Here is a 43,044-nt window from a genome sequence, read left to right on the forward strand (position 1 = left end):
CCTTCTATTTAAAACGTTGCAAACGTATTCATAGCGCTTCTGATTCTTCGGAAAAAGCCTGTTCAGAATACTTAAGCTATTGAAAATAAAGGTTAATATGTATTGGTGACTATCAAGTCACCTAATTTGTAAAACTTTATGAAAGTAATTAACACTTGAGGATGTAAAGCTCTGGTTAATAGAATGTAAACCAAGCAATCGGGCCAATCTGCGTCTTCTTTCTAAGCTTAGCGAGCAATATTTGCTAGGTTAACAGGTGCATCGCCGTAAATTGCTGAACATATAAGAGTACTCGACCAGATGTTTTTGGGTTGGCGACTCCCGGTTTGTTGTAAATAACAAATAATTGCAAAAGGCGTTGGTGATAATTATGCACAAGCTCAGTTCCCCCTCAATTATGTGGTTTATGCTACTTCTTTTATATGGTGTTGGCACGTCGCCAGCACACGCGGAAATAGAAGATGAAGTATTCTACTTTGTTATTCCCGATCGTTTTGACAACAAAAAAAGGGCCAATGATACCGGCGGTATCCCTGGCGGCAAACAGGAGCATGGATTTGATCCAACTGACAGTCGCTATTACCACGGAGGAGATTTAGCGGGATTGACCAAACAACTACTCTATATTAAGCGCTTAGGGGTGACTTCCATTTGGATTAGTCCACCCTTTAAAAATAAACCCGTATCAGGTAATTCTGCCGCTTACCATGGTTACTGGGCGGTAGACTATACGCAGATTGACCCTCATTGGGGCTCGAATAAAGAGCTTCAAAAGTTCATTAAGCGAGCCCATCGGTACCGTATGAAGGTTTATTTTGATGTAGTAATTAATCATACCGCCGACGTTATAAAATACGAGGAATGTCACACCGCTGAAGGTGATTTACTAGAGGGGTTGAGCCAATGCCCTTACCGTTCGATCGAAGCATCACTGGAAAATCCATATAGCCCGTTCATCCCAAATGGTGAAGAATCTATCAAATCACCAGCGTGGTTAAACGATACAGCTTATTACAATAATCAAGGTGATAGCACGTTCAGCGGGGAATCCTCGGTCTACGGCGACTTCTTAGGTCTGGATGATCTGGATACTGCAAATCCGGTGGTCGTTGAGGGCATGATAGCGCTTGCCAAACGGTGGATATCTGAGTTTGATATAGACGGAATGCGGGTGGATACCGTTAAACATGTGGATATGTCGTTATGGCAGGAATGGGTACCGGCTGTACAGCAACACGCTGCCAGTTTAGGTAAATCTGAATTTTTCATATTTGGTGAAGTGTTCGATGGTTTCCCTGCTAATGCCGCTAAGTTCACTAAAGAAGGGAAGTTTCCATCGGTGCTTGATTTTGCCATGTATTACGCAATTAAGGACATGGTGGCCGATAGCCAAGGCACTGATCGCATGGCATGGGTGTTGTCCCAAGATGATCACTACACTGATGCAGACAGTGATGCCAATCAGTTGATGACTTTTGTAAGTAACCACGATGTAGGCAGAATTGGCCACTTTATCGAGTCTATCCCTGGCCGTAGCGAAGAAGAAAAATTGGCACGGGCTAAACTTGCACAATCCATGTTGTATTTCACCCGTGGGGTGCCGGTTATGTATTACGGTGACGAACAGGGCTTTACCGGCGATGGAGGTGATGCAGAAGCCCGAGAAGATATGTTTGCCTCTCAGGTAGCTGAGTATAACGATAACAATCTGATCGGCACTGATGCTACTACCGCTGATCGTAATTTTGACGCTCGACACCCTATTTTCCGCCACATAAGGCACCTTAGTCTTATTCGTCGAGCTTTCCCTGGGCTTCGTAACGGATTCCCTATCGTTCACCATAGCCAGGCTACACCAGGCATTTTCGCGATGTCACGAATTGATCCGCAATCGCATAAAGAAATGCTTGTATTATTTAATACCAGTACGACGACCCAAGAGGTTGAATTAGATGTAATGGCCGACACGTACTATGAAGCCTTTCCACGCATACGATTTGGTCGTAGTGACGATGTTTACCCAGACGATAGTAAGTTACGTATCAGTCTTGCCCCACTATCGACGAAAGTTTTCGCTTCACGCAACGCTTTACCGCTTCCATCGACCGTACCCGAAATCAGTTTTAGCTCCTTGGTTGAAGGAGATAAGGTGTCAGGGTTAGTTGAGGTTGCAACATTACTTTCTGGCAGCGACATCGATGCCTCGCCATTGCATCGAGTGCATTTCGAAGTAAGTGTGAATGGTGGTGAATTCACCTCGCTGGGCACAGACTACAACGCTGACTATCGCGTGTTCTTCAATACTGCTAATTACGCTGATGGTACTTCTTTTGTGTTTAGGGCGACTGTCGATAATTATGGTCAACAGCGTAATAGTACTCAGGTACAAGTAGAGAAAGGACGCCAGCCAGGGCTACAGATTTATTTTAAAAAACCAGAAGGGTGGAATGCGCCCAATATCTACTGGTGGAACGCTGATCCGCAACCCGGTGTAGATTGGCCAGGCACGGCAATGATGCATATAGCCGGTAACTGGTACTCGTTCCAGTTCGAAGAAGGCGTTTCCCGTGCCAACCTAATATTTAATGATGGCAGCACTCAAACCAGCGACTTGTATCGCGAAGATAACGGTTGTTATGCCGATGGGCAATGGACAGATAGTTGCATCCTTCCTGGGCTGACCGTACGTTTCGAGAAACCTCAACATTGGGGTGACAATGTTAATATTTATTGGTTCAACACACCCGGCCAAGATGATGCTATTTGGCCCGGCGTGCCCATGACGCTGTTGGATAATGGATTTTATGAATTCCAGTTTGATGCGGATGTTCGAATGGCTAATCTGGTTTTCAATGATGGCGCTGGCAACCAATCTTCTGATTTATATCGACAAGGAGACGGCTGTTATCAAGAAGAGCAATGGCGAGATATGTGTGACGTTGACACCAATGAAAAGCTTGGCATGACGGTATATTTTCGTCGTCCGCTTGACTGGAACGTACCCAATATCCATTACTGGTACCCAGATGGAGGCACCAGTTGGCCTGGTGAAGAAATGGATGCTATGGGGGATGATTGGTATAAGCTTCAGTTACCTGAAGGTGTGACCGCCGCCAATATGGTTATTAACGATAAGACAGACGGAACTAACGGCCACCAAACAGCCGATCTTTATCGTGAAGGCGATGGTTGCTATGACTTAACTACGGACACATGGTCTGCCACCTGTGGCATTCCAGGTTATAACGTTTACTTTAAAAAGCCACAATCCTGGTCTTCTGCCAATGCCTATTTTTGGAATACCGAGCCGGTTAATGCTGGTAACGTATCCTGGCCTGGCGAAGCGATGACGATGCTCGACGACACGTGGTATACCTATCAGTTACCTAACGGCGTACGAGGCTCCAACATTATTTTTAATAATGGCGGCGCCCCACAGACAGCTGACCTTTACCGTTACGGGGACGGATGTTATACGCTTGATAGCGGGTGGACAGATGGATGCGACTTACCACCAGAACCAATCACGGTTTACTTCTATAAACCCGCAGGTTGGGGCGATGACGTTAATATCTATTTCTGGAATACGGACGGTAGCCCTTCTTGGCCAGGAGTTCCTATGCAATCTATGGGGGACAACTGGTTTAGCTTCACGTTTAATGCTGATGCGGGCCAACCTAACCTGATTTTTAATGACGGACAGGGGAACCAAACGCAAGATTTGTTAAATGTTGTAGGGGGATGTTACGGAGAGTTTGGTGACTTTTGGCGCAAGTCGTGTTTATTGCCCAACACCCGCGATATTGAAATACAAAATCGTGCCGCCCACTGGTTAAGCCGCGATGTAATAGCGTGGCAGCTAGCTGATAGCCGAGCAACTCAGTTCCGTTTGTATCACGCCAGTAATGCCACTATTAAAGTTGAAGACGGTCAAGTGACAGGAGCAGATGGCTATGTGAATCTTCAATTTATGCGAAACTTACCGGCCAATCTGCAAGACCAAAGCCCACATCTTGCCGCGTGGAACGGGTTCGCGCTTGATGGGAGTAATGCCGAAGCATTAATTAAAACCCAACTTGTAGTGGTTGCAATGGATGATGCGAATAATTTAATGCAGGCAACACGCGTACAGATAGCCAGAGTGCTGGACGATCTATACGATTATAAAGGTGCGCTAGGTGTTAATTATTCCAGCGGCGTTCCCACCATTAGCTTGTGGGCACCCACTGCCCAAAGTGTCGAACTGGTACGCTATGATGCGCTGGGAAATGAAGTAGGTCGAAGCGCACCTACGTCTTCAGAACAAGGTGCTTATCACTTTGCGGGCCGCGCAGACTGGGATAAGCAATATTACCGCTTTGCGCTGACCGTTTATCACCCGCTAAGCGACCATATTGAATCCTATGAAGTGACCGATCCTTATTCAGTCAGCTTGTCTCAAAACAGCCGATTTAGTCAAATTCTGGATATTAGTAATGATCCTGCTTTAATGCCGGATGGCTGGCAAAGCCTCACCAAATCTTTACCAGAGTTTCAAGACATCTCGTTATATGAAGGACATATCCGAGATTTTAGCCAGAACGATAGCAGCGTGCCAGAAGCTTTACGCGGTAAGTATATGGCTTTCACACTAAACGGCGTGGACGGCGCGCCACTATCGAATGGCATGGCGCATTTACGCGCATTGCAACAGGCAGGGTTGACGCATTTCCACCTATTACCTGTATTTGATATTTCATCTATAAATGAAGATCCCGCTGAGCAAATAGATGTCTCAGATTCGTTCGCAGACTTATGTGCGATTAGTCAGGTACACGCGGTACAGTCCCGCTGCAGTACGCATGGTGATATGCCGATTGATGCAGTATTAACTGAACTGACTGAAAGTGATAACGCCACCGCTGAAGTGCAAGCGATTGTGACAGAAATGGTAAACCGGGATAGCTTTAATTGGGGTTATGATCCGTTTCATTTCAATGCACCGGAGGGTAGCTACGCGAGTTCTCCAAACGGGGCGACACGCATTCTGGAATTCCGTGAAATGGTTAAAGCATTGGATGAAATAGGCCTGAATATGGTGATGGATGTGGTATATAACCATACGTCAGCATCGGGTTTGTGGGACAACGCGGTGCTGGATAAGGTAGTTCCGGGATACTATCATCGTCTTAACCCCATTTCCGGGGCTGTTGAAAACAGTACCTGCTGCGACAATACTGCTACCGAGCATAAAATGATGGAGCGCTTGATGGTGGACAGCCTGGTGTTATGGGCGCGGGAGTTTAAGATAGATTCCTTCCGTTTTGATTTGATGGGGCATATCCCTAAATCAGCTATGGTGGCGGCGCAAACGGCACTATCACAATTGACCCTGGCAGACGATGGCGTCGATGGCAGCAACATATATTTATATGGGGAAGGATGGAATTTTGGTGAAGTTGCTAATGATCAGCGCTTTGAACAAGCCACCCAGTTTAATATGGCAGGAACGGGCATTGCGACCTTTAATGACCGTATCCGTTCCGCCATTCGTGGCGGTAATTTTACCGATTCGGGTCGTAGCCAAGGCTGGACAAGCGGTAACGAGCTCTTCCCTAATGGCTACGTAACGGGCGGCAGTTTAGCGGATCAGGCCGATCGGATCAGGATTGGGCTAGCGGGTAATCTGCAAACATTTCCATTCGTCGATCACAGTGGTTCGTTAAATACAGGGATGGGCTATGCTGGAGTAGGTTATACGCTTGATCCACAAGAATCAGTTAATTATGTCGATAAGCACGACAATGAAACCTTATGGGATAACACGCAGGCAAAATTGCCCAGCAGCATGAGCGCCGAGGATCGCGTAAGAGTGCATATGTTAAGTAATGCGCTAATCAATTACGGGCAAGGAGTTCCTTTTTATCAAATGGGAACGGATTTGTTGCGCAGTAAATCGCTTGATAGAAATTCTTATAATTCGGGTGATTGGTTTAATGCTATAGATTTCACCGCTACGGACAATAACTGGGCAAAAGGGTTACCACCAGCTCAGGATAACGAGACGCGTTGGGAGACGATGGCCGATATTTTGGATAACGGGAATATTGAGGTGACTTCAGCTCATATTGGGCTGGCACACAATACCTTCAAAGACCAGCTAAGGGTGCGTTACTCCTCACCTTTATTTCGTTTAAATGATGCGCCACAGGTTATCCAGCGGGTAAGCTTTGGCAACACCGGACCTAACCAAATTCCCGGCCTAATTGCAATGGCTATAAGCGACGGTATATGTGCAGGTGCAGATCTGGACCCAAATTATGATGGGGCACTCATTTTGTTTAATGCGGATGATAATGAGCTTACCTTCGAAGGGGAAGGCATGACCGATATGTCTTTACACCCAGTGCTGACGAATGGTGTAGATGAGGTAGTCAAACAGGCTTCTACATTTGGCTCACGCTTTATCGTTCCGGCTCATACCGCAGCCGTATTCGTTAAGACGCAAGTAGGATCTCAAGGGGAATTCCCTTGTAACGAAGCTGCTCAAAATGAAAATCGGCCAGAATCAACGATTGACTTTAAAAGCCAACAGGCCGATAAGAAGTCAATGTTTACGTTAAAGGCAGAGCAGCAGCGACAACTGCGATGAAGCTGGAATGGCAATAATGCGTGCTCACGCAGCACGCGATTACCAATTTTAGATAGGACAATTTTCGGCGGTTTAGCGGGGATGATCCGAACGAACTTTAAAAAGTTTACCAGCAGCGTTTGCCACACTGAAGGAAGAGTGAAAACGCATCGACACCATGTTACAGGGCATTGAAACGACCATAACCAATGAACACTGGGCTTCGATTAGATTCCTTATTTATCCAAGTTGACCGTCCATTATGGCGAACTGAAATAATAATTGTGGCACGCTGACTGAAGTGAACCGGGTACTTTACCACGTTTACCTGTGTATTATAAATAGCATGAACATGGGTCTGATAGTGTTCATTTATAGTGTTGAAAAGCTGAAGATATCGATACTACGAATAGGCCATGCTTACCATTGAATTTATGATAAGGGGCTAGGGTCAGCTGCCACTTGCCACTTAGCGCTTCGGCTAATGGTATAACGATCAAATAGGCAAGTTACATCAAAACCGTGAAGCTTGTGTCGATTATGTTAGTAGCGCACACACCACCACCCCATCGTCAGTAAATGCGGACACTAAAACTATTAAAAAGCAGCCCTGGCTGCACCAGCGCTGCTTTTAGCTGCTATACCAACTGTACGCAACCTGAAACAAGATGCTGTTATCTCAGACTAAAACAGACATACTTCGACTACTCCGCGCGATAAACCTGGTTTCCATCAATCCACGTAGCAAGCACCTTGGTTTTCCAGATATCGGTTGCTGGTATGGTGAAAATATCGCTATCGACAAAAATAAAATCTGCTCTTTTGCCAGGGGTGAGAGTGCCAATTTCTTCTTCCATATGGGCGGCATAAGCCGCATCTAAGGTGAAGCCTTTAAATGCTTGTTTGACCGTTAGTGCCTCTTCAGGATACCAACCTTTTACTGGTTGATTGTCTCTATCTTGTCTTGTTACCGCAGCGTGAATACCATAAAACGGATTCGCTAACTCAACCGGGAAGTCTGAGCCAAGGGGGACTTTTACCCCAGACTTTAACAGTGTTTGCCATGCGTATGCACCTTTAATTCGGTCTTTTCCAACCCTGTCTTCTGCCATGTTCTTATCGCTGGTAGCATGGGTTGGTTGCATAGAAGGTAATACACTAAGCTGGGCGAATCGGGGCAAATCTTTACTGGCTATTACTTGGGCATGTTCAATACGGTTTCGTAGATCTCTTCCGCCTATATCATTGAATGTGCGCTCAAATTGGTCGAGCGCTAACCTATTAGCTTTATCGCCGATAGCGTGATAATTGAGTTGAAAGCCTGCATTGATGACTTTATTAAACAGTCTTGGCATTTCGTTCTGAGCGGTCAGCAATAATCCGTGCTGATGCTTGGCATCACTGTAAGGTTTCAATAATGCCGCACCTCGACTACCCAAGGCGCCGTCACCATAAGCTTTGACGCTACGTATAACCAACATACCGTCTGGATCGATTATTTTTCCCCTTTCCAGTATATGATCAAGTTGAGGATCGGTTGCACTCACCATGGCATAAATTCGTAAAGGTAAATCGTGTTCAACGGCTTTGGCTAAGTAAAACGTATAGGTACTGTGCCCAATACCTGCATCGTGCATACTGGTTATACCTAGGCTTACCAAATGCTTACCTGCGGCACGTAATTGCGCATTCATTACGGGCGCGGACTCACCTGGCATATGTTTTTCAACTAAATCCATCGCTTTATCAATCAATACCCCTGTCGCGTTCCCTTGTGCATCGCGAATAATTTCACCGCCTATTGGATCTTGTGTTGATTTGGTAATACCTGCAATTTCCATAGCTTTGCTGTTGGCCCAGCCCGCATGGCCATCAACACGCGTAAGCCAAATAGGCTTATTAATATTTAGTTCATCTAAGGATGCCTTAGTTGGGAAGGCTCGGTCTGACCACAACTCCTGATTCCAGCCACGCCCAGTGATCCAGTTAAGGTCGGCTTTTCCCAATGCGTATTCTGAAACATTTTTTGCAGCCTCTTTTTCACTGGTTGCATTACGTAAATCAACCTTTAATAAATTATCCCCCAGCCCCAAAAGATGACCATGGGCGTCAATCAACCCTGGCATCATGATGTGACCTTTACCATCTATTACCTCTTCGGCATCGGGCTGGTGCGGATCTAGTGCTTTTACTTTACCTTGATCAAATAAAAGGGAAGAGAAGGTTATTAACTTACCCGAGTCATCCAACGTATAGCCTTTTACGTTTGTGACTAATGTTGATGCATTTACGGTAAAACCAGTCATAATCATCATTAGACATATTAATTTTTGTCGCATAACCTCATTCCTGTTCAGTAATGTTTGGGGGTTGCAATAAGTAGTCGTTTTGCCAGATTTTTCGCATGGATTGCTGACTGACGTTACCGCCAGTGAGTAGTACTATCGCCGTTTGGCCGGGAGGGGCTGAAATTGCCCATGCTACCACTGCGGCCATACTCATGGCACTCGTAGGTTCGACGTGCATCTTTAATAAATGTTGTAGCCACTGAGTCCAGTACGCAATTTGTTGTTCGTTAACCTCGTAAAATTCGTCCAGCTGTTGAATAAATGGAAAGGTTAGTGCTCCCAGACATGGGGTCGCGGCACCATCAGCTAATGTGTCTGGCGCCGTAGAAAGCATTTCAATTTTCCCGCTTTGCAAAGACTGTGCGGCATCATTCGCCAATAACGGCTCACTCCCAATTACTTTAGCTTCAGGTAACATTGCACGGGCCGTAATTAAGGTACCAGTTAGCAATCCACCGCCACCACAGGGGGCGAAAATCGCGTCGGCATGACCGGCGTCCTCAATTGCCTCAAGAGCGCAGGTTCCCTGGCCGGCGATGATATCTTCGTGGTTATACGGAGGGATCCAAACGGTACCATTATTGTCCGCGGCGAGGGCTACCGCCTTATCGGCATCGCTACGTGAATCAAATAATTTTAGTTCTGCCCCGTAACTTTGGGTGGCAGCTGCTTTTACTTCAGAAATGTTTTTTGAGGCGAAAATAGTCGCTGGGATACCATACTCACGTGCTGTACAAGCAACTGCTTGAGCATGGTTACCTGAACTGTTGGCCACAATATGTTTGGGCATTTCGCCTTGCCCTTGAAGACGAGCAACGAAGTTTGTAGCGCCACGGATTTTAAATGCACCCACCGTTTGTAAGCACTCAGCTTTGAATAAAATTCGCTGGCCCAGCCACTTATTTAACAATGAGGATTCTAAAAGTGGTGTACGCTTAACGGTGTTTTGAATGCGTAAATGAGCGGCCTGAATGTCAGCGATACTAATACGGGTCATTAATTATTATGTCATTTCTTTAGCTATTTATGTTGCTACACTAACACTGTAACCATGTGAAAGTGAAGAAAAAAGGAGAGCCAAATGGGACTGTTAGACACCCTCATGGGTAATGCCAGTGAAACCAGTATAGAAGAAGTCAGAGAGGAATTATCGCCTATTTTGGCCGACACTGAGCAAGTAATAAAAGCGTACAAACTGGTTCGGGATCTGGTTATTTTTACTTCGGGTAGAGTAATGTTCATCGACAAACAGGGTTTAACAGGTCGGAAGGTAAATTATCACTCCATTCCATATCGAGCGATTACTCAGTTCGTGGTTGAATCTGCAGGGCATTTCGATATGGACTCGGAACTGACCGTTTGGGTATCAGGGCAAGACGCACCACTAAAAATTGAGCTGAGTAAAAACGCGGCGCCAGGGGTACAAAAAGCGTTAGCTGAAAAACTGTTTGGCTAAAATAAAAAATCCGATGATATAGACTATCATCGGATTTTAAAATATACGCATGCAGCCTCGCTACAGCAGTATTCTATGTTAGAACACTACATTTACTGTAGCGGAACAAGTTGACGAAGAAGCTTCACATACCTGATAAAGATAGCTGCCACCACCTTTAACATTTAAATTATCGGTATAAGCGCCATCGTTCGCCGTGGTAGTGATTTTCGCACCGTCGCGGAAGATATCTACATTAGACGTGCTTGCATTACTCCAAGTCAGGTCAACACGCTGTCTGCCTTGAACTTTGTAACCATTAGCGCTCAGGGTTAGGTCACTTCCACCACCAGTACCACCGCCCGAACAACCGTTAGCTGTCAGGTAAGCGGATGCATCAGCTGCTTGAACAATACCGTAACCGAAGAAATTGTCTTTACCCGAAGCGCCCGAATCCATCGCGGTGGCTTTAAACGCCGCACGAATGTCTTCGCCTGTACACGTTGGGTGATTAGACCATACTAGCGCTGCCATACCCGCAACAGCAGGGGTCGCCATGGAGGTTCCGCTCATGAAACCATAGTCGCTGGCATCAATGCTAAGATCCATATTTGTAGCTGCTACCAGGGCTGAACGATCTTCGAGCGCAGCACCTACCGCAGGTATAGTTGTATCATTCGTTTCCCCAAGTGTAGCGTAAAGCATGCCTGCTTCATTATTAATGATAACAGCACCTATACCACCAGACTGTTCACAATTATTCACTTTGTCGTAGAAGGAAATGCTGCCACGGTCCATCACGCAGATTTTACCTGCTGCGCCACTGTCGATTGTATCGCCAAGTCCCATAAAATAGGTGGCCCCAGAAGCGTTACCGCCGTTTTCCATCGCTGAAGAGTCAAAGCTTACACCATCAGCAGATAACGATGACACTGTAGCCATACCAGCCGGGTAGGTAGACAAGGTATCTACACCGCCCGCAGTAACTTCAACACAGATGGTTTCGTCTGTTGTAACGTTCTTTCCACGGCCTGTGGTACATGAAGGATACTGCGAGAAATCTGCAATATTATTGTCGGCATCGTTCGCACCTATCATCATAACCGCAGGATAACCTGCTGGATAGGAACGGACAGAATTCCCGTCGTTACCCGCTGCGGCTACAACGAAACCACCGTCATTAACAAAATTTATAAACGCATTTTCTTCAGTGCTGTTGGCACCACCACCACCAAGACTCATGTTGATGATGTTCGCACCAGCCTGCTGACAAAGCTGTGCCGCGTGTGCCAAGTCGGATGAATAGCCCCAGCCCTCAGCGTTAAATACTTTAATTATGTGCATATCGACGCCCGGTGCCATACCGACAACACCATAACCATTGTCTGCTGCACCGATTGTGCCTGCTACGTGTGTACCATGTGGGCCGCCATTATCAAACCAGTTTCCTGTACCCGGGTCGTTATCACCCGTAATCGCAGACCAGACAAAGTCTGAGTTAGAGCTATCAAGGCCAGAGTCGATAACACACACCTTCATGCCTGCATTAGCGTTAAATGAAAGCTGATTAGCTTGCGACTGGTAAACCGCGTAAGGTGTTACCTGAGTCACCATGGGATCGCCTGCATCATCGTTGAACAATGCCATTGGACGACGAACCTGATCAGCTTCGACTAATTTTACGTGAGGGTTATTCATTAACCCTTTAACCTGCTCAAGTGACTTCCCTGTAAATGTTGCAGCAATAAATCCATCCGCATCCACTTTGATATCCGCGCCAGCTTGTTTAGCAATCGCTTTCACAATGCCTTTGCCATTATTATCTACCTGAATGATGTAGCGATCATTATCAGCTACAGCAGACACACTAAGTGCCAAAAGGGTAGCGGCGAATGCGGGTTTTACTGTCGTTTTAAACATAGACTTCTTCTTCACTTGTGTTATTTAAGGTTGAATAGCCTGATTGTATTCAGACACTTATTTTTATTAAACCGAATAAATTTCGGACAACTAACCATATAAGAAGAATATAAATGTTACAAGCTGTTACGGAGTTGTTAACTGTCTCGCCGCGTTAACTGGTTGAATGCAAGGTGAATTTTATGCATATACTTACTGTAGAAACTAAGGGGGCGTAAGAAACGTTTACACCCCTGCGGATACTATTAATAAGGCTGAAGGTTTCGGTTAAAGAAATGAGTAATAGTTTTATATAAGTGGGTACCGGTAGCTTTACCCTTGATGCTATGTTTTTTACCGGGGTAATCCATAACTTCAAACGGAATGCCTAGATCCTGTAAATACTTGTAAAGACGCGTACTATGGGTGAACAGCACGTTATCATCAGCCATTCCGTGATAAATTAACAAAGGACCCTTAAGGTTCTTTGCGTATGGGAATACAGAAGAATCGGTGTAAGCCTTATCATCCAATTGTGGCTGACCCATATAGCGTTCGGTATAGTGGGTATCGTATAATCGCCAATCGGTAACGGGCGCCCCAGCTACGCCTGCTTTAAAATATTCTGGCGCTTTAAACATAGTCATTAACGTCATATAACCACCATAACTGTGACCATGCACCCCAATTCTTTCGGCATCTATGTAAGGAAGCGTGCGTAAAAATTTGATTCCGGCAACCTGATCTGCGACTTCAATTGCGCCCATTTTTTTATAAATCGGGTCTTCAAATGCTTTGCCTCTATAGTTTGATCCCCGGTTGTCGACTGAGAACACGACGTACCCCTGGTCAACCCAATACTGCATAAGCAAACCGCGGTTGCCATACCACTTGTTCTGCACCACTTGGGCATGGGGACCACCGTATAAAAATACGATCGCTGGATGTTTTTTCTTTAGGTTCTCGGGTTTGAATAGACGGTAGTATAAAGTAACATTATCCTCTGTTTGAAAAGTACCAAACTCAGGCTTTGTCCATCCTTCGACGTAGGGTGTTAGGGGGTGGTTATGATCAAGCTTGTTCTGTTCTAACCAGGTGATTTGCTTACCATCGGCGCGGTGCAAACTAACTTGCGGAGGACGATTAATTGTAGAAAAACTGTCTACATACACACCAGCATCTGAACTAAATTCAATATCATGAAAGCCCTCCTTAGAGGTGATGCGGGTAACTTCTCCGCCAGTAAGGGGTACTGAATAAAGATGACTTTCAATGGGGGTATCTTTACGTCCCGTGAAATAAATAAGCCCAGCATCTTCATTAATTGCTTCAAGTTTATCTACAACCCACTCCCCTTGGGTCAGTTGGCGTATTTGTTTGCCACTATTTTCCATCAGATAAAGATGTTTATACCCATCTTTTTCAGATGCCCAAATAAACTGCGGTGATTTTTTTAAAAATACCAAATCATCATGTAGATTAATCCAGGTGTCACTTTGTTCAGTTAGCAAGGTTTTCTGAGATTTAGATTCAACATTGTACGCCCGTAATTCTAACGTTTGCTGATCACGGCTTTGCCATTGATAGGTGAAAGTTTTGCTGTCTAGCATCCACTTCCCACGAGCGAAATAAATATCTTCGTTTTCGCCCAGATCGACCCACTGGCGTTTATTAGTGTCGATATTGTGGATAGCCAGATTTACTTTTACATTAGCTTTGCCCGCCGCAGGATATTTCTGTTCGATCATTTTAATGTCGTCAGCGTAAATTTCTGAGCGAGTAATAACGTCAACCCGCCCCTCATCCACTTTAGTAAAAGCAATGAAACTTTCATCAGGTGACCACCAGTAACCTGTCATTCGGCTCATTTCTTCCTGGGCAACAAATTCAGCCATGCCGAATTTAATATCGCCACCCCCTTCTGTGGTGATGGCTGTTTCAGCGCCTGTTTCAATATGCTTTATGTAAAGGTTTTGTTGGCGAATATAGGAAATAAAGTTACCCTTTGGGGAAAGCTTAATATCTGTTTCGAACGCTTCGGTATCGAGTAACTGTTTTGCGCCCTGCTGTCCTAATTTGTGATAGTAAACATCGCCGCCGAGAGGAAATAACAGGGCTTTACCATCTTCTGACCATTCATAACTTACAATTCCCGTGCCTTTCAATCGCATCCGCTCACGACGTGCTTTTTCTTCATCAGATAATTCCACTTTATCGCTTTGTAGTTTATCTGAATCAAACAACATGCGGGTTTTACCCGAGGCTATGTGATACTCCCACAGGTCAAGTTTCTCATAATCGGTTATTTTTCCTTTTAGAAAAGTAACCCTTTGCGAGTCGGGGGATACTTTTAATTTAGTGGGGGCATTCCCATCTAACGAGGGGGACTCAAAAATACGCTCGATGGTGAGCTGTTCTGCATTGGCAAAAGTGGTGAGCATGAGGGCTCCACAAAGTAAGGCTCTTTTCATTCTAAATATCGTCTTGTTGATGCAAAGTAAAAAGTAAAAAGTAGATAGGCTATACCAAATCGTTTTATTATGTGGGCAGCTTAGCTACGACAAAAAGTGACAAAATAAGCTATATAGCATAACGCACTGTTAATAAACGTTAGCAATAGGATGGCATAAGGTGGCGCAATTTAAAACGGCATTAGTCCTGGGCGCAACAGGATTGGTCGGAAAAGCACTGGTCAGACAGTTACAGGATGATCCCCGATATAAGCAGGTCACCTGTTTAGTCAGACGTCCTATGCCGTTATCTGTAGTGGGCCATCACCAGAAAAAAGTGAACTGGCTAGTCATCGATTTTGATTCGTTACAGGATTATGAGGGTTACTTTAAGGTTGATCACGTGTACTGTTGTTTGGGTACTACTATCCAGAAAGCAGGCAGCCAGGAGGCGTTTAGGAAGGTGGATTTCGAATACGTCCATGTGGCCGCTCAGCTCACCCGCTCCCAGCAATGCAAAAGCTTTGTGTGGATATCTTCCATAGGTGCCAATGCAAAAAGTTCCAACTTTTATTTACGTGTAAAAGGGGAATTGGAAAACGCTATTATGGGGATGACACAGCTAAAAAACGCAGCAGCTGTACGACCCTCTTTATTACTTGGTGAACGTCATGAGAATCGTCCCCTGGAAGATATAGCGCAAACGATTGCCCCTGTTTTAGGTATGTTTTTAGTCGGCCCGCTAAAAAAGTATCAACCTGTTTCGGCTATTGAAGTAGCACATAAGATGATAAGGCTTCAGGTATTTGATGAAGACTAAAGGCTCAGTATTTGCCTGCAAGCAATTTGTCGTTGAGCAGCAACATTGCGCAATGAAGGTCAATACTGACAGCATGATCTTAGGCAGCTGGGCGAGTCCAGCTCCGATAGCAGGCCCAATTGTCGATATTGGCACCGGAAGCGGCATTTTAGCGTTGATGATGGCGCAAAAAAAGCAAGGCGAATTCGTTGTGGCTATAGAAATAGACACCCTAGCAGCGAGACAGGCGGCTAGTAACTTCGCCGCATCCCCTTGGGCGGAGCGACTAAACGTACTCCGAACTGATCTGACACATTTTGAGCCAGTCCAGCATTACGCAACCATAATTTCCAACCCTCCTTATTTCGCTGGACCGGCGACGCCTACGAATGCCTATAAACAACAGGTGAGAAGTAGAGAACTGGCCCGCACTGCCTGCGAACTATCCCCCGCTATATTATTTAATTGGGTTTCTCGGCACTTAAAACTGTCAGGTTATTTTTATTGTTTATATCCTGCCGCCCGCGAGGAGGAAATCCTTACATTAGCGAGCGCAGCAAAATTAAGCTGCGAAGAAATATTGGCAATAACGCATTCACATAAGACTACGGCACATGTTTTAGCCTTTAAATTTCACCAATCCGAAAAGTCAGATAATGAGTATCAACTAAATAGGCAATCGGTAGTCATAAGAAACAAACAAGGCCAATATAGTAACGAATTTAAAGCGCTGTGCAGGGAGTTTTACTTGCACTTCTAACGGCATCAAGCTACATAACGGAGGCAAGTATGTTACCCGAGTGTATCGAAAAGATTGTCAAGCGGATCCAGATTCAGCCTTTTCAGTGGCGCGGTACTGAATGGCGCGTCCCCAAGTTTCAGGTTTATGCGATTATAAAGCATCCGATTGCGGAGCGTTTTATCTATCATGAGAAACAAAAAGTAGCCATTTTGTCCCTGGACAAGTATGATGTTCCGCTTTTTGATCCTTGCCATCATGATATGGAGTCAATGCCCGTTCATGCGGTTGTATTAAGTCACACCAGTGGCAATCGCTTTGGCTTGTTCGCGTATCCCGCAGATGTGGTGTTAACACCTTTTTCTCTGCCCAACGACCATAAAATGATTAGCAAGCTTCGTTGACATAATTTGTCTGTTTTTTTGTAGGGTTTGTCTATGCAGTTCTGGGCTGAGGGCTTTGGTGCTCTTGCAGTTATTTTTAATTTTATTGGGTACCGTCAAAACACGGTAGATCGTTATCTAGTTGTGTCTGCGGTAGCGCTTTTTTGTGTCAGTATTCACTTTTTTATGCTGGACGCCATGGCTGCGGGTATAGGCTGTCTGCTGGCTAGTATCAGAAATATAGTTGCGCTTAAAAATCGTGGCAAAGGCGTATTAATCGGCTTTGTCGCTGCAAACGTCGGCTTTCTGGCCTATGAATGGTTTATCTTGAACCATGACTGGTTAATATTCTTTGCATATTCTTCAGCACTTATTTTCACTGTTGGCTCAATTGTATTGCGCGATGCAACCCGAATTCGACAGTGGTTTATTTTGGCTGAATTGCTTGGGTTAATTTATGCCATAGCAGTGGGCAGTATTTTCGGGACCATATTTAATATCACTAACCTGACTAGCATTATTACAAAGCTGGTACAGGACAGAAAGCTAAAGCAAGCCTCATAATTTTTCTTTTTTGGCGATGCGTGAAACCTTCCAAGGATTCCACGGATCGTCATATGACGTTTTATGTAAAAACTCCATTAAATAAGCATACGTTCTAACGGCTCTAAGATACAGGCCAGTGTAGAAGGGCATAAGAGGTAAAAAGAACGGCGTTAAACCATCTGCCGAATAATATGAAGGGGCAATAAGCGCCCGGGCTATTATAAATTGCACAATGTTAGCTAAAAAATACAGAAAATAATTGATAATAAATACATAGCCTAAATAATGTGGAGCGGTGTAGAGCATATAAATGACATAGACTATCCACTTAAAGTCGAAAAATACGTTAAATACAATATTTTCAATAATTGAAAAAAAAGAAGAACTTCGAAAATTGGAGGCAGGCGCTAACATATTTACATGTTTTCGCAACCTAAAACGGACTAGCGAGCGGTCCCAGCGGTAACGTTGTTTGCGTAAGCTGGAGAACTTTGATGGCACATTAGTATAACAAACGGCGTGCACTGCGTGGACAACCCGATAACCCAGCTTTCTGATTTTTAGGGTAATATCGCCATCTAAACCGGGCCCGACATCCCATCCATAAATTTGCTCTAGAACCTCTCGTTTAAATGCGCCGTGAGCGCCAGATATGATTCGTAATATACCCAGTTCGGATGCGGCCACACGACCTGCGCTAATCGTTTTGATGTATTCGATGGTTTGTAGCCGCGTGGCAAAGCTGGCATTTTCATTAGCCACACGCACATCGCCACCGACGGCCCCGACAGTTTCATCTAAATAAAAAGGTAACAAAATTTGCTCAATGGCATCTGCAGCGAGATGAGAATCTGCATCAATATGAATAATGAATTTACCTTTAGAAAAGCGCAGTGCGGTATTGGCACCCGAAGCCTTACCGCCTCTCACCTCATTGCGGAAAAAACGATCGATTTTACCTTGTTTGAGCAGGTGGCGGCAAATGAGGGCGGTGTTGTCGTCAGAGCCATCATCCACAATGATCAGCTCAAAATTGTTATACGTTTGCTGGCTCAGGGAGTTTGCAAGCGCAGATATGTGTTTCCCTTCATTTTTACCCGGCACAATAATGGAAACTACAGGACGTTCAGAAAAAAGCTGATGGCGGGCTAAAGCGCGTCTTTGTTGTCTACGTTTTCTGCGAAACAGGAACTTGAAAATAAGGAGCGATTCGATGATAACGTAGCGTAGCATATCCAGTAAAAAGAAAGGCCAGAAATAGGCCAGCACCTGTGCGAATGTTAGGTTTTGAACAAACGCAAACAGGCCTGCTAAACTCATTTCTCCTCTACCTTCAGCGCATTTTCAAGCATTAGGTTTAAATCGCTAGCGCTATCGATTCTGTGTACACGCGTCAAAATACCTACCGATAATTCTTTTGCCAGGCTTGCTTCAAACAAATCTTGAATAGCGTTTTTCAGGCGGTTTAGCGCCAGATTCGCATTTTCTTCCGAAGTTTCTGTCATCAAAATAACAAATACGCTTTCGTTTAACGCGGAAATAACATCCGACTCCCTGAACACTGACTTGAATACAGCGCTAATTTCTTTAAATAGTTGCTCTGTACGCTTGCCTAAACGGTGGAAGAGACTATCTAAATTTTCAAAGTAAATGGTAGCCACACAACTCGTAGATTTTTTGTAACGGGAGATACGTGCCTTTTCAATATGAATGAAACTTTTAAATTCCCGGTTACTAAACAGTTGCAGATCAGTTTGTAAAATAGACGTAAATAATGCGTCCAGCCCATAAAGCGCTGCGTTGAGTCCTATTGCGCTAAGCTGATAAACATAAATATCTTCTACGGAGACATCGTCAATATTGGATACACTTTCACAGGAATAACACTGAACCTTCAATAACGGATCCTGAAATTGCAGCGTACACTGTTTGCATTGGTAAACAATTGAGGGTTTGTCATAGTCTACACCGATGTGCTTCAACCGCTCGTCGCACTTTGGACAAACTAACTGATTATGACGCTCGAAGTGGGAAAGGTTATCGACGTGACCACATTTAAAATGATGTACCAACTCTTCTTTTGTTAAGTTTTCCGCAGCGCAGTCTGGACAGGTTTCAATAAAATTCAGAAACGCACTTTCACAGATCGGGCAAAAATGGGCACGTTTAAAAAAATCTCGTCCTAAAAATTGCTGTCGATGCAGAAAGTCCAAACTGGTTATAGGGCTATCGTCACTGCGTTCAAACATTGGTTCAATTGCCGGATAGACAAACCCTCTATTATTTGAAGGCGTTAATATGGGCTCCAACCCTTTGTTTCTGCTAGCCATTAGACGCAGTATTTTAAATGGAATGCTGCTGTCCGAAGAGTTATTATCTAAATTGGGTATTCTATCCAACCACTGACCGACACGTTCAAAAAGTGCACTTTTGGTGCTCGAAGCACTATTCAATTGTGTAACAGATACACATTCATCAAACTGTTTTTGTAATAAGGTTGGCGGCTTTTCCCCTTCATATATGAGTGCTAATGGCATTAGGTAGATACGGGGGTGGGGATGCTGGCGGATACGTTGCACCCAATGATGCACTTTACCTTTATCGCCCTGCGTGTAGTGCACCACGGCACCTTTCGTTGTTCCGGTATCGTCTAGTAAACTCTCGATGGTGGAGGTAGCAATGTTAGGCAGTACAAACGATGACTCAGTAGTTATGCCGTAAATCTTCATTTCACTGCACTCCTTCTACTAAAACCTGAAATTTATCAAATCGTGCCCACCTTTGAGCTTCTGCATCGGTGGTAGGGGTAAGGATCACTTTTAGCTGTGGTAATACAGGGCGATAATCATCATATTCTAATTTATCAAGACCGCTGGCTGAGGATGTGATCTTGGCGACTCTACCGCTAGAATTGCTATCGTCCGGCAATACAATCGTCAGGGTGTCGCCAATTTTAAGTTCGTCAAACTCGCTCACCTCTAAATAGGCAGTAAGGGTTAACTGAGGGTTTTGTGGGGTAAGGGTGAGCAAGGTTTCTCCTGCTTTAACCGCATCGCCCTGCATCACAGCCACCGTGGAAACCGTTCCCGTTTGTGCAGCAACAATAGAACGGGGTCTACAGCGTGCAGGCTGAATAAGACGAGTCGACTCAGTTAATTCCTGATACCGTTTTTCCAATAAATTAATTTTAGCTCGCTGCATTTTAATTTCTGCTTCTTGCTTCGCTAACGTCACGCGGAGTTTGTCACTATCGTTGTTTAACGGCGCGTTAACTTCCAATGCGCGTTTAAGTTTTCTATCTTGGGCCCGTAAGCGATCAAACTCGCGTTGGTCGATTTGATGTTCATCAATTAGAAGCTGTAAAGCCAATCTGGCTTCTTGTATACGATAATGTAGCAAACGTTCGTCTTTTGTATTGTCTTCTGGTTCGCAGGTTTCTTCGGGCGAAACAATGCCGACGATATCTCCCCGGGTTATGAGCTGGCTTTGGTGCGTTTCAAACATTGTCAGCAAACCCGAGTAAGGAGACTTTATTACGAGTGACTGGGATTCAATAACACCGGTAGTTTGGATGGTGAACGCCTGCTTTAAGATGAAATACAGCACGTAAAGGCAAATACCGATTAAGAAAATAATATAAAGCCATTGCGTGATAATTGGCGTTTTCTTTCTCGGGGGGGGGGAATGCGGTGCCGTTCGCAACATGCTTTTTTTATTGTGAAGTTTCATGGCAATTGCTCCCAATTAATGACCTCTTCAGCATCATGAACAGCGAATTCGTGTATGCCATCCTCTGCAAGTGTTCGTATCATTCTTTCCATTTCATATTCATTGGCAAAGTCTTTTGTTCTTAGAGCAGCTATAAATTTGTCTTTTCCTATTAAAGGAATAAGCTTGTTTGCTCTGCGTTTAACCACTTCTGCGACAGGAGTTTCATATAGCATCACGTACATTCGCTCAGCTAACGGTTTAAGTTGACGATATGTTTTTTCGTCCCAATGGAAAGGGACAGAGAGGGATAAATACAGATCGGGGTACCTCTCTTTGATCGCACCTATCAGTTCTACATAATCCTGCTGGTATCTTTCCCTATTTTGCTTATAGTCAGCCAACACCTGAGGTTCGATATCTAGGTGAATCGCATTCGAGTAAGTTTTTACTTTTGCGATTTGCGCTAAGGCTTGATCCCGCTTATCTCTTCTAATCCAGGTGTTGGTGCTTAGCATCAATTCAAATGGTCGGTTTTTTCGGCTCAGTTCAGTAATAAAATCTTTCAGCTTGGGTAAATTTGTTTTTTCTGAAAAAGAAATGACAGGGCGGTGAATCCTTTTGGTACGCAGTAACAGGTGTAATTGCGTATTGCTCAATTGATTAAATGTTGAAGACCAAAAATACATTGAGCGTTGGTTTGGACGGTGCCTCTCTGCCAACGCTACGGTGGGTGAAGGCGCAAGCATTTCGGTAGCGAATGGCACCTGGCTAACCAGGAATATATTATTTATTCGCGCATACAGTTCACGTTTGGCTTCAAGTAATTCAATCGCAGCTTCGGCGTAGTTTTTCAGGCGAGCGGCAACGGCTGAGGGGCGTAGTGATTCATCCAAAGTACGTTTAACTAACGTTCTGCGAATGCGTTCATTAGCACGCTTATAACGGTACTTTTGGGTTATAACGCGCTGTAATTGTTCCTGAAAACTTGCGTAAGCGTTTTTCGTGCGCTGGCTACGTTCCCAGTTATCCACTTGAGCATCTTTTTCAAACTGCCGAATTTTAATGGAGGAATCAACTTTGTGTTTAAAGTTAATTGGCACAGAGAAGCGCAATCCCGCTACCAGATCGTCTCTATCAGAGGATAAAACATTAAGCTCTTTGCGCAGGAACAAGCGTAGGCGTGCACCATCGTCATAGGGGTTAGTATTCGCATATTCTTGTCTACGCAGTTTTTCGGCTGCGTGGAGGCTGGTATTATTGAGAGACGCTTTTAACACAGCATCAATATCTACATCTATCAGGGGAGGGTTGATAACGTTCGCGTGGCCCTCAGCATTATTTTCCAACTCTCGCACCTGATAACGTAACTGAATCACTGATTCTTCAGATAGGAGTAGATCGTCAAAATAGCTGTCACCCATGAAATACGCTTCTTCTTCTACACGGTACACTTTTTCCATTAAGGAAAGTAAAGTTCGCTTTAGATGAAGTAACGTGTTATCAAATTGAGCGTTTATCTGGTACTCGCGGCAACGGTACTCAAGAGATTGTCGGCGAATCTCATGGAGGACTTTCTCAAGTAGCGCTTTTCGCTGGAAGTCGTTGCTACGATACTGAAACTCTTTATAGCCGTTATCCAAAATATCCCAGGACAGTTCGACGTAAGTGCTGCCTTGTTCGTCGATATCACTTGATTCAATATCACCACTGGTTAAGCCGCCCCTTAGTTCAATGCCATAGTTATGTTTCCAATACTCAGCTTGTTGTTCAAGGTAAGGGCTGATGCTGTGCGGCAATATATCTTCTGCGCAAGCTTTATTCAGAAGCTGGACAGCATCTGCGAGAAACTGGGGAGTTTCCATCACAGTCGACGTTTGAGCATAAGTTTGCTCAAACACTTGCCAGAACTGCTGATGATTCATAGAGACGGACTGAGCGAAGGCGGGGTGGATAATGATGAGGGTTATCCAAACCACAGAAGTTTTAATCAATTTTAACCAATAGCGCATAGTTTATTGTACTTGTTTTTATTCAAACAGAGACATACCGCTAGGTTTGTAATTTTACCTTGCCCTGCAAATGACGGATTTTAACCACTTGTAAAGACATCGTGCAAGCGAGTATTGTGTAATAAATAAAGATAAATTGCGTTCACGCTCATCCTTGATTAAAATACGCGCAAAACCTAGGTGGAGATGTTCTTTGAAAAAGTTGTTTGTAGCCGTATTCGCAATGTGTATTCCTTATGTAAGCTCCGCAGCAGTAATACCGGTTGACACTAAAGCCTGGAGCTATGAGTTATCCCCTTCCTCAGATCGTATTAGCTCTACCGATGGATGGAAACGTTTATTGAACAATACTCCGACTAAATTAAGTAACTCATCTGGCTCATTGGTCAGTGATTTTTCTTTAGGCGGTGATTTTATATTTAGTGGTAATTTTACGCCTACTTATGCAAACAATAGTACGTGTGCAACACCATCAGAAGGGTCATGTAACGACGATGATATCTTAGGTATCGTGTTTGGTTGGCAAGATGCAGAAAACCACTATCGACTCGGATGGAATCAAGGCGGTATAAGTGATATCACCGGCAGGTCGGGTTTATTTTTAGTAAAAGAAGAAGATGGTGTGAGTAACACCGTGATGAATTGGGAAGACCTTTTCTGGGTAGATGAAGCATTGTATTCATTCTCGCTTACCAGAGAAGGTGACAGTTTTGCGATGAGTTTGACTGGTACTACACAAAGTGTCCCTGGCGATCAGTCAGCACAAACACCATCAAGCCAAAACCCGGAAGTGACCCATTCTGAAATTAGGTTTAATTTTGACGATTTACTGTTCGCGGGGGGTAAAGTCGGTATCTACACCGAGAGCCAGACCGGTGTATTTTCAGCTTTGAATGTTATAACACCAGCACAGGTATTCGCTCCGGCGACGGCGCTGTTACTGTTGACTTCCCTAGTTCGTTTTAAAAGACGAAAGCAAATTTAAGTGTTTAAAAAAACCGCCGAAAGGCGGTTTTTTTTATCTCAAGGAAAGCAGGCGCAACGACGAAAAATTAGGCATAAAAGAGTTTTGAAATGAGTGAAAGTTTGATATGTTTCCTTTGCATACAAGGTGCGTGCCGTACATTATGGAAGATAAAATATGAAAACAAATTATACTCTTACAGCAATCGCTGTTTCCCTCCTTCTAGCTGCTTGTGGTGGCAGTGATAAAGAAGAAGATGTATTTCAAAAACCAGTCGAAGACATCTCAGATCAAAATACCTCAGAGGATAACTCAAGTGAAGAAGATTCGAGTGATGAGGATTCAAGTGATGGAGATTCAGGTGGCGAGGTTCCGCCCCCTACCTACACTGTTGGAGGAAAAGTTATCGACGGTTACGTTTCAGGGGCCACCGTGTGGATTGACTTCAACAATAATGGTGTTAAGGATGACATCGAGCCTAGTGCGGTCTCTGGCGATGCCGGAGACTACTCGTTAGAACTTACAGAAACAGAGCGTCAGTGCTCTCAATTTTCCACTTGGTACGTAGATGTCCCCGTTGGTGCTATTGATGAAGACTTAGGTGAAGTGACAGAAGCTTATCAAATGGTGCGCCCCCCTGTTTTAGAAGCAATTACAGATGAAACATTACTGCACATTTCACCCTTAACCACTGCACTTTGGCAGGAAATTAAGGAAGAACTAGGTACAAATGATATCAGCGATTGTTCCGCGTTAATTGACAATCAAGCGAAGCGCGAAGAAGTTGCGCAACTGATAGACGCTACGATTTATAACACCGTTAACTTCTATAATATTAGCGAAGACGAGATTTTCGAAGACTTTATTGCTGAAGGTAACGAAGACTCGAAAAGCCTGGCGCAAGAGATTGTAAAAGGACTTCAAAAAAGCTTAACGTACGTAGCGGAAGTGAAAAAGCAATTTCCATCTGCCGATGAAATAAGAGTAGTGCACTACAACGGCACTTATTCGTATTATACAGATGATGAGAAAGATCATTGGTTTAGAAAAGTCGCCGTATTCGAAGGAGACAATTTCTATTCTCGTCACGATATGATGACAGCGTCATTAGAAGACGTGATAAAGCCAATTTACCATCGTGACGCAATCTCTTCAAAATGGGGAAGCGGTGACTATACGTTAACCAATGACATCATTTATAGAGGCAGTGAAGGGTACGAATGTTCATTTAACGAAAAAGTCAGCGTGGTCGAATCAGAAACGACCTACAAACTTACAAATTATGGTTCGAACAGCAGTTTCGTAGAGTCGATAGAAGAATGCCCTGAATCGGAATTTATTGACTTAACACCGGATAGGCGTTTTTCAATTAGTTATGAGCAAGAAGGGAAAAGCTATTTAGCCGAGTTTGATCAACCTGACGCTGAGGGTACTGCCCTCGTATTGCCAGAATGGGTAAATCTGGCGGGGCGTAGCGAGGAGTTAAGCGTTTCTGACTTGGTTGCTGAACTTGAAAATTCAGGCTATGAGTTTGATGAAGAAACGTTAATAGACGCCAGTTCGTGGTATAAAAGAAAGAGCTGGTTCGTTGATACTACTTATTATCAAATCGATTACAATCACTTGGGGAAATGGACTAAATACACGCGTTTTGAGGACGGCACCCATACTGATGAATGTTCTTACGATGAAGGAAGATCGTGGGAGCTGTGTGAAGAGTAATTAGCCACCTTTGTTAATTAAATAAGCCGGCGTTGTGGGGTCACTTCATTAGCCGGCTTCTTTAATTGGCGTTTTAATTTTTAATTTTCACTTATCACTTATCACTTAATCGCGTGGGCGATAAATTTATCCACTTCACTAAGCTGAGCAGGATTCTTAATCGCGGGACTAATAAATTTAGGCGCATGCAAATAACCCTCTTTTATCATCTCAGAAATTAAATCTAACTGCTCGTAAGAAGCCTTACCGCAAAGTAAGTGATGGAAGTCATCGCGCTGTTCGTAACCATTCAGCATTTGCCTGAAACCTTGCAGATACAAGTAATCTTTGGTGAAGCCTCCGCCACGGTAGACCCGTGCTGTAATTGTAAAGGCTAGCTCATCTGGCGCATGATACTGTTCTTTAAGTAGCAAAAAGGTATCATTAAAATGCTTGTCTTTTATCAATGACGCTACTGCTAATACGCGCATTGCCAGCACCTTAAGACGAGAAAGGGTTAAATTACCTGATAGATATTCACACAATATAGCCAACCCTTCCTGAGTGGTAGTATTTACCGGCGAGCCAAGTGTCATAATTTTCAACGGTTGATGTCTGGCGTTCAAAGTAGTCGCGAGGTGCACGCCTAATTCATGATGAGCCAGTGCTTTAAGCTCCGTTTCGTTGATGCGCGCGCTTTGATTTACTTTAACTTTTAGATCCGACACCATAGCGTTAGCTATCATTGTATTGTCTAACACTATTTCGTAGTCGTAGCCGGCTTCATCTGCAAACCCAGATAACCAATTACTTATCTCATTCGAATCGTATACATGCTCTTCAGAATCCGCTTCATCGGGCAGATGCAAAATAAAATGAGCGTTGCGAATATCTTTCGCCGTAGGCTCGCCGTAATAGCGCATTGAGTCATAGAGAAAGTCAGGTGTACCTACCGCCAGAAATTGGTCCAGTTTGTCTGCGTATGAATGTATCACTTGCTGGTAAAGTTGAATCAAAATTGGATTTGTTAATGATTCAAGAGGGAGGTTGTAAAGTGCACGTTTACGCGAAAACACATCAACTTGTGTTGCTGAATAGGTAAACTTTGGAGTGTAGCGATACGTAGAATCAAAAAACGCAGATTTTTCTTGGCGGTAATTTTGCGGGGCCACTGCCTGCAATATATTGATGCCTTTCACTTCGTTGTAAAGCGCTGCGTCAAGCGTGAAAACGTGCTTATCCATGTATCTACTTAAATAGGATTTGAAATGCAACAGTAACTATCAAATGATCAGTAGACATTAGCAATAAATATTTCAATTTAGCTTTAAAAATACTTATCTGAAAATAAAAAAACCGCCATATAGGCGGTTTTTCGAAGATAAAGAGGAGTTACGATTTAACCAGCACTGAAACTTTATCAATTCCAGCAATTTTAACCTGGTTCATCACTTCTACAACGACCCCATGCTCTGTGTTTTTATCTGCCTGAATACCTGCGGAGTCAGTATTGTTTTCCGCCAAAAACGTTTGCGTGTTAGCTACCACACGACGGATATCTACTTCGCGACCATTCATCATGATAGTACCGCTAGCATCAATACGAATTGATAAAGACTTAGAGGGCTTATCTGACTGCGAATTGTTTTCAGGACGATTAACATCCAATCCTTTCTCTTTCACAAATGAAGTTGTAACAATGAAGAAAATCAACATGATGAACACAATGTCCAACATGGGAGTCATATCGATTTGCGCCTCGTCATCGACGGAAGTATGCTTCTTTCTTTTCATCTTTAGGTACTTTCTTCTCTTTCACTTGAACGGTTAAGTATACTGTATGTGAACAAAATATGTAGTATTTTGTTACACAGCCGAACTACTTATCTTTAGTATCAGCGTGATAAATCCACTTGCTGACATTCCAAAATACTATTTGCTTTACGTAGTTGCTTTATTTGGGTTAAACCCGAACCTAAATGTGTAAAGTAATCAAAAACGGCATCTTGAATTTGACTTCGCAAGATATCATGAGGATAGATACCAAGTCTAGCCTCTGCTGACTGTTTCGTACCCTGAACCAGAAATGCGTTTTTTATTGGGTTATCTTGTATACAGGCTTCAAATGCCCTCGCGGCGAGTTCCTGGGGCTGGGCATAGTAGTACATACCTAAAGCCTTATCTGCTTTGACGCTTCTCTTAACAAATTCGTTTGGGCATAATGTTTCGTTCAAAAAGAGCGTTTGAAAAAAATTATCAAGCTTCTGATTCAAAGGGTGGGCAATTAACTTGGACTCGGCCAGCCACATGGCAGAAGCAAAATCGTTTGGTTGCGCCGAATCGAAAGCTTTAGGCGCTATGTAATGATCAAAAGCATGGAACCATTCGTGGGCCAAAGCGCCACCGCCTGCATTTTTAGCCAGCGCAAGTTGCCGTTTCCCAGAATGATAATGTGCATTGACATGTTTCTGTCCGCCACTACCAAACGCCAATGACAAGCTACCGTTTAAGGATATAACTTGTTCGTTAACCCGGAGAATATCAACCAGATCGTATAACGCATCAAAAAACAGATTCGCAGCAAGTTGCTGCTCGCCGGCCGTTACCCATCGTCCAATCGTTATGGTACGAAATTCAAATAACTTTTTGATATCCTGAAAAGAGACATCGGCCCCATCGCGGTGTGAATTGCCGTTCCGGAAGTATTCTTTATGTAGACGACTGGTATTACCTTGCATAAGTTGCTAGCTAAGTTCATCCAACAACTGATGGCACCAAGTGTGGATGCGTTCATCAGTTAAATCATATTGGTTTTCGTCATCTAATGATAAACCTACAAATTTGGATTTGTCTTCGATGAGCGCTTTTGATTGCGCAAACTCATAGCCCTGATTTGGCCAATAGCCAATGATCTTGCAATCAAGCGGTAATATAGCATCATGAAGCATTCCGAGCGCATCTTGAAACCAATCGGTATAGCCAATTTGATCGCCTAAACCAAATAGCGCGACTGTTTTGCCGTCTAATGTTAATTTATAAACGTCGTCCCAACATGATTCCCAGTCTTCTTGTAACTCTCCAAAGTCCCATGTGGAAATACCGAAAATTATAATGTCGTACTGTTCAGCCTGTTTTAACGGAACCTCCTGAATGTTGTGTAAGCTCACCACTTGTTCATCAAACAAAGCATTCATTTGTGCCTGAATTTTTTCAGCAGCCATTTCGGTATAGCAGGTCGTTGAACCATAGAACAAACCTATTGAGAGTGAAGACATTACTAGTTTACTTCCTTTCGCGTGCCATCGTCAGTGATAGTAAATTCTACCTTTTCTCCATCGCTACACAAAGTATTGCACTGTTTTACGGTGTGCTTTTTTGTTAACAAAAGCTGACCTAGCGCTGGTTTGTTAAGTAACGATTGAGAAGTCCGAGGGCTAGGTTTGCAAGCACTCACTGACATGTTACGGCGCCGAGTGAAAACATTAAGAGGGGAGTCTGGGCCGTATAACCACCTGTTTAGCTTATCTAAATTTGCCAACAGTTGGGGAGGAAAACCGTTTTTCAACCCACTACAGGTGAATTGTGTAATATGTGGGCTGTTACCTCTAAACCGCAATCGTACATCGTAGACAAACGAGTAATGTACATCGCCTGAAAGGATTATAAATTCTGGTGGTGTCTTGATATGTCTGAATACATTTAAAATCACGTTCGCTGTGCCTTTATGCGCCATCCAGTTTTCTGCATCTACCGTTAACGCTTTACCGAAAAACGTAAAAATCTTTTGAATAGCTTCTATTGCTTTAACACCATATATAGGCGCGGCAGAGACTACTATTACACTACTTTTGCCAATGATAGCCTGTTGAAACTCACATAATGCTTCCCAGTCCATCAAACCAGATGGCTTTTGCTTGCTTGATTCGGAACGCCAGCGGCGAGTTCGGGTGTCCATCACATATAAGGGAGGCTGCGTATCTAAACTGAAATGCCAGTGCTCATGCTCATGTAACAAAGCAATAAATTCGTCATGTCTATTTAGCCGGTTTTCTGAAAATACGCGGTGAGCGAACGACTCAATCTCTTCAAAATGTTCTGGTGCGTTCCCCCAGCCCTGGCATAACCAATATGCGATTAGCGCATTACCTACCATGCGACTCGAAAAGGGGTGATTGTATACCTCCTCTTCCCATCCTCGGGTAAGGTTCCAGTCATCGGTAACATCGTGGTCGTCAAAAATCATCATGGTAGGCAAGTGTGCAATGACGCGTCTTACTTGTATCAAATTTTGGGAGAACGTTGTTATGATTTTTAGTTCCTGGGTAAAAAGAGATTTGTATTCCTCTTTAATACTTGAATCATCAAACTTTACATGTTCCCACATGGCATCTGACCAACATAAAATATACATGGCCATAACTTCAGCGAATGAAATAAGATGGTTTTGTGCATTGACGGAGGTAAATACAGGTTTTTTAGCCGCACCAAAAAACAACTTTGATAAAGCTGTGTTGGTGGTTATTTGGGGAAGAATTTGTTGTCGTTGATAAAAATTATGCTCGTGACCCTTTAATTCAGTACTGTGTTGGATCACCGCGCCGGTCAAGTGTTCTTCGAAGAGCTTTAAACGACAAACAACTTGTTGAACCGCTTGTAACATTGGACCGGCCACGTCATCAACGTATATCTGGTCGCCTGTAAATAGCAATAAATCGGGACGCGTGTCATTTCCAGCTATATCTTGAGCTACCAATTTATCGGCCTGAACTAGTGCATCATCGCCGTCAAAGTGAGGTTTACGACAAGAGCCATGCAGCACATTGGTTAAGTTGTACTGATAGCGAAAACTGAAGCTTTCTTCGTTTTCATAAAAAAGTTTGTTCTTCTCTATTCGCCACAAACGTGCATTATCTTCGTTATCAAAAACGAGATCGTAATGATAAACTTCACCCTCTGTGAACGGGGTCTTAGGTGTCGTTTCCAGAAGCCAGACGAACGCATGTTCGCCCACTTTGAAATGACGGTGATGTTGCTTAGCCAGGGGTAAGCGAGCACCCTTGTGGGTTATACCAATACTTACCTCACACGCCTTAGATGAAACCACCCAAACGATCACCCGATCGGCATCGACACGGCGTAGTATGGGGCCGACGAGGATAATAGGTAACGCTTTTAGTTCGCTGATAATCTCTTTTCCTTTTTCAGTAAAGCAAAACTATAAGTCATATTAACGAATGTTTACAGAGGCTTACTGCTTAGAAACTGTAAACAATTTTGAATTTGATAAAATGCTGCTGCTCTTGCCTGACGTCACTGAATAGGCGATCATCCTAGCGTGAATAAAAGGAACATCGAATGAATTTACGAGCATTGTTACTGAGTTTGGTATTTCTCGGCTGCCAAGGTTGTGCTGAGCCACCAAATGATAGCGGCAAGACAACAAATAAAACCAGCCAGCTTCCTCAGTCTCTCGAAGTGAAGGGGCAGTGGATTAAGGAGGCTGATGGAACCTTGATGCAGGACCCTCAGCCTTCAGGTCTGGGCAGCTGGAATGGCCAGTTAGTAACTATTTCCGACGGTAGTGCGATACCTGAGCAGCGGCGAAGACTTCACGTTATTAATCCAGCGACAGCGCAGTTGAAGACGAAAGCGTCTGTATTTAATACAGGCTATTACGTTAGAAGAGGCTGTTTTGCAAACTATCTTATGGATGAACCAGACTACGAAGCGCTGGTGGTTGATCCTTCCAATCCTAAGGTTTTTTTCACTGTGACTGAAGATGCCACTCGCACGGGCGCGCTTTCAGCTAAATGCCAGCAACGCTACGAGAATACGGGGTCAACAGATTATCCTACCCTGTTGGTGCGATTAGAAATGCAGGAGGACGGTAATATTGAGTTAACGCATGCCAGACCTATTCAATTCCCTCCTGAGTTGAATGTGGGTGACTTTCCTAATGACGGAATTGAGGGCATGGCTATTTCACCTGAAGGCCAGCTTTTCTTAGCGTTAGAAAAAGACAAGGCCGGTAACCCCCGTATATTCACGCTTAAGATAGACGACGAATTTTGGTCAAGTACTGCTTTCGCTACTGTAGAAGACGCAGCATTAGATTTGCCTATGTTTGAGTCGGGTAATCATCCAATTAATGGCTTGGCGTTTTATATTGACCCTAGTTCGAAGAAACGTTTTTTATTGGCGGCTGCTCGCAACGATGACGAACTGTGGGTTATAGATACGAGCCATAAGTCCATCACTAGAAGAATCCCCCTCTACTTTACTGCACCGAATGAGAACGCGGGGGACGCGTGCAAAGATACAGATGTAATGGATAATGCGTCAATTGAAGGGATAGCGATAATGGACAATCAACTATGGATGATTAACGATCCCTGGAAGAAAAATTACATGAAAAATGTGAAATGCCCTGCGATCGAGGCGAACTATAAGGCCAACGCACCCTTACTATTTTCTATTCCAATTAATTCCAATTGGTTCACTATCGAAGAATAGGACGGGTATCGAAGAGGGCGGGGGCATGTTCGCGACAAAACCGAACTGCCCCATGCGTTTTACTTTAATTTACTGGCGAATGTTTTCTTAAATTTAGCCAGTTTTGGACTGACTACCATAGCGCAATATTGATTTTGTGGGTTGCTTTCAAAGTAGCCCTGATGATAAGACTCAGCAGAATAGTAATTACTCACTTCCTTGACTTCTGTCACAATTGGATCCGACCATACTTCTTCCTCAGTCATTTCCTGTACAATTTTCTCAGCGGCCTCTTTCTGCTCCTGAGTGTGGTAATACACCCCACTGCGATATTGACTACCGATATCATTCCCTTGGCGATTAAGTTGGGTAGGGTCATGCAGAGCAAAGAAGATCTCTAATACTTCCCGAAGCGATAATTTATCGGTGTCGAAGGTGACCCGGACTACTTCTGCGTGTCCCGTAGAACCCGTACAAACTTCTTCATAAGTAGGCGATTCCTTCGAACCATTTGAATAGCCTGATTCGGCTTTAACCACACCCTCAACTTTATTAAACGCTGACTCGATGCACCAAAAGCAGCCACCACCCAAGGTTATTGTTTGCATAAATATCATCACCTTTATTCCAAAACATCACTGTGGGTACTAACTACACTAAGTTCAAGACATCCAGTTAAACTTTTAATGCGTAACTTATGTCATAACAGAATTACCGCAGAAAACTGATGCAAACAGTGAATATGGTGATTGGGGCAAATGGTGGTATAGGCCAGGCTCTAGTCATTGAATTAGCTAAGCAGTGGCCGGATACCAAATTAATTGCGGTAAGTCGCTCCTTCAATAATCCATCCCACTGGCTCGATAATGTTATCTTGCATAAGGTCAATTCCGAAAACGAGGAGGCGATAAAACAGTTTATAACATCTTTAGAAAAGCTCGAAATGCGTGTCACACGGGTGTATTGCACTATAGGTGTGTTACATGATGAGGATATACACCCAGAAAAGAAGTTGGAAGATATTGCCTCATACCAGTTGAATACCTATTTTAAAGTTAATTCAATCATTCCCGCACTGTGGCTGAAATACTTGGTGAGAATAGTTCATCCAGATGCCGCTATTATTACTTTTATAAGCGCTAGAGTAGGGAGTATAAACGACAACCAATTGGGCGGGTGGTATGGCTATCGTGCGTCTAAGGCAGCGTTAAATCAGCTAGTGAAAACCGCCAGTATCGAATATGCACGTCGAGTTAAAAATGCCGTATTAGTATGCTATCAGCCAGGAACAGTTGATACAGACCTGTCCAAACCCTTCCAGGGAAATGTTAAACAAGAAAACTTGTTCAATCCCAATTATGCTGCAAAACAACTACTCACGGTTACTGCCAAGCTGCAAGCTCCACCGAACTGCTACTTTGTAGATTGGCAGGGTAAAGCGATAAAATGGTGAACCTCTGACCACTATCGCTAACTGAAAGAACTTGTATTGAACCTCAAGACTTTTTATAACACTGCTGTTAACATGCCGGAGCCTGATGTGAGTTTTGAGGCATGGTATTGCCTACCTTAGAACCTTTCACCTTATAAAAAAAGAAATAATTAATCATCAGGTCAACAAGTCAACAATAATAAGTTTAAGAGGAAGTTAGGGTATGAGCGGGGCGAGAGAACAGTTCGGATCGCGCATTGGATTCATTTTGGCAGCAGCTGGGTCTGCTGTGGGAATAGGTAACCTCGTCGGGTTTCCGGTCGGTGCGGCGAAAAATGGCGGTGGCGCCTTCTTATTAATGTACGCCATTTTTGTTTTTGCAATATGTTTACCCGTTATGCTGGCCGAGATGTCAGTAGGACGTAAGGCTAGGAAAGACCCATTAGGCGCATACCGAATTTTGGGGGGCAACTCTGCGGGTTGGAAATTAGCTGGCTGGCTATCCATTGTTACCCCTTTTATGATAGCTGTCTTTTACATGGTTATTACCATCTGGATCCTCGGGTATTTAATTGAAGTCGTTACTGGCAATCTTGATGTGCTCGCTAACCCCGCTATGTTCGGGGAGTTTACGCAGAGCTCGTCAATTTTTGCTTATATGGCAGGGGTGGTTGGAATTGTCTATTTGATCCTGCAAGGTGGGGTTAAAGAAGGGATTGAAAAAGCCGCCAAGCTATTGATGCCATCTTTATTTTTTATGTTGCTTGCATTGGTTATTTTCGTTTTATTCCAAGACAATGCTATGGCTGGAGTGCGATTTTACTTAATTCCAGATTTTTCTAAGATTACAGCAGAAGTTATCAATGGAGCGTTATCACAGGCGTTCTTTTCTTTATCATTAGGCATGGGAATAATGATAACGTATGGGAGTTACATAGATAACAGGGCAGATGTGCCAGGTTCAGCTAAGCTTGTCGCTATTACAGATACTGCCGTGGCATTTACTGCGGGCTTAATGATATTGCCAGCTATCTTTTCGTTTAATCCTCAAACGAACCCAGCAGATTTGAGCGAATCTTCAGTAAGTATGATTTTTACATTTTTGCCGAAGATTTTCTTAGCTCTGCAAGCTTCCATTGGGTACGTAGGGGCATCAGTTGTAGCGGGAATTTTCTTTCTACTCGTGTTTTTTGCAGCCATAACGTCACTAGTTTCTATTTTTGAAGTGCCGGTGGCAGCGCTAATGGATGAAAAAGATATCAATCGTAAACCCGCTCTTGTCGTGCTGGGTATACTCTTAATAATACTCGCATGTTTTGGCGCGATGTCGTTTGGGATTAGCGAATTTTTTACTTCTTTCACCTCATATGCGGGGGCGAATAAGTCATTTTTCGATATTGTAATTGATATATTTTATGAGACCATATTGCCCCTGAACGGCTTTTTAATCTGTATATTCGTTATTTATAGGTGGAAAAAGCACAATTTTAACGCAGCTTTAGATGAAGGGGCCCCCAATTATAAAGGTAGCTTCTTTGAAAAGTATGTGGACATGTCGGTAGGTACTTTTATTCCGGTTATTTTGTTGGTTATTTTTGTAAACACCGTTGCAGTAAAATATTTTGGCGTAAGTCTCTTTGGCTAAAACATTTTTATTCAGCGGGGTATTCTGCCCAGTGGAAAGCTATGTGCTTAGTTGACTAATTAAATAGCGATACCCACAGAATTGCATGCAAACTGTGGGTATCCATCGGGTTCGTTACAAAGCTTCAGCAACCCTTAGTTATGGGTTGCTGAATCGATTGTTCAAGAGAGCGGATTGACACTCACAACTAAGCGCTAAACCCCTCCTAACAGTTCTCAGCGTAGTTGGGCAGATAGCTCAGTTACCGCTTATCATATCAAAAGGGCTCGCATATCGAGGAGTTAGGCCCAGATACTGCCAGCTTGCTGTGGCATCAATTTGTTTGCCGCTTAATCCCGCCTCCTGATCGTCAAATATAGGTAAAGGTAAATTCAGCTTTTCTGCACAAAAGCTGTAGTATTCTTTTCGTCCAGGATGGTCAAGGCAGCATAAGTGCAGCGTCTTCCCAGAAGGGGGGAGCCCGATCAATTTTTTTAGCGCGCGAATGATATCTTCAATATGTATTAAGTTTACTACCCGGTGGGCTTGGGAAAGGCGTTTACCCGCTAAGGATTTTGCTGGATGTCGATCGGGGCCGACTAAGCCAGCCAGCCTTACAACAGTAGCCACATCACCTGCGCGTTGCAGTAAATAAGTTTCAATCGCGCCGTGTGCTTTGGCTGATTCTGTTTGCGGCATTAGTTCTGCATTCTCGGTCACGGTCCGCTCGTGTTCACCATACACAGATGTTGTACTGATAAAAATTATTTGACGCGCATTATGTGCTACGAAACTATCTATCAACGCGCACATACGCTGGGTGTATTGGGTGAGGTTTTGATTTCTTCTACCCGGAGGGATGTTCAGAATTACGGTCGCATTCTTGCTTCTTTGGCACAGCTCGCTTGGGTCGTTACCAAGCTCAAAATACAATGCTGAACCTCCTTTTTCTTTTATCAGCCCTGCTCGTTTTGCATCTCTGGTAGTGCCTAAAATCGAATACTCACTAACGAGTTCCTGTAAAACGTAATTGCCCAACCAGCCACAGCCACAAAGCGTGATTTTGTCTGTCATCTAAATTCCATGTCATAATTTTAGAAAACATAAGCATAACTGAATTCACGCCGTTAAAAAGCCTCATTGCATTTTAGTGTAACGAGGCTTTATTAAGGTATATAATTAGTCAATATTGAGCACGTTTAACGAAGCAAGTTCAGCAATAGAAGACTGCATTTCGTATTCAGCTTTGTCTGCCTTCTTTAATACATGGCATAACTCTTCTGCTTTGTCCTCTAACGTTTCAGCTTGCCGTTCTACTTTTTCTTCAATGTTATCGCCAAAACGTTCCATTTTCTCCACAAAGGCATCAATGTCCCCGTTTTCCCATAACATTTCCTGACCGACTGAAATTAGAATTTGGCCTATGGATTCTTCAACTAAAGATTCCACCCTCTCTTCAAAACGATTTTCCCAGGTAGAGTTCATCCATCCATCATCATTAAATTCACGCGTATCTACACGGTAGCCACCGTCTGTATCGTAAAACCGAGCCTTGACTTCAGTGCTTATCTCAGTAAATAAGTCGTCGAAGTCACGAACGATTTCGCTATCACCTAATAACTCTACAAATACTTCAGAGACAGCGCCACTGGCCAGTTGCAACCCCTCTGTCGCGATGTTAACCGTCATGGGGATAGCATCACTGATGTTCTCGTAATAATCGCTTACGGCACCTTGCTGTTTAGCATTCAATTCTAATTCTTTGCCGTCAATGAGTAGATTATGAGATTGGTTTATAGTTAAAACGGTTCCGTTATCAGTTTCGATTTCCAGCACGCCACGGTTATAGCTGATATTTCCTTCCAGGTTAACATCACAGTCTGCCTCATAGTTGTGAGCGAACACTGGTGTAGTTAACATCGCGGTTGTCATCGTAAGGGCAAAAAATAATTTCATCTGGTGGTCTCTTCTAATTAATCATACGTTAGATTGCTGGGAATAAGTTAGCAAAGCCTGGGCCATGTAATATTCGATTTAAAATCAACGGGTTGCCTTGTCGCTAAACGACTAGGTTAGTGATTTCTACTATTATTTAGTTGCTCTGCAATTATTTAGTAAATTTAACCACTCCAATTTTTATACGCCGAATATACCTTTTTACTTGCGTATCGGGCATAATGTCGCCGCAAAATTTGCCTGCCGAGGAATGTGCTATAGTTGTCGGTGGTGAGTGAAACAGTAATGTATTTGAAAAAAGACAGCATTTTAATTCTGCCGTACTTAGAGGTTTAATGATGAACGAATGGTTTAGCGCGATCGGTTTTGGTCTGGGTTTAATTGCATTTGCGTTAGGGTTAAGCAGTATCATCATGGGTATGATGAGTTCCAAAAAAGGCGCTCATGGTATGCAAGAAAAAATCGAGTACGGTTTTTTTGGCGTGGCCGGTCTGGTTATCTGTTTGCTAATGGGTTATGCACTGGCTTAATACCGTTTCCACCCATATTCTATAGAGCGAAAGGCGAATCATTAATCGGGTTCGCCTTTTTCTTGTTTAATCTGTTCAGATGGCGTAACCGAATGCGAATGCGTTAGCAAATGAGCATCTCTTTGAAATACCCGCAAGTCAAATAACGGCATCATCGCGAGCAGATGGTCGAAAATATTAGCCTGAATTTTTTCGTAATCTACCCAGGCTTTTTCTGCGCTAAAACAGTACACTTCCAAGGGTAATCCATATTCACTAGGGGGTAGCTGACGAACCATCACGGTAAGAGACTGATTAATTTTTGGATGTTTCGCAAGGTAAGCTTCAATGTATGCGCGGAAAGTACCAATGTTAGTTAACTTCCTAGTGTTTAACAGGTCAGCCTCATCGATCGAATAATCTTTATGGTAAGCCCTTAGCTCATCAATCTTTTCTTCAACGTACTCGGAAATGTATCTAATGTGGCTGAATCGTTTTAGCATTTCTTCGTTGCATAGTTTAACCGAATACATGTCAATATGGAGGGCGCGCTTTATTCGGCGTCCACCCGAAAGTTGCATGCCACGCCAATTCTTTACAGCTTCATTCACTAACGAGTAAGAAGGGATGGTAGAAATTGTTTTATCCCAATTTTGTACTTTGACATTGGTTAATCCTAATTCAAGGATTTCGCCATCCACACCGAACTTGTCAATTTGAATCCAGTCGCCGGTATTGAACATGCGGTTCGCAGCTATCTGAATGCCCGCGACAAAACCCATTATAGTATCTTTGAATACAAGGATTAACACTGCTGCCAGCGCCGTAAGGCCGGATACGATAATTAATGGACTTTTGTCGATAATAAGCGAAATACTGAAAAGCAATACTAAGATAGCGAAGAAAAGCTTCGCCACCTGTACAAACCCCGTTATGGACGCGCGTTGGGAAAGATGAGACTCGTTATATTTGTCTTCCAGTGTATTTAATACCGCATATATCGCCAGCAGTGCGGTAAACAGCATGTATATCTGCGAAGCTTTAATTAAAAAACCTCGCAAAATACCGACCTCATCAATGAGTACCGGGGTGCTGATATATATGATAACCGCGGGTATGAGGTGCATTAATTGACGGAAAAAACCATGCGCGTATAGGGCGTCATCCCACGTATTCTTGGTTCGCTCTACCCAGTTACCGATCTGGGGGCGTAATACCACTCTTAAGGTCATCAACAGTATAAATGCTACTGTTAAAATGGTACTTACCGCAATGACGTTGTAAAGCGTATCCTCAGTCGTTAATGAGGGAAGAAAAATCTGTAAAAGTTCCACAAATTCATTTTTAACTGAAGACGCTATGCTCAATCTTAATGCTCCATAATTTTAGCTATGCGGGCATCTTTTGCGGCCCAACACTCATTTAACCAACCTTGAAACTGCTGACGATAAGACTCATCACTAAAATAGTCACCGCTGGCCTTTTCAGGTAAGGGGATGATATTGACATCTATCACTATTCGCTTCATTTGACCACTCAACATAGCATACATCGGATGTCGCTTATTATCGGGATAGAGCAACGATATATCGAGAATATTGGTAAAAAGATCACCCATGGTTGCCAGTGTAAAAGCAATGCCTCCTGCTTTGGGGGGGAGTAAATGCTGATAGCAGCTTTGCTTAAGTTTATGTTTGCTATCTGTATATCGGGTGCCTTCCACAAAATTGATAACAGTAGTGGGCATGGTTTTAAATTTATGACAATAGCGTTTCGTAGTCTCAATATCCTGCCCTTTTTTGTGCGGATATTTTTGCAGATACGTCTGGGAATAACGGCGCATGAAAGGCATTTCCAGCGCCCATGCACCTAAGCCCACAAAGGGCATCCAAATAAGCTCTTTTTTAAGAAAAAACTTAGGGGCTGGAATACGTTTGGCAGCAAATTCTATTAGCAAAATAATGTCAAGATAACTTAAATGATTAGCCATGATGAGGTACCAGTTCTGTTTTGATAGATCACCATGAATATCAACCTGAACATCGACCTCATTAAATAATCGAACCAAACTTACACTCACCGAGCCAAATCCAAACAGAAAGCTATGCATCAAGCTCGCTAACAGTTTTTGAATATAGGGAAAAGGAAGCGCTAACTTAATGAGCCCAAAGAAAATAATTAAACAGCCCCAAAAAGCCAGATTAACTACCTGTAGCGGTGTATGAATGAAAAACGTTAAAAGAGAAGTTAAGACTTTCATAATGGTTTTTGCGTTGCATTAACGGATGCTAATAGCTCGTCTTTTTGTTGCCATCGCTCATTCAGCCAAGCTTGAAATTTAACCCTTTCTTTTGGATCTTCAAAGTAATTATCAGAAATCAGGCCACCTTGCATAATCTCTTTAATCGGCGTGACGCTCACATTGACACGGATATCGCGAACTTTGCCACTGACAAAATCCCAGAATGTAGGCACGCCCGATGGATAGTCGATGGTAACATCAACAAGCTTGTGTAGTTGGTCGCCCATTGCGCTTAACACAAACGCAACTCCCCCGGCTTTGGGTTTTAAAAGATGCATAAACGGAGACGCCTGCTTTTGATGTTTTTGTTTGGTAAAACGTGTGCCTTCCACAAAGTTCATGATGCTAACCGGCTTAAATTTAAATTTTTCACACGCTTTGCGTGTGGTTTCCATGTCTTTTCCTTTCATGTGTGGGTTTTTGGCCAAAAAACTTTTGCTATACCGACGCATAAAAGGGAAATCTAACGCCCACCACGCAAGGCCTAACAAGGGGACGAAAATTAATTCTTTTTTAAGGAAAAACTTAAGAAAGGGTATTTTGCGGTTGAAAACGCGCTGCAATACCAAGATATCTACCCACGACTGATGGTTCGCAATTACTAAATACCAATCTTTGGGAGCGAGCGTTTCAGTGCCTTTAACATGCAATTTAGTCGCACTGGTTAAGCGCTGATTTAAATTGTTAAAGGAAATCCAGGCCGTTGCGCATCCGTCTAAAATATAAGAGATGAAGCGACGCCATGGTGGGATTGGAATAAGTTTGAAAAAGGACAAAGCAAATACGGGCGCTGTCCATATTACCGTATTAATTATATATAAAAGCGTGGAGAATCCACCAATAATGTGGTGTCCGATATTTTTAATCATGCTGACTACCTTAAAAATGTCGCGGATATTGTAAACGAACTTGATCAAAAATCCGATAGACCCTTTACTGATAGTTTAATAATAAAAAAGTGGGGAATTTAATGAAAGGCCAACCTATTACCTGTAATGCAGCTGTGGCTTGGGAAGCGGGCAAACCGCTGTCGATAGAAAAAATTGAAGTAGCGGCACCTAAAACCGGTGAAGTTAGAGTAAAAATACTGGCAACTGGAGTATGTCACACCGATGCCTTTACCTTATCGGGAGAAGATCCTGAGGGAGTATTTCCCTGTATTATGGGCCATGAAGGCGGCGGTATCGTTGAGTCGGTGGGTGAAGGAGTCACATCTCTAAAGCCAGGGGACCACGTCATTCCGCTCTATACCCCAGAATGCGGTGAATGTAAGTTCTGCAAATCAGGTAAAACTAATTTGTGCGGTAAGATTCGTGCCACTCAAGGTAAAGGTCTGATGCCTGATGGCACCACGCGCTTTTCTAAAGATGGAGAGGCTATATACCACTACATGGGTACATCCACTTTTTCTGAATACACAGTATTACCCGAAATATCATTAGCAAAAGTTAACAAAGACGCGCCGTTAGAGGAGGTTTGCTTACTTGGGTGCGGAGTTACCACAGGCATGGGAGCTGTATTAAAAACGGCTAAAGCGGAAGCTGGAGCGACTATTGCGGTTTTCGGTTTAGGGGGAATTGGACTCTCAGTCATAATCGGTGCAGTAATGGCAAAAGCGAGCCAGATAATTGCTATCGATATCAATACTGACAAATTTGAACTGGCTAAACAACTAGGTGCTACCGACGTTATTAACCCCAAAGATTACGACAAACCTATTCAGGACGTGATTGTAGAGTTGACCGAAGGAGGGGTAGATTATTCGTTCGAATGCATTGGCAATGTCGATGTGATGCGTTCGGCGCTTGAGTGCTGCCACAAAGGTTGGGGGGAATCGGTTATCATCGGAGTAGCTGGTGCGGGTAAAGAAATCAGCACCAGACCCTTCCAGTTAGTCACAGGGCGTGTATGGCGAGGGTCAGCATTTGGTGGCGTTAAAGGACGTTCAGAATTACCTGGTATTGTTGAGCAGTACCTAAACGGTGAAATTCCGCTGAAAAAATTCATTACCCACACTATGCCGCTAAAGGATATCAATCATGCCTTCGACTTGCTTCATGAAGGAAAAAGTATCCGCAGCGTGGTGAGCTTTGAGCAAGGATAAAAAATGGAAATAGTAAGTGAAAATAAAGTGTTTGGTGGCAGGCATATCCGTTATCGACACCGCTCTGAAGTGACTGATTGCGAGATGACGTTCGCCGTGTTTCTGCCTCCATTCGCCAGTAAAGAAACGCCCGTTCCTGTACTGTACTGGCTCTCAGGGCTAACTTGTACAGATGAAAATTTCATGCAAAAAGCCGGCGCGATGGCGCTTGCAGCTGAGTTAGGTTTGGCTATTGTTGCACCGGATACCAGTCCTCGTGGGGATGATGTGCCCGATGATGATAACAGTGACTATGATTTTGGTTTGGGCGCTGGATTTTACGTCGATGCAACCGAGTCGCCGTGGAAAAAACATTATCAAATGTTTTCTTATACAACGGAAGAGCTACCTGCGTTGATAGAATCGGAATTACCAGTGACTAAAGAGCGCGCTATCAGCGGACATTCTATGGGTGGACATGGCGCATTAGTCATTGGCTTGCGCCAACCTACTCGATTTGTTTCCGTCTCAGCCTTCAGCCCAATTGCCAACCCAATGGACTGCCCCTGGGGTAAAAAAGCGTTTGCCGCGTATTTGGGTAAGGACGAATCGAAGTGGCAACAATACGACGCATCATGGCTTATCAGCCAAAAGCAGCATAGCATTCCTATGTTAATAGAGCAGGGTACCAACGACCAGTTTTTGCATGAGCAATTAAAACCTGAGCGTCTACTTGCTGCTGCGCAAAAAAGTAACACCCCGATTACGCTTAGCATGCATGAAGGCTATGATCATAGTTACTTTTTTATAACAACATTTATTCGCAATCATCTTGAATTTCACGCCAGCCATTTGGGATTGGTTTAGTAATCTGAATAGGATAGGGGGCACTTGAATTATGGTATCCCTATCTACACAGTATCGTCATCCCGATGACAATCGGGACCTCCCTGGCTGTTGCAACGAATGAAAAACTACCTTGATTCATAAGTGATTTTGAGCTCTTCTGCGTCCTCAAGGAGGTCGTGACTTTCGTCACGATGACGGTAGTA

At 43.6% G+C, this 43,044-nt stretch carries 33 protein-coding genes; 14 read left to right on the top strand and 19 right to left on the bottom strand.

The window, feature by feature from the left end; translation table 11 throughout:
* The first annotated feature begins 370 nt into the window (after window positions 1-370).
* Complete coding sequence (gene pulA / locus OPS28_RS12630; RefSeq protein ID WP_265609827.1) at window positions 371-6,631, top strand: pullulanase-type alpha-1,6-glucosidase; 6,261 nt, start codon at window positions 371-373, stop codon at window positions 6,629-6,631.
* Window positions 6,632-7,314: 683 nt separating this feature from the next.
* Here the strand turns inward: pulA and OPS28_RS12635 are convergent.
* Entirely contained in the window at window positions 7,315-8,949 is a 1,635-nt protein-coding gene (locus OPS28_RS12635) for an amidohydrolase (RefSeq protein ID WP_265609828.1), read from the bottom strand.
* Between the two features lie 4 nt (window positions 8,950-8,953).
* Window positions 8,954-9,955 carry a serine/threonine dehydratase gene (locus OPS28_RS12640; RefSeq protein WP_265609829.1) on the bottom strand — a complete coding sequence of 334 codons (1,002 nt, stop codon included), beginning with the start codon at window positions 9,953-9,955 and terminating at the stop codon, window positions 8,954-8,956.
* Window positions 9,956-10,039: 84 nt separating this feature from the next.
* Between OPS28_RS12640 and OPS28_RS12645 the strand changes: the two genes are divergently transcribed.
* Window positions 10,040-10,414: a PH domain-containing protein gene (locus tag OPS28_RS12645; protein ID WP_265609830.1), complete on the top strand. Its 375-nt coding sequence runs from the start codon at window positions 10,040-10,042 to the stop codon at window positions 10,412-10,414.
* A gap of 78 nt (window positions 10,415-10,492) precedes the next feature.
* Here the strand turns inward: OPS28_RS12645 and OPS28_RS12650 are convergent, their stop codons facing one another.
* Together OPS28_RS12650 and OPS28_RS12655 are read right to left on the bottom strand one after the other, a co-directional pair.
* The gene (locus tag OPS28_RS12650; protein ID WP_265609831.1) at window positions 10,493-12,313 is read right to left on the bottom strand and encodes a S8 family serine peptidase; all 1,821 of its coding nucleotides are present in this window, start codon (window positions 12,311-12,313) and stop codon (window positions 10,493-10,495) included.
* A 245-nt stretch (window positions 12,314-12,558) separates the two neighbouring features.
* Window positions 12,559-14,763 carry a S9 family peptidase gene (locus OPS28_RS12655; protein WP_265609832.1) on the bottom strand — a complete coding sequence of 735 codons (2,205 nt, stop codon included), beginning with the start codon at window positions 14,761-14,763 and terminating at the stop codon, window positions 12,559-12,561.
* 160 nt (window positions 14,764-14,923) lie between these two features.
* Between OPS28_RS12655 and OPS28_RS12660 the strand changes: the two genes are divergently transcribed.
* From OPS28_RS12660 to OPS28_RS12675, 4 genes are read left to right on the top strand one after another with little or no spacing between them, the layout of a single operon-like run.
* Window positions 14,924-15,562, top strand: coding sequence for an NAD(P)H-binding protein (locus OPS28_RS12660; protein WP_265609833.1), 639 nt, complete (start codon window positions 14,924-14,926; stop codon window positions 15,560-15,562).
* Window positions 15,552-16,301 (top strand): tRNA1(Val) (adenine(37)-N6)-methyltransferase, encoded by a 750-nt coding sequence (locus OPS28_RS12665; RefSeq protein WP_265609834.1) that lies wholly within the window; start codon window positions 15,552-15,554, stop codon window positions 16,299-16,301. Before OPS28_RS12660 ends, OPS28_RS12665 begins: the two co-directional genes overlap by 11 nt.
* Window positions 16,302-16,330: 29 nt before the next feature.
* Window positions 16,331-16,684 (top strand): hypothetical protein, encoded by a 354-nt coding sequence (locus tag OPS28_RS12670; protein ID WP_265609835.1) that lies wholly within the window; start codon window positions 16,331-16,333, stop codon window positions 16,682-16,684.
* A 33-nt stretch (window positions 16,685-16,717) separates the two neighbouring features.
* A complete protein-coding gene (locus OPS28_RS12675; protein ID WP_265609836.1) occupies window positions 16,718-17,227 on the top strand; it encodes a YgjV family protein in 510 nt (169 codons plus the stop codon).
* Here the strand turns inward: OPS28_RS12675 and OPS28_RS12680 are convergent.
* The 4 genes from OPS28_RS12680 to OPS28_RS12695 are packed head-to-tail and all read right to left on the bottom strand — an operon-like array spanning window position 17,222 to window position 22,929.
* Window positions 17,222-18,529 carry a glycosyltransferase family 2 protein gene (locus tag OPS28_RS12680; RefSeq protein ID WP_265609837.1) on the bottom strand — a complete coding sequence of 436 codons (1,308 nt, stop codon included), beginning with the start codon at window positions 18,527-18,529 and terminating at the stop codon, window positions 17,222-17,224. The two genes, OPS28_RS12675 and OPS28_RS12680, sit on opposite strands and share 6 nt — an antisense overlap.
* Window positions 18,526-19,938: a diguanylate cyclase domain-containing protein gene (locus OPS28_RS12685; RefSeq protein ID WP_265609838.1), complete on the bottom strand. Its 1,413-nt coding sequence runs from the start codon at window positions 19,936-19,938 to the stop codon at window positions 18,526-18,528. The genes OPS28_RS12680 and OPS28_RS12685 overlap by 4 nt, the downstream gene beginning before the upstream one ends.
* A 1-nt stretch (window position 19,939) precedes the next feature.
* Complete coding sequence (locus OPS28_RS12690; protein ID WP_265609839.1) at window positions 19,940-20,938, bottom strand: HlyD family efflux transporter periplasmic adaptor subunit; 999 nt, start codon at window positions 20,936-20,938, stop codon at window positions 19,940-19,942.
* Entirely contained in the window at window positions 20,935-22,929 is a 1,995-nt protein-coding gene (locus tag OPS28_RS12695) for a hypothetical protein (protein WP_265609840.1), read from the bottom strand. Before OPS28_RS12695 ends, OPS28_RS12690 begins: the two co-directional genes overlap by 4 nt.
* Window positions 22,930-23,122: 193 nt before the next feature.
* Here OPS28_RS12695 and OPS28_RS12700 point away from each other — a divergent pair, with 193 nt between their 5' ends.
* Together OPS28_RS12700 and OPS28_RS12705 are read left to right on the top strand one after the other, a co-directional pair.
* The gene (locus OPS28_RS12700) at window positions 23,123-23,914 is read left to right on the top strand and encodes a hypothetical protein (RefSeq protein ID WP_265609841.1); all 792 of its coding nucleotides are present in this window, start codon (window positions 23,123-23,125) and stop codon (window positions 23,912-23,914) included.
* Window positions 23,915-24,070: 156 nt separating this feature from the next.
* Entirely contained in the window at window positions 24,071-25,615 is a 1,545-nt protein-coding gene (locus tag OPS28_RS12705; RefSeq protein ID WP_265609842.1) for a hypothetical protein, read from the top strand.
* A gap of 101 nt (window positions 25,616-25,716) precedes the next feature.
* Here the strand turns inward: OPS28_RS12705 and OPS28_RS12710 are convergent, their stop codons facing one another.
* The 5 genes from OPS28_RS12710 to OPS28_RS12730 all read right to left on the bottom strand — a co-directional run bounded on the left by OPS28_RS12710 (window position 25,717) and on the right by OPS28_RS12730 (window position 30,782).
* Window positions 25,717-26,838: a flavohemoglobin expression-modulating QEGLA motif protein gene (locus tag OPS28_RS12710; protein ID WP_265609843.1), complete on the bottom strand. Its 1,122-nt coding sequence runs from the start codon at window positions 26,836-26,838 to the stop codon at window positions 25,717-25,719.
* A 148-nt stretch (window positions 26,839-26,986) separates the two neighbouring features.
* Window positions 26,987-27,388 carry an ExbD/TolR family protein gene (locus OPS28_RS12715; RefSeq protein WP_265609844.1) on the bottom strand — a complete coding sequence of 134 codons (402 nt, stop codon included), beginning with the start codon at window positions 27,386-27,388 and terminating at the stop codon, window positions 26,987-26,989.
* A gap of 101 nt (window positions 27,389-27,489) precedes the next feature.
* A complete protein-coding gene (locus OPS28_RS12720; RefSeq protein WP_265609845.1) occupies window positions 27,490-28,332 on the bottom strand; it encodes a CLCA_X family protein in 843 nt (280 codons plus the stop codon).
* A 6-nt stretch (window positions 28,333-28,338) separates the two neighbouring features.
* Entirely contained in the window at window positions 28,339-28,869 is a 531-nt protein-coding gene (fldB, locus tag OPS28_RS12725; RefSeq protein WP_265609846.1) for a flavodoxin FldB, read from the bottom strand.
* Between the two features lie 2 nt (window positions 28,870-28,871).
* Window positions 28,872-30,782 carry a DUF7800 domain-containing protein gene (locus tag OPS28_RS12730; protein WP_442863996.1) on the bottom strand — a complete coding sequence of 637 codons (1,911 nt, stop codon included), beginning with the start codon at window positions 30,780-30,782 and terminating at the stop codon, window positions 28,872-28,874.
* 167 nt (window positions 30,783-30,949) lie between these two features.
* On the opposite strand from OPS28_RS12730, the gene OPS28_RS12735 reads away from it, so the two are divergent.
* On the top strand, window positions 30,950-32,107 hold the full coding sequence (locus tag OPS28_RS12735) for a hypothetical protein (RefSeq protein WP_265609848.1): 1,158 nt from the start codon (window positions 30,950-30,952) through the stop codon (window positions 32,105-32,107).
* Window positions 32,108-32,166: 59 nt separating this feature from the next.
* Here OPS28_RS12735 and msrA read toward each other — a convergent pair whose 3' ends face one another.
* Complete coding sequence (msrA, locus tag OPS28_RS12740) at window positions 32,167-32,703, bottom strand: peptide-methionine (S)-S-oxide reductase MsrA (RefSeq protein ID WP_265609878.1); 537 nt, start codon at window positions 32,701-32,703, stop codon at window positions 32,167-32,169.
* 110 nt (window positions 32,704-32,813) lie between these two features.
* On the opposite strand from msrA, the gene OPS28_RS12745 reads away from it, so the two are divergent.
* Window positions 32,814-33,539 (top strand): SDR family NAD(P)-dependent oxidoreductase, encoded by a 726-nt coding sequence (locus OPS28_RS12745; RefSeq protein WP_265609849.1) that lies wholly within the window; start codon window positions 32,814-32,816, stop codon window positions 33,537-33,539.
* A 202-nt stretch (window positions 33,540-33,741) separates the two neighbouring features.
* Window positions 33,742-35,163, top strand: a complete 1,422-nt coding sequence (locus tag OPS28_RS12750; RefSeq protein ID WP_265609850.1) for a sodium-dependent transporter — start codon at window positions 33,742-33,744, stop codon at window positions 35,161-35,163.
* Between the two features lie 237 nt (window positions 35,164-35,400).
* On the opposite strand, the gene OPS28_RS12755 is transcribed toward OPS28_RS12750, so the two are convergent.
* Window positions 35,401-36,216, bottom strand: coding sequence for an NAD-dependent epimerase/dehydratase family protein (locus OPS28_RS12755; protein ID WP_265609851.1), 816 nt, complete (start codon window positions 36,214-36,216; stop codon window positions 35,401-35,403).
* 105 nt (window positions 36,217-36,321) lie between these two features.
* A complete protein-coding gene (locus tag OPS28_RS12760; RefSeq protein WP_265609852.1) occupies window positions 36,322-37,098 on the bottom strand; it encodes a DUF2884 family protein in 777 nt (258 codons plus the stop codon).
* A 338-nt stretch (window positions 37,099-37,436) separates the two neighbouring features.
* Between OPS28_RS12760 and OPS28_RS12765 the strand changes: the two genes are divergently transcribed.
* Complete coding sequence (locus OPS28_RS12765; protein ID WP_265609879.1) at window positions 37,437-37,628, top strand: hypothetical protein; 192 nt, start codon at window positions 37,437-37,439, stop codon at window positions 37,626-37,628.
* Between the two features lie 41 nt (window positions 37,629-37,669).
* Here OPS28_RS12765 and OPS28_RS12770 read toward each other — a convergent pair whose 3' ends face one another.
* From OPS28_RS12770 to OPS28_RS12780, 3 genes are read right to left on the bottom strand one after another with little or no spacing between them, the layout of a single operon-like run.
* On the bottom strand, window positions 37,670-38,974 hold the full coding sequence (locus tag OPS28_RS12770; RefSeq protein ID WP_265609853.1) for a mechanosensitive ion channel family protein: 1,305 nt from the start codon (window positions 38,972-38,974) through the stop codon (window positions 37,670-37,672).
* Window positions 38,975-38,976: 2 nt separating this feature from the next.
* Window positions 38,977-39,870, bottom strand: a complete 894-nt coding sequence (locus OPS28_RS12775; RefSeq protein WP_265609880.1) for an acyltransferase — start codon at window positions 39,868-39,870, stop codon at window positions 38,977-38,979.
* Entirely contained in the window at window positions 39,864-40,778 is a 915-nt protein-coding gene (locus OPS28_RS12780) for an acyltransferase (protein ID WP_265609854.1), read from the bottom strand. The genes OPS28_RS12775 and OPS28_RS12780 overlap by 7 nt, the downstream gene beginning before the upstream one ends.
* 101 nt (window positions 40,779-40,879) lie before the next feature.
* Here OPS28_RS12780 and OPS28_RS12785 point away from each other — a divergent pair, with 101 nt between their 5' ends.
* Window positions 40,880-42,013 (top strand): S-(hydroxymethyl)glutathione dehydrogenase/class III alcohol dehydrogenase, encoded by a 1,134-nt coding sequence (locus OPS28_RS12785; protein WP_269468688.1) that lies wholly within the window; start codon window positions 40,880-40,882, stop codon window positions 42,011-42,013.
* Between the two features lie 3 nt (window positions 42,014-42,016).
* On the top strand, window positions 42,017-42,859 hold the full coding sequence (fghA, locus tag OPS28_RS12790; RefSeq protein ID WP_265609855.1) for an S-formylglutathione hydrolase: 843 nt from the start codon (window positions 42,017-42,019) through the stop codon (window positions 42,857-42,859).
* The last annotated feature ends 185 nt before the right edge of the window (window positions 42,860-43,044 follow it).

The sequence above is a fragment of the Alteromonas sp. ASW11-130 genome (assembly GCF_026183735.1).
Taxonomy (GTDB): domain Bacteria; phylum Pseudomonadota; class Gammaproteobacteria; order Enterobacterales; family Alteromonadaceae; genus Alteromonas.

What these genes read in the sequence shown, in the direction of transcription:
- pulA (WP_265609827.1), top strand. Translation starts at nt 371, where the DNA reads ATGCACAAGCTCAGTTCCCCCTCAATTATGTGGTTTATGCTACTTCTT.
- OPS28_RS12635 (WP_265609828.1), bottom strand. Translation starts at nt 8,949, where the DNA reads ATGCGACAAAAATTAATATGTCTAATGATGATTATGACTGGTTTTACC.
- OPS28_RS12640 (WP_265609829.1), bottom strand. Translation starts at nt 9,955, where the DNA reads ATGACCCGTATTAGTATCGCTGACATTCAGGCCGCTCATTTACGCATT.
- OPS28_RS12645 (WP_265609830.1), top strand. Translation starts at nt 10,040, where the DNA reads ATGGGACTGTTAGACACCCTCATGGGTAATGCCAGTGAAACCAGTATA.
- OPS28_RS12650 (WP_265609831.1), bottom strand. Translation starts at nt 12,313, where the DNA reads ATGTTTAAAACGACAGTAAAACCCGCATTCGCCGCTACCCTTTTGGCA.
- OPS28_RS12655 (WP_265609832.1), bottom strand. Translation starts at nt 14,763, where the DNA reads ATGAAAAGAGCCTTACTTTGTGGAGCCCTCATGCTCACCACTTTTGCC.
- OPS28_RS12665 (WP_265609834.1), top strand. Translation starts at nt 15,552, where the DNA reads ATGAAGACTAAAGGCTCAGTATTTGCCTGCAAGCAATTTGTCGTTGAG.
- OPS28_RS12670 (WP_265609835.1), top strand. Translation starts at nt 16,331, where the DNA reads ATGTTACCCGAGTGTATCGAAAAGATTGTCAAGCGGATCCAGATTCAG.
- OPS28_RS12675 (WP_265609836.1), top strand. Translation starts at nt 16,718, where the DNA reads ATGCAGTTCTGGGCTGAGGGCTTTGGTGCTCTTGCAGTTATTTTTAAT.
- OPS28_RS12680 (WP_265609837.1), bottom strand. Translation starts at nt 18,529, where the DNA reads ATGAGTTTAGCAGGCCTGTTTGCGTTTGTTCAAAACCTAACATTCGCA.
- OPS28_RS12685 (WP_265609838.1), bottom strand. Translation starts at nt 19,938, where the DNA reads ATGAAGATTTACGGCATAACTACTGAGTCATCGTTTGTACTGCCTAAC.
- OPS28_RS12690 (WP_265609839.1), bottom strand. Translation starts at nt 20,938, where the DNA reads ATGAAACTTCACAATAAAAAAAGCATGTTGCGAACGGCACCGCATTCC.
- OPS28_RS12695 (WP_265609840.1), bottom strand. Translation starts at nt 22,929, where the DNA reads ATGCGCTATTGGTTAAAATTGATTAAAACTTCTGTGGTTTGGATAACC.
- OPS28_RS12705 (WP_265609842.1), top strand. Translation starts at nt 24,071, where the DNA reads ATGAAAACAAATTATACTCTTACAGCAATCGCTGTTTCCCTCCTTCTA.
- OPS28_RS12710 (WP_265609843.1), bottom strand. Translation starts at nt 26,838, where the DNA reads ATGGATAAGCACGTTTTCACGCTTGACGCAGCGCTTTACAACGAAGTG.
- OPS28_RS12715 (WP_265609844.1), bottom strand. Translation starts at nt 27,388, where the DNA reads ATGAAAAGAAAGAAGCATACTTCCGTCGATGACGAGGCGCAAATCGAT.
- OPS28_RS12720 (WP_265609845.1), bottom strand. Translation starts at nt 28,332, where the DNA reads ATGCAAGGTAATACCAGTCGTCTACATAAAGAATACTTCCGGAACGGC.
- fldB (WP_265609846.1), bottom strand. Translation starts at nt 28,869, where the DNA reads ATGTCTTCACTCTCAATAGGTTTGTTCTATGGTTCAACGACCTGCTAT.
- OPS28_RS12735 (WP_265609848.1), top strand. Translation starts at nt 30,950, where the DNA reads ATGAATTTACGAGCATTGTTACTGAGTTTGGTATTTCTCGGCTGCCAA.
- msrA (WP_265609878.1), bottom strand. Translation starts at nt 32,703, where the DNA reads ATGATATTTATGCAAACAATAACCTTGGGTGGTGGCTGCTTTTGGTGC.
- OPS28_RS12745 (WP_265609849.1), top strand. Translation starts at nt 32,814, where the DNA reads ATGCAAACAGTGAATATGGTGATTGGGGCAAATGGTGGTATAGGCCAG.
- OPS28_RS12750 (WP_265609850.1), top strand. Translation starts at nt 33,742, where the DNA reads ATGAGCGGGGCGAGAGAACAGTTCGGATCGCGCATTGGATTCATTTTG.
- OPS28_RS12755 (WP_265609851.1), bottom strand. Translation starts at nt 36,216, where the DNA reads ATGACAGACAAAATCACGCTTTGTGGCTGTGGCTGGTTGGGCAATTAC.
- OPS28_RS12760 (WP_265609852.1), bottom strand. Translation starts at nt 37,098, where the DNA reads ATGAAATTATTTTTTGCCCTTACGATGACAACCGCGATGTTAACTACA.
- OPS28_RS12765 (WP_265609879.1), top strand. Translation starts at nt 37,437, where the DNA reads ATGAACGAATGGTTTAGCGCGATCGGTTTTGGTCTGGGTTTAATTGCA.
- OPS28_RS12780 (WP_265609854.1), bottom strand. Translation starts at nt 40,778, where the DNA reads ATGATTAAAAATATCGGACACCACATTATTGGTGGATTCTCCACGCTT.
- OPS28_RS12785 (WP_269468688.1), top strand. Translation starts at nt 40,880, where the DNA reads ATGAAAGGCCAACCTATTACCTGTAATGCAGCTGTGGCTTGGGAAGCG.
- fghA (WP_265609855.1), top strand. Translation starts at nt 42,017, where the DNA reads ATGGAAATAGTAAGTGAAAATAAAGTGTTTGGTGGCAGGCATATCCGT.